Below are 53,825 nucleotides of genomic sequence, written 5' to 3'. Positions count from 1 at the left end.
GAAATCATCTACAACCTCGCCCAGGTCGACCTGGACATCACCAACAATCGCCTGCCGGATGCACAGTCGCGCGTCGAGCGGATGCTCACGCAGTATCCGGGCAACTACCCGCTGAATCAGGTGCGCGTCGATCTGTTGCTCAAGCAGAATCGCGCGGCAGATGCCGAGAAAGCATTGGAAGGCCTGCTCAAATCGCGTCCGGATGATCCGGACGTCTGGTATCAGGTCGCCGAGACTCGCGGTTTGTCGGGCAACATCATCGGTCTGCATCAGGCGCGCGCTGAATATTTCGCGCTGGTCGGCGATTACCGTCAGGCGATCCAGCAACTGGACTTCGCCAAGCGCAAGGCTGGCAGCAACTTCCCGCTGTCCTCGCGGATCGATGCCCGTCAGCGTGAACTGATGGAGCAGGAACGCATGATCAAGGACATGATGGGCTGAGTTTTTATCGGTTTTGCAAAAACTTCAGGCACAAAAAAACCGCCTCTTTCGAGGCGGTTTCTTTTTTACCTTACCGCTGGATTACTCAGCCAGTTTGAAGGTGATGAAGCTGGCACGGCCTTGACGCAGAACCCGCATCGATACCGAGCGATTCTTCGGCAGCGCTTTGGCGATCTCGCCGAATTCCTTAGCCGAACCGATAGCCTGATTGTTCAAGTGCGTAATGACGTCACCCGGCTGCAGACCGATCAGCGCTGCAGGACCGTCCTGCACCTCCTTGATCACCACACCACCTTTAAGGTCGTAGGTTTTCTTCTGCTCGGCGGTCAATTCGCCCACCGAAACACCGAGGCGATTGCTGGTGCTTTCCGCACCGGACTTCGGCAGTGCATCGAGCTCTTTGTCTTCGTCCGGGATCGAGCCGACCGTCAGTTCGACGTTCTTGCGCTTGCCTTCACGAATCACTTCCAGATTGGCTTTGGCGCCAGCCTTGAGTGCGCCGACCAGATGCGGCAGGTCAGCGGACATCACGATCGGCTGGCCATTCATGCTCAGAATCACGTCGCCGACTTGCAGGCCACCTTTGGCGGCAGGACCGTCATCCTGAATCTGTGCAACCAGCGCACCCGCCGGCTTATCCAGACCGAACGACTCAGCCAGATCCTTGTTCACTTCCTGGATGACCACGCCCAGCCAGCCACGGCTGACTTTGCCACCGCTCTTGAGCTGATTGGAGACGTCCATCGCCACGTCGATCGGGATCGCGAACGAAACGCCCATGAAGCCGCCGGAACGGGTGTAGATCTGCGAGTTGATGCCGACCACTTCACCGTTCAGGTTGAACAACGGGCCACCGGAGTTGCCCGGGTTGATCGGCACGTCGGTCTGGATGAACGGCACATAGTTTTCGTTCGGCAGGCTACGACCGACGGCGCTGACGATGCCTTGGGTCACCGTGTGGTCAAAGCCGAATGGCGAGCCGATTGCCACAACCCACTGGCCGGCTTTCAGGTCCTGGGATTTGCCGAGCTTGAGCACCGGCAGATCCTTGCCTTCGATTTTCAGCAGCGCCACGTCGGAACGCGGATCGGTGCCGATCAACTTGGCTTTCATTTCACTGCGATCAGCGAGGCGAACGAGGATTTCGTCGGCATCGGCAATCACGTGGTTGTTGGTGAGGATGTAACCGTCCGGGGAAATGATGAAGCCCGAACCCAGCGATTGCGCTTCACGCTGACGACCACCGCCCGGTGAACGCTGCTGAGGCGGCATGCCGCGCTCGAAGAACTCGCGCAGCATCGGCGGCAGGCCTTCCAGATCAGGCATCTGCTGGTTCACTTTGCGATCCGGCAGCTTCTGCGTGGTACTGATGTTCACGACCGCAGGTGAGGCTTGCTCAACCAACTGGGTGAAATCAGGCAGATCGGCCGCTTGCGCAGCAGGGATCGCCTGACCGAGCAGCAGCACCGTGGCAAAGATGGAGAGATAAGACTTCAAGCTAGGTATCGACATACAGCTCCCGTTACGACGAGCAGGGTTAAGCGATATGGAGCAAGGAACACCGGAAACCACCCACCGGTATTTTTGTTCCGGCAACAACAAACAAGGCCAGAGCCGTGAGGCTCTGACCTATAAAAAATTTTTGGGGTATTTGCAAATGAAAATGCTCAGCAAACATTTCATCTACGTCTCGAAGAAGAAGTGGAAATGACTGAAAACAGCTCACTGCTTGCTGGTTGCAGCGCCATCGTTGTTACGCATGGATAAGGCAATTCGCTCGGCGGTGCCGATCGGAATTTCGCCGACCACGGTCACCATCATTTCGCCTTGCGGCGTGGTCAGGCGTCGGGAAACCGCGACAGTTGGACCCAGCTGTGTGCGCGTATCGGTGACGGTCGCGCCGTTCAACGGCTCGAGAAAAACCGAGAAACGCGCCAAGCCATCGTCGTACATCAGGCTGTTGACCTGGGTCTTGGTTTCCGGATCTTTGCGCGAGGTGCTGCTGGTGAGTTCAAAACCTGGGGGTAGCCAATCCGAACGCCAGACTTGGACAGTTTTCACCGCAGAAGCCTTATCGCTATCAAGCGTAATAGGCTTGCAGTCAGCGTCGGCCAGCAGATCCTTATCAGCAGGAACGTCATCAGTATTTAGACTGGTGAACTGGAAACGTTCGAGCAACTGCCCTTTGTCGTTCAACAACAACGACTTCAATGTCAGGCCGGTCTGTCTGTCCAGGTGCAACTCAAAACCGTAACGATGCTGATCGCGAGGCGTAAGCGCTACGATGACCGCATCCCGCCCGGCCACGCGCGACTTGCCAATGACGGCAAGGTCATACCAATTTTTCAGCTTTTTGGGATCGAGAGGACGAGCGGCAGAGTTCGGAGAATCTCCCAGCCCGGCAATCAGGGTGCCGCTGACGCATTGAGTATGCCCATCAATACGCACGACTTCCTGAGCCGAACCGTCGAGCTGCATTAAGCGCTCGCGGACCTGGCCATTCTGGACACGATGCCAGATGTTGTGGGTAGAAAAACTACCGTTACGCTCGTAAACGAAAGTACCGTGAAAGCTTTGCTGCTGCTCGGCCTGGCCCAGACGGATCAACCAGTCTTGGGCCTCGTCGGCGTGGGCTGGAACAATGAACCAGCCACTAAGCAGAAGCGAAAGTAGAGGTATGGCGCGCATGATCCTCCTTAGCGGTTTTCCAGGCTTGCTGCGCGCGCGTATGGCAGTGCGCTTTCAGTACCTTTGAGTGCAGCCTGTTGCGCATGCTGGCGCAGATAGCCTGGCAGACGCTGATCGTGCCAGCCTGGCTGACCTTGCAGTACGCCGTTGGCCATCGGGCCGGTGGCTTCCGAACTCTCACTGTAGCCTGCCAACACAGCCGGACCTTTGACCTGTGGGGTCGCCAGGGTTGGCTGATTGGTCTGCTGAGCCAGTTCAACACCAGCGATCTCGTCCTGGTTATACAGGCGAACACCGGCCAGAACGGCAACGGTCACCGATGCGGCAACCGCCAGACGGCCAAGGTTACGCCATGGACTGCGCGACACTTTGGCTGGCGCCGTTTCGTCTTCCAGTGCAGCAGATACTGCCGCAGCGATGTCCAGACGTGGCAGCAGCAAATCCTTGTGCATAGCTGCCCGAGCGATCTGGTAACGAGCCCAGGTCTCACGGGTATCAACATCATCCAGTGCGCTGAGCACTCGACGCAATTCCAGTTCGTCCGCTTCGTTATCCATCACTGCGGACAGCGATTCCTGCAGGGCTTCACGACTCATGGCGTTCCTCTCTTGGCTGTCGCCGCTGTCTCAGTTTTCCTGCAACAACGGCTGCAGGGCTTTATCGATGGCCTCCCGAGCGCGGAAAATCCGGGAGCGCACGGTACCCACCGGACACTGCATGACGCTCGCAATGTCCTCGTAACTCAGACCATCGAATTCACGTAAAGTTAACGCCGTACGCAAATCCTCTGGCAGTTGCTGGATGGTTCGATGGACGGTGCCTTCGATCTCATCCCGCAGCAGTGCACGTTCTGGAGATTCGAGATCCTTGAGGCCGTGATCGCCGTCGTAGAACTCCGCATCTTCTGAACTTACATCGCTATCCGGCGGCCGACGGCCGCGAGAAACCAGGTAGTTCTTTGCCGTGTTGATGGCAATACGGTACAGCCACGTATAAAACGCACTGTCGCCGCGAAAGTTTCCAAGTGCTCGATACGCCTTGATAAAGGCTTCCTGAGCCACGTCCTGGGCTTCATGGGTGTCGTGCACAAAACGCACGATCAACCCGAGAATCTTGTGCTGATACTTCAGCACCAACAGATCGAAAGCTCGCTTGTCGCCGCGTTGAACGCGTTCGACCAGCTGCTGATCCTCTTCCTGGGTTAGCATGAACACTCCTCGATAAGCCCGGAGGAGACTTGCATAACTAAACGACCAGACTTGCAAACATAGACTCGGGCTTTTCGCAAAAGTTCTCCCCCTCCAAGCAAGTTTCCTGCGGGCTCTGATTTGGCACGCACGAAAAACGCAGCGCGGGATAAACCGGCTGCGCGAATAATCTTGTTATCGGTTTCGCCGGCAGGAACCCAACCACAGATTCCGCACTGAAGCCGACACTGTCCCTTGTTTCTGGCACGACCTATTGATCTTGGGCCTTTAGCAAAAGTTCCAAATATTTATAGCCTCACCCCACCGACATTGGGCGACACCGTGGCGAAAAGTCTGTTTCAGCGGCGATACAGTGGTCTTTTCCCGGAACAGGCAGAAAAACCTTCCGACGAATCACCCGATTTTTCCCGTCACAGTAGTTTCACAATGCCATATGTGGTCGGCTATTGTGCCGCCCAACCCCTCTATATACTAGTGGGCTGTGTGGCTGTCTTGACTCGCCGATCCAGCTGTCGTGCGCCACCCCCCTACCCGGGTCGCTTTGAGCGGAATCCTGTAATGAGCCAACAATTCCAACATGATGTTCTGGTCATAGGCAGCGGCGCTGCCGGTTTGAGTCTCGCGCTGACCCTGCCGGGTCATTTGCGCATTGCCGTATTGAGCAAAGGCGATCTCGCCAACGGTTCGACTTTCTGGGCTCAGGGCGGCGTCGCTGCCGTGCTGGATGATACCGACACTGTCGAATCCCACGTCGATGACACCCTGAATGCCGGCGGTGGCCTGTGCCATGAAGACGCCGTGCGCTTCACCGTCGAGCACAGCCGCGAAGCCATCCAGTGGCTGATCGACCAAGGCGTGCCGTTCACTCGCGACGAACAGTCCGGCACGGAAGACGGCGGGTTCGAATTCCACTTGACCCGCGAAGGCGGGCACAGTCACCGGCGCATCATTCACGCTGCCGATGCCACCGGCGCGGCCATCTTCAAAACCCTGCTGGCTCAAGCCAAAGAGCGTTCGAACATCGATTTGCTGGAACAGCGGGTCGCCGTTGATCTGATTACCGAACGACGCTTGGGACTCGACGGCGACCGCTGCCTGGGCGCATACGTGCTCAATCGCAAAACCGGCGAAGTCGACACCTACGGCGCACGCTTTGTGATTCTGGCCTCCGGGGGCGCCGCCAAGGTCTACCTCTATACCAGTAACCCCGACGGTGCCTGCGGCGACGGCATCGCCATGGCCTGGCGTTCCGGCTGCCGCGTGGCGAACCTGGAATTCAACCAGTTCCACCCCACCTGCCTGTATCACCCGCAAGCGAAAAGCTTCCTTATTACCGAAGCCCTGCGCGGCGAAGGCGCACATTTGAAGCTGCCCAATGGCGAGCGCTTCATGTATCGCTTCGATAAACGCGCCGAACTGGCACCGCGCGACATCGTCGCCCGCGCCATCGACCATGAGATGAAGCGTCTGGGCGTCGACTGCGTTTACCTCGACATCAGCCACATGCCCGAAGACTTCATCAAGACGCACTTCCCGACAGTCTACGAGCGCTGCCTCGGTTTCGGCATCGATATCACCAAACAACCCATTCCGGTCGTCCCGGCGGCGCACTACACCTGCGGCGGCGTGATGGTCGATCAGCACGGTCGGACCGACGTGCCCGGTTTGTATGCCATTGGCGAGACCAGCTTCACCGGCCTGCACGGCGCCAATCGCATGGCCAGCAATTCGCTGTTGGAATGTTTCGTCTATGCCCGTTCAGCGGCAGCGGACATTCTCGCCCAACTCGACGCTGTCACCGCGCCCAACACCCTGCCCGCCTGGGATGCCAGCCAGGTCACCGACTCCGACGAAGACGTGATCATCGCGCACAACTGGGATGAGCTGCGCCGCTTCATGTGGGACTACGTCGGCATCGTGCGCACCAACAAGCGCTTGCAACGGGCGCAACACCGCGTGCGCTTGCTGCTGGACGAGATCGACGAGTTCTACAGCAACTATAAAGTCAGCCGGGATTTGATCGAGCTGCGCAACCTCGCTCAGGTCGCCGAACTGATGATCGCCTCTGCCATGGAGCGTAAAGAAAGTCGCGGCCTGCATTTCACCCTCGACTATCCAGACCTGCTGCCCGAGGCGCTCGACACTATTCTGGTGCCGCCCACCTACGCCGGCTGAACTTGAGCCGCACTCGCAGGCGTCGATGCACATCGGCGACCTGCGAATCTCGAGGCACGCAGATCGACCTGACTCGCCAGTCCCCGCGCAACCGAAAACGCAACACCACGATCAACGGCAGCGCCAGGCTGTCCGGGCGTAGCTGCACGGCCTGCCAGCCGTTGGCCTGATTCCACAACTGCCAGCCATCAGGATCGCGGCGCAGCCCACAAAATGCCTGCGGATGACTCAACAGAATCTGCCGAGGCAACACCCAAAAGCCATGCAGCAGACAGGCAAGAGCCCCGAGCAGACTGGCCCAGAGTGGAATCGACAGAAGAAACAAAGCACCCAGTGCGAACGCCTGGGCCAACAGATACGCCGCCAGCAACTGCCGTGAGGCATGCCAGCGGCATTCGAACGTATTACTTGGGCTGGACACGGTCCAGGATCATGCGGACCATGCGTTGCAGCTCAGGATCTTCAGACTCGCTGCGCTCCATGAACCAGCCGAACATGTCCTGATCCTCGCACTCCAGCAGGCGCACGTACAAATCGCGATCTACCTGATTCAGGTCTGCGTAGACCTCTTTCACGAAAGGCACCAGCAACACGTCAAGCTCAAGCATGCCGCGACGGCTGTGCCAAAAGAGGCGATTCAGTTCAACTTGTTCGACCATGGGGCCCTCCTCAAATTTGGCGGCAAGTATACAGGCCCGGCGCGGGTCGCACAGTCGGCTTTGGTCGGGCACCTTCGATCCTTTATCAACTACCCATTTCAACAACGCGCCCTTATGATGTGCCCCAGTCTATTTACCCTGCGATGACCCATGGCCGATTCTGCTTTTTTCTGCACCCTGTCTCATGAAGGCGTTCTCGCGGTTCGCGGCGCGGATGCCGGAAAATTCCTGCAAGGCCAGTTGACCTGCAACCTCAATTACCTCAGCGACAGTCGCGCCAGCCTCGGCGCCCGCTGCACGCAAAAAGGCCGGATGCAGTCGAGTTTCCGCATTCTGCTCGAAGGTGACGGCGTGGTTCTGGCGATGGCCAGCGAACTGCTGGAACCGCAACTGGCGGATCTGAAAAAGTACGCGGTGTTCTCCAAATCCAAACTGACCGACGACAGTGCCGCTTGGGCGCGCTTTGGTCTGGCGCACGCCGACGCCGCCCTGACCAGCCTCGGTCTCGACCTGCCGGCAGACACCGACAGCGTTGTGCGCAACGAAAAACTGATCGCCATTCGTGTCTCGCCGGATCGCGCCGAACTTTGGGTCCCCGCCGATCAGACTGATGCAATCAAAGCCAAACTGGCGGCAGAGCTGCCAGAAGCCGAGCTGAACCAATGGCTGCTGGGCCAGATCCGTGCCGGCATCGGTCAGGTCATGCCGAGCACCCGCGAGCTGTTCATCCCGCAGATGCTCAATCTGCAAGCCGTCGGCGGCGTGAGCTTCAAGAAAGGTTGTTACACCGGCCAGGAAATCGTCGCGCGCATGCAATACCTCGGCAAACTCAAGCGTCGCCTGTATCGCTTGAGCCTCGACGCGACCGAGCTGCCCGAGCCGGGCACGCAACTGTTCGCGCCAAGCCACAACAGTTCGATTGGTGAAGTCGTACTCGCCGCTAACGCGGAGCAAAACATTGAACTCCTGGCGGTGCTGCAGGCCGAAGCTGCCGAAGCGGGCGATCTGCACCTGGGCACCCTTGAAGGGCCTGCGTTGCAACTGCTCGATTTGCCCTACGAACTGGATCGCGACCGCGAAATCCAGCGTTGATCGCAGCCTTGTTGCAACACCCTAGAGAGTCCAAATGAGCGAACTGGCGGAAAAAGTCCAACAGGATTTGGTTGAGGCCATCGATAACGATGACCTGGTTCTGCCCACGTTGCCGGAAGTGGCCTTGCAAATTCGCAAGGCCGCTGAAGACCCGGAAATCAGCGTCAGCGACCTGAGTAAAGTCATCGGCCGCGACACGGCGCTGTCGGCGCGCCTGATCAAAGTGGTCAACAGCCCGCTACTGCGCGCCGCCCAGGAAGTCACCGACCTGCATACCGCCATCACCCGACTGGGCATCAACTACAGCAGCAACCTGGCGATTGGTCTGGTGATGGAACAGATTTTCCACGCCCGCTCTGAGGTGGTTGAGCAGAAGATGCGCGAAGTCTGGCGCAGAAGCCTGGAAATTGCGGGAGTCAGCTACGCGCTGTGCCGCCGGTACACGCAACTGAAACCTGATCAGGCGGCGCTGGGTGGACTGGTGCATCAGATCGGCGTGCTGCCGATTCTGACCTACGCCGAAGATCACTACGAACTGCTCTCCGATCCGGTCAGCCTCAACCATGTGATCGACCATATTCACCCCTTGCTGGGTGACAAGCTGCTGCGGGTCTGGGAATTTCCCGAGCGACTGGTGGAGTTGCCGGGGCGTTACCAGGACTTCAAGCGCGATTCGACGACGATTGACTACGTCGATCTGGTGCAAGTGGCCAGCCTGTATTGCCACAAGGGCACCGATCACCCGTTTGCGCGGATTGATCCGCTGAGCGTGCCGGCGTTCAGAAAGCTGGGGATCGATCAGGAGAACAAAGAGCTGTGCGCGGATCTGCAAGAGTCGCGGACGATGTTTTACTGATCCGAGACCGAGGCGCGCCGTTCGCGAGCAAGCTCGCTCCCACAGGAAAATGTATTCCAAAGTGGGAGCCAGCCCTGCTGGCGATGGCGCCAGAACAAACACTGCACATCATCCAGCAATAAAACTCACCCGCACCTTCAACCCCGCGTGCTCGCCATCATGCAAGGTGATCTGCGCCAGATGCGCCCGGCAGATTTCACCGACAATCGCCAAACCCAACCCAGACCCCGCCACCTGCTGATTGCGTCGGTAGAACCGCTCGAACACCCGGTCGCGCTCCTCCAGCGGAATCCCCGGCCCGTCATCTTCAACCTCAAGCACCGCCGGCGCCGTCACGCGCAAAATCACATTGCCGCCCGGTGGCGTGTGCGCCAAAGCGTTATCAACCAAATTGCTCAACAGTTCGTTGAGCAACGTCGGCTCGCCGCGCAGCCACACCGGCTCATCTGCTTCCAGCGCGAGCGCAACGCCGCGTTTGTGCGCCAGTGGCGCCATGGCCATGCCGAGTTCTCGGGCCAACTGGCTCAGATCCAGTAACTGCGCGCCGCCCTCGGCAATCGCCCGGGCGCCGTTCTCGACCCGCGCCAGCGACAGCAACTGATTGGCCAGGTGGGTCAGGCGATCGGTGCTCTGCGCCGAGGACTCCAGCGTCGAGCGCCAGATCTCCGGATCCTGGGAGCGCAGGCCTAGCTCAAGTCGAGCCTTGAGCGCCGCCAACGGCGTCCGCAACTCATGCGCCGCATCGGCAATGAACTGCGCTTGGCGTTCGAACTGGCCGCGCAAGCGCTCGGTGAAATGGTTGAGCCCGCGCACCAGCGGCCCCAGTTCATGCTGCACTTCAACCAAGGGCAGCGGGCGCAAGTCGTCGGGCTGACGTTCTTCCACCGCCGTGCGCAAGCGTTCCAATGGGCGCAGTGCGGCACTGACCGCAAACCACACCAGCAACAATGCGCCAATCGCCAACATGCCCAAACGCAGCAGCGTGTCCGCCGCGAGGCTGCGGGCCATGCTCACGCGCGCCTCGTCGGTTTCGGCGACGCGGATTTCCGCCATGCCGTTCATGTTCGGTTCGCTCACGGCTTTGAGCAGACTGACGACGCGTACGTTTTGCCCTTTGTAGGTGGCGTTGTAGAAACGCGCCAACGCCGGATAACTGTCGGTGCGCGGCGTGCCGGGTGGCGGTCCGGGGAGGTTTTCGTAGCCGGAAATCAACTTCTGATGGATGTCGTTGACTTGGTAGTAGATCCGCCCGGCGCTGTCGTAGGCGAAAGTATCCAGAGCCACGTAAGGCACGTCGGCGCTGAGGCTGCCATCACGTTGCGACAGGCCCGCCGCAATGGTCCGCGCCGAGGCCAGCAAGGTGCGATCGTACGCCGTGTCGGCGGCCTCGCGACCGTTCCAGTAAGCGCTCAAACCACTGGCGAGCATCAGCACCACCAACAACGACGCGAGGTTCCACAACAACCGCCAGCGCAGGCTGCTGGGCTTATGCATCGCGGCTTTCCAGCAAATAGCCGAGGCCACGGAAGGTCACGATCGCCACCGGTTGACCGTCGAGTTTCTTGCGCAAACGGTGCACGTAGATTTCGATGGCATCGGGGCTGGCTTCTTCATCGAGGCCGAAGACCTGCGCGGCCAGTTGCTCCTTGCTCATGACCCGACCGGGCCGGGCGATCAGCGCTTCCAGCACCGCTTGTTCGCGAGACGTCAGGGTGAGCAATTCTTCGCCGAGGGTGAAGCGTCGGGTGTCGAGGTCGTAAGCCAGCACGCCGCAGCGCTGTTGGCGTTCACCGCCGAGCACGCTGCGACGCAACAGAGCTTTGACCCGCGCTTCCAGCTCAGTCAGTTCGAACGGCTTGGCGAGATAATCGTCGGCACCGAGATTGAGGCCATGAACGCGATCCTTCACATCACTGCGCGCGGTCAGCATCAGCACCGGCAGATTCTTGCCCCGCGCGCGCAAACGCGCCAACACCTCGAAACCGTCCATGCGCGGCAGGCCGACGTCGAGGATCGCCACCGCGTATTCCTCGCTGCTCAATGCCAGATCGGCGGCCACGCCATCGTGCAACACATCCACGGTCAGACCGGTGCTCTTGAGCGCCTGAGCGACGCTTTCGGCCAATTGCAGATGGTCTTCGACGAGCAGAACACGCATGGATTTTTACCTCGTTCAGGGATGGCCGACGCCACGCTTTGCCGCGGAGTTTACAGCCGCAACCGCCGCTGTGAAGCCCGAAAACCGTGAAAGTCAGCTGAAAGGTTAGCGAAAGGTTAGCCGGTTAGAGTCGGCCCACGGACAGTCCCGACTGCCGTCGCTGCTGCCACACAGCGACACGAAAAACGCCACGAAGCGTTTTCGACCAATAAGAACAATAAACGGAGTACACCCGCATGCCGCCCATGCAATCCAAGGGTTTCAAACCCGCCCAGACTCCCAGCGCCCATCCCGCCCTCGCCGGTTTTTCACCGCCGGGCTACGCCGACTTCCTTTCCGATGCTCCATCGAACGCGCCCGCACCACGTCAAACTGCGCCCGCAGCTGAGCGAAGCGTTGCCCTTTGGTAATTCTGTACGTCTATAACAACAACTCCCAAGGAGACTCAGATGAACTTATCACTGCGTAAAGTTGCTCTCGCCGCTGGCGCGATGCTGTTTGCCGGCCAACTGATGGCCGAACCGAAACGTCCGGAATGCATCGCCCCGGCCTCCCCCGGCGGTGGGTTCGACCTGACCTGCAAACTGGTGCAAAGCGCACTGGTCAATCAGAAATTGCTGAGCAAACCGATGCGCGTGACGTACATGCCTGGCGGTGTCGGCGCAGTGGCGTACAACGCCGTGGTCGCACAGCGCCCTGCCGATGCCGGCACGCTGGTCGCGTGGTCGAGCGGTTCGCTATTGAACCTGGCGCAAGGCAAATTCGGCCGTTTCGACGAGACCAACGTGCGTTGGCTGGCGGCGGTTGGCACCAGCTACGGCGCCATCGCAGTGAAAAACGATTCGCCCTACAAGACCCTCGACGATCTCGTTCAGGCATTGAAGAAAGATCCGAGCTCCGTGGTGATCGGTTCCGGCGGCACCGTCGGCAGCCAGGACTGGATGCAAACCGCACTGATCGCCAAGGCTGCCGGGATCAATCCGCGTGACCTGCGTTACGTCGCCCTCGAAGGCGGCGGCGAAATCGCCACCGCTCTGCTCGGCGGTCACATCCAGGTCGGCAGTACCGACATCTCCGACTCCATGCCGCACATCCAGAGCGGTGACATGCGCCTGCTCGCGGTGTTCGCTGACAAGCGTCTCGACGAGCCGGAAATGAAAGACATCCCGACCGCGCGCGAGCAAGGCTACGACATCGTCTGGCCGGTGGTTCGCGGCTTCTACCTGGGGCCAAAAGTCAGCGACGAGGACTACGCCTGGTGGAAAGAGTCGTTCGACAAACTGCTGGCCTCCGACGAGTTCGCCAAGCTGCGCGATCAGCGTGAACTGTTTCCGTTCGCCATGACCGGCCCGGAACTCGACACCTACGTGAAGAAGCAGGTCGCGGACTACAAAGTGCTGGCCAAAGAGTTCGGCCTGATCCAGTGATCGTCTCTGTCTAGCGGCTGCGTTCCCGATTGCGGGGACGCGGCACAGGAGCTCCCATGCTTATTCAACGCATTTTCGCTTCGGTGCTGTTGCTGGTCTGTGTCGGCCTGGCACTGATGGCGTGGCCGTACCAAGCGGCTTTTTCCTACGAACCGGTCGGCCCGCGCGCCTTCCCACTGCTGATGCTCGGCCTGATGGGCGTGGCGCTGCTGTACATGGTGTTCCGCCCGGCGCCGATCAAACACAGTGAAGACGAGCCGCCACTGGACCGCGAAACCCTGACCAAAATCGCCATCTGCGTCGCGCTGCTGTTGGTGTTTGCCGGCCTGTTCGAACCGCTGGGTTTCATCCTCAGCAGCATCCTCATCGGCATTCCGATGGCGCGCCTGTACGGCGGTCGCTGGGTGCCGAGCATTGTCGTCACCTCGCTGATGGCTATCGGTCTGTACCTGCTGTTCGACCGCGTGATGGAAGTCCCGCTGCCCCTTGGCCTGCTCGACGTGCTGGAGAACTGATATGGATACCCTCGGTTATTTGGGTCAAGGGTTCGGCGTCGCGCTGAGCCCGTACAACCTGGTCACGGCCCTGACCGGCACGCTGATCGGCACCGTCGTCGGCCTGCTCCCGGGCCTCGGCCCGATCAATGGCGTGGCCTTGCTAATTCCGATCGCATTCGCCCTCGGCCTGCCACCGGAATCCGCGCTGATCCTGCTCGCAGCGGTGTATCTGGGCTGCGAATACGGCGGTCGGATCAGTTCGATCCTGTTGAACATTCCGGGCGAAGCTTCCACCGTGATGACCACCCTCGACGGTTACCCGATGGCTCGCAAAGGCCTCGCCGGTGTAGCGCTGTCGCTCTCGGCGTGGAGTTCATTTATCGGTGCGTTTATCGCCACCTGCGGCATGGTGCTGTTCGCCCCGCTGCTGGCGAAATGGGCCATTGCTTTCGGCCCGGCGGAATACTTCGTGTTGATGGTGTTTGCGATTGTCTGTCTCGGCGGCATGGCCGGTGATCGACCGTTGAAAACCTTCATCGCGGCGTTGATCGGTTTGTTCCTGTCGAGCGTCGGCATCGATGCCAACAGCGGTGTTTACCGCTTCACCGGCGACAACATTCACCTCACCGACGGCATCCAATTCGTCGTACTGGTGCTGGGCCTGTTTTCGATCAGTGAGATTCTGTTACTGCTGGAGAAAACCCATCGCGGCCAGGAAGCGGTGAAAGCCACTGGGCGGATGATGTTCAACTTCAAGGAAGCCTCGTCGGTGTTCGTGGTGAACATTCGTTGCGGCCTGCTTGGTTTCATCATGGGCGTGCTGCCGGGTGCCGGTGCGACGCTGGCCAGCGCCGTGGCTTACATGACCGAAAAACGCATCGCCGGTGCCAGCGGCAAATTCGGTCAGGGTGATGCCCGTGGCCTCGCCGCTCCGGAAACGGCCATCGGTGCTTCGGCCTGTGGCGCACTGGTGCCAATGCTGACGCTGGGCGTTCCAGGTTCGGGTACCACGGCGGTGATGATTGGCGCGCTGTCGCTGTACAACATCACCCCGGGCCCGCTGCTGTTCCAGCAACAACCGGACATCGTCTGGGGCCTGATCGCGTCGTTGTTCATTGCCAACATCATGTTGGTGATCCTCAACATTCCGATGATCCGCATCTTCACCCGCATCCTCGCCGTGCCGAACTGGGCGCTGGTGCCGGTGATCGCGATCATCACCGGGATCGGCGTTTACGCGGTCCACGCCACCACGTTCGACCTGTTCCTGATGGTCGGTATCGGCATCTTCGGTTACATCCTGCGCAAGCTCGACTTCCCGTTGTCGCCGGTGCTGCTGGGCTTCATCCTCGGCGGGCTGATGGAGCAGAACCTGCGTCGTGCGCTGTCGATTTCCAACGGTGCGCTGGACATCCTCTGGTCAAGCCCGATCACCTTCGGTGTCTGGGTGCTGACCGCGCTGATGCTGGCCTTCCCGCTGATCCGCATATGGCGCAAACGTTCGGTCGCGCGTCGCGCCATTGCCGATGTTTGATCGCGCCTCACTGAAATCCTGGTGGGGAACCCCGCTGGTCGGTCTGCTTGGCGGTTACCTCGCCAGCCAGATCGGCTGGCCGCTGCCATGGATGGTCGGCTCGTTGCTGGCGATCATCCTCGTGCGCTGCCTGACCCCGTGGCAACTCACCGAAATCCCGGGCGGCCGCAAGTGCGGCCAGTGGATCGTCGGCATCGGCATCGGCCTGCATTTCACGCCGGTGGTGATGGAGCAGGTGCTCAGTCATTTCGGTTTGATCTTCTTCGGTGCGCTGGTCACCAGTGTGTCGGCGGTGGTCGGCGTGTGGCTGATGCGCCGTACCGGCGAGGATCGCGCCACGGCGTTTTTCTCCAGCATGCCCGGCGGTTCCGGCGAGATGGTCAACCTCGGTGCGCGCAATGGCGCGATGCTCAGCCACGTTGCGGCGGGGCAGAGTTTGCGCGTGCTGGTGGTGGTGCTGTGTGTGCCGGCGGCGTTTAAATATCTGCTCGGGGATGGCAGCCCGATTTCTCACGCCGGCAGCGTCGATTGGCGCTGGCTGGCAGTTCTGTTTCCGGCAGGCGGTTTGCTCGCATGGCTCTGGCAGCGTTTGCGTCAACCCAATCCGTGGCTGTTCGGGCCGTTGTTGGTGAGTGCGGCGGTGAGTATTGGTTGGGATTTGCACATCGGTTTACCCAATGGCGGCAGTCAGATTGGCCAGTGGTTGATTGGCAGCGGTTTGGGCTGTCACTTCAACCGGCAGTTCTTCCGTCGCGCGCCTTCGTTCATGGGGCGGACGTTGATCGGCACGGCGTTGACCATGTTGATTGCAAGCCTCGCGGCGTTGGGCTTGAGTGCGTTGACCCATCTGGATCTGCGCTCGTTGACGCTGGGCATGATGCCCGGCGGGATCGCCGAAATGAGCCTGACGGCGGAGACCCTGCAACTGTCGGTGCCGCTGGTGACGGCGATGCAGGTGATGCGGCTGTTGTTTGTGCTGTTTCTGGCGGAGCCGTTGTTTAAGTACTGGAATCGGAATCCTGAATAAGACTGCAAGCTGATCGTTCCCACGCTCTGCGTGGGAACGAGATTAACCGATCAAATCGGCGGCAATCGCCATTCAATCGGCGTCTCACCATTCTGCTCAAGAAACTTGTTAGTCCGGCCAAAGTGCCCGCAACCCAAAAACCCACGATAAGCCGACAGCGGCGACGGATGCACCGACGTCAGCACCAGATGCTTGGTCGCATCAATCAACTTCTGCTTGCTTTGCGCATGCGCGCCCCAAAGCATGAACACCAGGTGTGGCTGGCGCTCGCTGACCACCTCGATGATCCGATCGGTGAAAAACTGCCAGCCCTTGTCCTTGTGCGCATTGGCGTTGGCGCGCTCGACGGTCATGGTGGTGTTGATCATCAACACGCCCTGATCGGCCCAGCTCTGCAAATAGCCGTGATCAGGAATGTCGATGTTCAGATCGCGTTTCAACTCTTTGTAGATATTGACCAACGACGGAGGAGCGGGCACGCCCGGCTGCACCGAAAAGCACAAACCGTGGGCCTGACCCGGGCCGTGATACGGGTCCTGACCGAGGATCACCACTTTCACTTTATCCAGCGGCGTCGAATTCAACGCGTTGAAAATCATCGGCCCGGGCGGATAGATTTCCTTGCCGGCCGCCCGCTCCTGCTGCAGAAACTGGCGCAACTCTGCCATGTAAGGCTGGTCGAATTCAGCACGCAGTGCCGCCTTCCAGCTCGGTTCGAGTTTGATACGGTCGTCAGCAGTCATGGTCATACCCGGCAAAAACAATGGGACGAACCCTAGGAAAGCCGACCACGCTTGTCAATTGATCTGACGCAGATCCGGCACTTTCCCACACAGCGATCATACTGATCGTTCAAATTCCCGATCGAGGTCACGATGAATCTGCACTTCGAAGAACTCACCGGCACCGACGGCGCCCGCATCGGTATCGCCAGCCTGGACGCTGAAAAGTCGCTGAACGCGCTGTCCCTGCCGATGATCAACGCCCTGAGTGACCAATTAAACGCTTGGGCCAAGGATCCACAAATCGTCTGCATACTGCTGCGCGGCAACGGCGCCAAAGCCTTCTGCGCCGGCGGCGAGGTGCGCAGCCTGGTCGAGGCCTGCCGCGCTCATCCCGGCGAAGTCCCACCGCTGGCCGCGCAGTTTTTCAGCGCGGAATACCGACTGGATTACAGCCTGCACACCTATCCAAAACCGCTGATCTGCTGGGGCCATGGTTACGTGCTCGGCGGCGGCATGGGCCTGCTGCAAGGCGCGAGCACGCGGATCGTCACGCCCAGCAGCCGTTTGGCCATGCCGGAGATCACCATTGGTCTGTATCCCGACGTCGGCGCCAGTTGGTTTCTCGCGCGGCTGCCGGGCAAGCTCGGTTTGTTTTTGGGCCTGACCGGCGCGCACATGAATGGCCGTGATGCCATTGATCTGGATCTGGCGGATCGCTTCCTGCTCGATGAACAACAGCCAGACCTGATCGAAGGCCTGTTGCAGCTCAACTGGCAGGAACAGACCGACGTGCAGCTCAACAGTTTGTTGAAGGCGTTGCAGCAGGAGGCCGTGGCACAAATGCCCGAAGCACAGTGGCTGCCGCGTCGTCAGCAGATCGACGAGCTGCTCGACGTCAGCGACGTCACTTGCGCCTGGAAAGCCATCAGCCTGCAACGCGACAGCAGCGACCCGCTGATCGCCCGCGCGGCGAAAACCATGAGCGAAGGCTCACCGTTGACCGCGCATCTGGTCTGGGAACAGATCATCCGCGCCCGGCACCTGTCGCTGGCCGAAGTCTTCCAGATGGAATACACCCTGAGCCTCAATTGCTGCCGACACCCGGAATTCAGCGAAGGGGTGCGCGCACGGCTGATCGACAAGGATCAGAAGCCGCACTGGCATTGGCCGGATATCAACAATGTGCCGGATGCGGTGGTTGAGGCGCACTTTCATAAAGTCTGGGAGGGGCGGCATCCGTTGGCGGATTTGACGCAGTATCAACCTGCCAGCTAAATCGCAGGCACAAAAAAGCGGCGCTCAATGCGCCGCTTATCATTTGCGGTTTGTTACCAGCGGTTGCCACGTCCACCATGGTCGCGCCGTCCGCTGTGGCGATCGTAATTGCCACGACCGCGATGATCGTTATCCCAACCGCCGCGACGATGGCCGTCCCAGTTGCCTCGATCATTACCGTGCCAGCGGCGGCTTTCGTAATGGCGTGGGGCCGGTTGATAGTAACGCGGCGCCGATTGGTAATAGCGCGGTTGCTGGTAGTAGCGCGGTTGCGGTTGGTAGTAACGCGGCTGCGCGTAATAGGTGCTGCCGCCTCGGTAGTAGGTGCCGCCAGTGTTGTAGTAAGCCGGTGCAGGTGATGTGTAGACCTCGGAGCTGTAATACGAGTCCGCATACGAGTACGGGGCGCAACCGGCAACGGAAAACATCAACGCAGCAAGCAGAAGAATTCGTCTATACATGGCGGCCTCCTGGACCGCGGGTTGGCCTCACCAGCGACGCTGGCAGGCGACAGTCAATTAATCGATGACTGTCGAAAAATCAGACAGCATTTTCGGCATCTGGTGCGTTCCTGCAACAAGTTGAAACAAGTGCTCAGTGAAACCTTGTTCATCCGCAAACGCCGTCATTCAGCCGCTGATTAATGGTGCCCACCATGATATCCGCCGCCGTGATAACCCCGTCCGTAACCGCCGCGATAACCGTAGCCACCGTAGTAATAACGGGCGCCGCCGTAGTAGCGCGGGCCGTAATAACCACCGTAGTAATTGGGCGAGTAGTAGCCGGGATAGTAGTAGGTGGCAGGATAAGCATCGTAAGGGCCGGCGTAGTAATAACAACCGGACATACCGAAAACCAGAACTGCACCGAGCAACATCTTTTGAACACGCATGGCGGCCTCCTGAAAGACCCACGGCCGCAACGGAACAGAGCAGCCGACACACGTTTGACTGGGGCGAATCAATCAAGTGCCCGGTTCCGCTGGGCTTCAGATCAGCGGTGGCCGCCCCATCGCCCCCACAGGTTCATGCCCATCCTTCAAGAGAGACAGGAACGACCATTCGCGCCGCACATGGAGCAGTTATTTCCCCGCGGTGCCATTAGAATGCATGCCATCGGGCCACTGCCAACGGAACTGCCATGCCGCATCGATCTGCGCTGTACTCCCAACGCTCGCTGGTATTGACGCTGATCGCCCTGCTCGGCGCAGGGTTCCTCGCCACGTCCCTGCTGAGTTACTACGCCTCCCGCGCATCGATCCGCGACAACATCGTCAACACCGAACTGCCGCTGACATCCGACACGGTCTACTCGGAAATCCAGAAAGACCTCGTCAGACCGATCCTCATTTCATCGATGATGTCCCGCGACACCTTCATGCGCGATTGGGTGGTCAACGGCGAACAAAACCCCGAGCAGATGACCCGTTACCTCAACGAAGTCATGACCCATTACGGCGCCTACACGGCTTTTTTCGTTTCCAATAGCACCCTCACCTACTACCACGCCAAAGGCGTGCTCAAGCAGATCAAAGTGGAAGAACCGCGCGACGCCTGGTACTTCCGCGTGCGCGATATGAAGGATCCCTACGAGATCAACGTCGACCCGGATCTGGCCAACAAGGACAACCTGACCTTCTTCATCAACTACAAGGTCTACGACTACCACGACCGTTTCATCGGCGCGGCCGGCGTCGGTCTGACCGTGGATGCAGTGATCAAGCTGATCGACAAATATCAACAGCGCTATCAACGCAGCGTGTACTTCGTTGACACCTTTGGCCGACTGGTGCTGACCGGCGCCGAGGGGGGACCGCAAGGCGCCCATATCGGCCAGAGCCTCGGCGAAATCGAAAGCATGAAGAGCTTGGTCACTCAGTTGCCCAAACCGCACAGCGGCAGCTACGAATATTCCGCTCACGGCCAGGGGCATTTTCTCAACGTGCGGTTTATTCCAGAGCTGAACTGGTACTTGTTTGTTGATAAACGTGAAGACGGCGCGCTGAGCGAAATCCGTCAGTCGCTTTATCTGAACCTGTTGATCTGTTTGCTGGTGACGTTGATTGTGCTGGCATTGCTCAACCGCGTGATCAGGCGCTATCAAACCAAAATCCAGGCCCAGGCGACCCTCGACAGCCTCACTGAACTGCCCAACCGTCGCGGCTTCGACCTGCTCGCCGCCCAAGCCCTGCACGAAGCGCAACGCGAGACCAAACCGCTGACCGCGTTGTTGATTGATCTCGACCACTTCAAGGCGTTAAACGACACCTACGGGCACATGGCCGGCGATCAGGTGCTGATTGGTTTTGCCCGCGATCTGCAAAGTTGCCTGCGCCACGCCGACATCGTCTGCCGTTGGGGCGGTGAAGAATTCATCGTGTTGTTGAAAGACACTGACGGTGACACCGCTCAGAACATCGCCGAGAAGATCCGCCAACATGTCGAGCAGCAGGAATACGCCTACAACGGTCACAGCCTCCATCTGACGGTGAGCATCGGCGCGACCACCCTGCAACGCGATGACACCTTGCACAGCCTGCTGTCGCGGGCAGATCATGCGATGTACCGAGCCAAACAAACCGGCCGCAATCGCACCTGCGTGGAAATGCCTCACTCGACTTATGCCTGATTCCGACGTTAAACCCGACCATTGCCCGGCCTGTGGCGCGCGCAACGACTGCAGCCTCGCCGACCCGCGCACCGCCGACCGCGAGTGCTGGTGCTATGGCGTGAGCATCGACCCGGCCGTGCTTGAGGCGCTGCCGCCAGCGCAGCGCAATCAATCCTGCCTGTGCCCGCGTTGCGCGCAGGTCGAGGCGCAACTGCAAGCGGCCAAGCGCCCGATCCCGTAAGATGCGCCGCCCTTTACTCATCGAACTCTGAACATGCGTGTCGACCGTTTCCTCAGCAACTTGCCCCGCTACAACCGTCAGCAGGTTCGCCTGTTGCTGGTGGAAAAGCGCGTGCGGATTGACGGAAAAGTCGTCAGCGATCCGCACAGTGAAGTGCTGGAGTTCAGTCGCGTCGAAGTCGACGACGAAGTGCTGCAAAGCGGCAAACCGGCACGCTACTTCATGCTGTACAAGCCGCCGGGCTGTGTCAGCGCCACTCGCGATCCGCAGCATCCGACCGTGCTCGACCTGATCGATGAACCGGACAAGGACGACCTGCACATCGCCGGACGCTTGGACTTCAACACCACCGGGCTGATGCTGATCACCAACGACGGCGCGTGGTCGCGCCGCCTGACTCAGCCGCAGACCAAACTGCCGAAGGTCTACTACGTCGAGACCGAGCAGGAGATTGGCGCGGAATATGCGATCACCTTTGCCGAGGGGATTTACTTCGCGTTCGAGGACCTGACCACGCAACCGGCGCAGCTGGAGCTACTCGGGCCACGTGCCGCGCGGTTGAGCATCGTCGAGGGTCGTTACCATCAGGTGAAGCGCATGTTTGGTTTCTTCAACAACAAAGTCCTGCGCCTGCACCGCGAATCCATGGGTCTTTTACACCTTGATGACGCGCTAAAACCGGGCGAGTACCGCGCTTTGCGCACCGAAGAGATTCATTTGTTCTAAGCCCGCGACCGCTCAGCAGAAGTTGTCGAACAATTTACCAACGGCACTTGCGCGATCCCGACTCCCCTGCTTGAATCAGGACGTCGGCCAAATTGTGACCGACGAGTCACAACATACTTCTAAGAAACTTTTTGTCGGTCGTCAGCCCTCAGGGCTGCGCCTCAGCCGACAGACTGCCCGCCAATAACAATACCCGTCGACCTGCCGTAACGGATCGACATGGGCCAAGCAAATTCCAGGCGTATGCCTACCTGTCACAAAGCTCGTGCAATCTCTATTTGCGCGCATACCCGCTTGCTTGCCAGGAGTCTTATGACATGAGGCCAGAAATCGCTGTGCTGGATATACAGGGTCAGTATCGGGTTTACACGGAGTTCTATCGCGCAGACGCCGCAGAAAAGACCATCATCCTGGTCAACGGCTCGATGGCCACGACTGCGTCGTTTGCACAGACTGTGAAAAACCTGCATCCGCAATTCAACGTGGTTTGCTATGACCAGCCGTACGCAGGCCGGTCAAAGGCGCACAACCGCCACGAGAAACACCTGACCAAGGACGTCGAAGGGCAGATTCTGCTGGAGTTGATCGACCACTTCGCCGCCGAACACGTGCTGTCGTTTTCCTGGGGCGGCGCCGCGACCCTGGTTGCCCTCGCCCACCAGCCACGGCGTATCGAACGGGCAGTGATCAGCTCGTTCTCTCCGGTGATCAACGCGCACATGCTCGATTACCTCGAACGCGGCGTCGATTACCTCGGCCAACGCGACGGCGATCGCGTCGGCCATCTGGTCAACAACACCATCGGCAAACACCTGCCATCACTGTTTAAACGCTTCAACTATCGCCACGTCAGCAGCCTCGCCGAGCACGAATACGGACAGATGCATTTCCACATCAGCGACGTGCTGCACAGCGATCGGCAGTGCTATTTGAATGCGGCGAAAAAGATCAACGTGCCGGTGCTGTTCTTAAACGGCGAATGGGACGAATACACCGCAGCCGAAGACGCACGGTTGTTCGGCAACCATGTGGCACAGAGCACGTTCACCACGCTGCAAGCCACCGGACATTTTCTCGACATGGAACACAAATCGGCGTGCCGCGATAGCCAGAATGCCTTGCTCGGCTTTCTGAAACCGGCGCAGCAGACCAGCCGAACGCGTTACTCGTTTGTTCAGGATCAACATGCATTCGCCATTTGAAAAAGTGTCATCGCGCGCGAGCCTGTAGGGCTGAGGTATTGGTATTCTCACCCACAGTGCTCGTCCGCGATTGACCGATTTCAGCGATTTAAAGCGCTCATGCGTAAAAGAAAAACTTCAAATCCGTGGCCGAGTCTGGTACAAAGTCAGCCGCTCTGAGCGGGTATAGTTTAATGGTAGAACAGTAGCTTCCCAAGCTTCCGACGAGGGTTCGATTCCCTCTACCCGCTCCACTCAAATTTTGTCTCACGTTGTGTTTTTTGACGGGGGATGCAGGAATAGAAAAAACCGGCCTATAAGGCCGGTTTTTTTGTGCCCGCTACAAATCGACGACGTTGAGATCCCCCCGGCTCGCCTTACCTTTTAATAAGGCCGCAACCGATCTCGCTACTAAACGAATGGGTGGCAGCTGTGCGCAAGTTAGTAGACCGGACCCCAAACCCTAAATCCGGCGCACCCGAGGGCGCCATGCGCACAGCCACCATCGAGTACAAGCGTTCGCCTGTTTGAATGGTACTTATGCAGCCATTTAGGGGGGATTGCGGGCTACTAAACCCGATCACTGAAAATCAGTGACGCGAACCAAGTTACCGACCGCCTCCCAAGCGCACAAGCCGGCGGATTCTGGTGTACCGGTAGGCAAAGGCGCAAGGTTTTGTAGGCTTCAGGACGTAACTCCGCAGGCCTTTAAACACCTCACTCGGAAGACGCTTACTCGGCGATAAACCATAGCGATTTACCCGACATTACAGATCCACAACACTCGACCGGTTTTCACCTCCCGCCCAACCGACTAGCATTTCCCCATCGACCACCACCCTCCCCCTGCGCGGCCATCGACGAATACGCGCCACCACTTTCGAGGGATTCCATCGCGGCCACCGCGCCGCTGACGACCGAACTCAAAAGAGCCCTTCACCATGACGCAAAATATTTACGACGATCCCGAATTTTTCCAGGGTTACAGCCAGATGAACCGCTCCATCGGCGGCCTCGACGCGGCGCCGGAGTGGCCGGCACTCAAGGCACTGCTGCCGTCCATGCACGGCTTGAACGTGGTGGATCTGGGTTGCGGTTATGGCTGGTTCAGCCGTTGGGCCATCGAGAGTGGCGCAGCGAGCGTGCTGGGGCTGGATGTCTCGGAGAAAATGCTGGACCGAGCGCGGGAGACCACGACGGCGGCGAACATTCGCTATGAGCGCGCCGACCTGGAACAACCCGACTTGCCCGCCTGCAGTTTCGGTCTGGCTTACAGTTCACTGGCGCTGCATTACATCAAGAATCTGCCGGGGCTGTTTGCTCATCTGTATGCCGCGCTGAAACCGGGGTCGCACTTTGTCTTTTCCATCGAACACCCAATCTTCATGGCACCGCGTAATCCGGGCTGGTTGGTTGATAGCGAAGGCAACAAACGCTGGCCGCTGGACAGCTATCAATTGGAGGGCGAACGGGTAACCAACTGGCTGGCTGAAGGCGTGATCAAACAGCATCGAACGGTCGGCACATTGCTCAATTCGCTGATCGACGCGGGGTTCACGATTCGACACGTCAACGAGTGGGGGCCGAGCGATGCCGAAGTCGCCGCGCAACCGGCGCTGGCGGAAGAGCGGGAACGGCCGATGATGATGTTGGTCGCCGTGCAGCGATAGGTTGAACAGGGCCGAGGTGATCGGCCCTTTTCTATTTCAGCGAGTTGCGACGATGAACAACCGTGGGAACGGCAACAGCACCGACCCATCCGCCAATGCCGGATAAGCTTTTCCGACCTCCGCCAGATACTGCTCCAGGTACTGCGCCTTTTCCGTCTCTGTCAGCGGACTCAAAAACGGAATCAACCCGCTACCCTTGAACCACTCCACCACCCCCGCCGCCCCGCCAGACAGCTGATGGTGATAAGTCGTGCGCCACACATCGACCCGTGCGCAGTGCGGTCGCAGCATCGAGAAATAATCACTGGCACTGGCCATGTCGGTCCGTTGCCCCGCAGCGCCTGAAAGCTTGCTTGCCCATGGGCCATTCGCAGCGACTTCTCGCATCAATCGATGGGACGGTTCATTGAGGTTGTCCGGCATCTGGATCGCCAGACTGCCACCCACCGACAACTTGCTGGCCAACGCCGGCAACAACGTCGCATGATCCGGCACCCACTGCAGCACGGCGTTAGCGAAGATCACATCGAACGGCCCTGCAGCGGCCCATTTATCAATCTCGGCCACCTCGAACTGCAAATCCGGCAGGCGCTTGCGTGCCGCGTCGATCATGTCTGCCGAACTGTCCAACCCACCGACCTTCGCACCGGGAAAACGCTGCACCAGCAACTCCGTCGAATTGCCGGGGCCACAACCAATATCGACCACTGCTCGCGCTTCTGGCGTGGGAATCGCCGCCAGCAAATCGCGGGCCGGGCGGGTGCGTTCATCTTCGAAAGCGACATATTGTTTGGCGGACCAACTCATTGCGTTCTCCTGTGCGGGACATTCCAGCGGTTCGTCACGATACCGCGATCTGGCGCGCCTGCCTGCCCTACCAACGTCCGGTGACGTGGACGGATTTGTAATTAGAATTTTCCAGCCGCGGCAGATGTCTGAATTTCAACACCCCTCCAATAAGGAACACGGCTATGAAATTCGCAAAAATCTCCCAGAAGCTCGCGATGGTGGCCGGTAGTCCCAAGACCTTCATGGGCGCCTTGATCCTGATCGGGTTGTGGGGGTTGAGCGGGCCGATTTTCAATTACAACGACACTTGGCAACTGATCATCAATACCTCGACCACGATCATCACCTTCCTGATGGTGTTCCTGATCCAGAACACCCAGAACCGCGACACTGACATTCTGCATTTGAAGATTGATGAGTTGCTGCTGGTGACCAAAGAGGCGCAAAACGCGATGCTCGGGCTGGAGGCGCTGGATCTGGAGCAGTTGGAGGCGTTGCGCAGGCACTACCGTTCGTTGGGCGAAGGGGAAGTGTTCAATCTTGAGGGGCTGGGGGAGAAGAGCAAGCCGAAGCAGGATTTGAACGAGTGCTGAAAACAGAAAACGGCGCTCATGCGCCGTTTCCTCAAACTCTGCCGATCAGCGGCTGGCTTGTAACTGGCGAGCCATCTCCAGATGGTTTTGCAGTTTAGGCAGGGTCTCATCGGCGAAGGCTTTGATCTCCGGCACGTCAGTGTTTTGCGCTTCCTGCTGGATCTGCTCGATGGCTTCTTCAGTGGCTTTGACCTGACTGGCGGCGTAGGCCTGGTCGAACGACGCACCGTCGGTCACTTGCGGCATCAATTCCTTGGCCTTGTCGGCCAGTTCTTCACGTGGAGCGACGGGCAGGTCGAGCTTCTTGGCGATTTTCGCCAGGTGCTGATTGGCCGTCGTGCGGTCGTTGATCACGACGATGGTGTAATCCTTGACCTCTTTGGATTCGGCTTTGCTGTGGGCCAGACGACTGGCCTCAATGTCGGCCATGCCTTTGGCGGAGGCATCGTTGATGAAATCGGCGGGCGACTGGGCGAAGGCGCTAGTGGCGCACAGGCCCAACAGGGATGCAAAACTGATATGACGTATACGGGTGGCCATACGGCTCATGGTCGCGCCCTCCTTACTTGCAAAATTCAAGCGGGAGCTCACGCCCCCGCCTCTCAATCAAAACTACCTTCACCGACTATTTCGACTTCTGCGCAGGCTTGCGGCCCATGTCAGGTTTTGGCTCTTTGTCGACGGTCGTGGTGGTGGTTTTCCCACCTTTGCGACCGGCTTCAGAGGCCTTCGTTCGATCGTTGGCGAAGTTTCCCGAGTTCGAGTTTCTTGAATTAGGCATGATTCTCTACCTCTTGGTAATGATCGTAGCGAGCAGGTGCCCGCCTAGATTGAGAATTTTCTTACGGACAAAGGTTTAGAAAAATTGCGATTGATGCGACGAACGGAGCATTCAGAACGGCAAGTTCAAGCCTTGTTCGGCATCAATCCCGGAAGCGCGTGCGCCAGTGCGTTGATGGCGAAACCGATGAACATGACGCCGCACAAACGGGTGATCAACAACTCGTGACGCTGATACAACGTGCGCACCCGCTGCGCGCCGACCACGCCGATGAGAATGGCGTAGGCGAGCAATCCGCCGAGGAAACTCAGGGCAATCAGGGTCGGCAGCATCGACCAGTTGAGCAGTTCGGCGCGGCTCGACAGCAGCGCGGTGAACGTTGCGACCGCCACCGGGTAGGCCTTGGGGTTGGTCAAACCGAACAGAATGCCGTGCCAAAACGGTTTGCGCGCCGCACCCTGCGGCTCGTCGCCATTGCGACGCTTGGCCCGCACTGCACGCCAGCCGAGCCAAAACAGATACAGGCCGCTGAGCACGCCCAGCACATCAAACGCCGTGCTGCCGATTTCCCGAGCGCCGACAATCGCGATCAGCGCCGTGCTGCACCAGACCACATCACCGAGCAGATGCCCGCAGAGAAACCCGGCACCCGCACGTCGCCCGTGGGCCGCGCCGATGCCGAACACCGCCAGCACGCCCGGCCCTGGCGTAATGCCGTAAATGAAACCCGAGGCCAGAACGGCCATTAGCAACGATGGAGTCATGGAGAACCTGCAACTGCCAGAACACGTGGCCGCCAGTCTATATCAGCCGATTGCGCGTGTTCACGGCTCGTCGTAAAAACGCATGCCGGCGTACGGTTTTTGCCGACACGCTGCCAGCCGCGAAGCCAGATCACCGACGTGGACTTCGAGTTTGTGGCCGTCGGGATCGAGGAAATAGAACGACGCGCCTTCGCTGCGGTTATCCCGCCATTGCGCGACATTGGCGGATTTCAGCCTCTGCACGAAAAGCGGAAAATCCGCCGCGCTCAAGCTGAACGCGTAATGGGTGTAATCGGGGTTCGGCTCGGACTTCCGCAGCGGATCCAGCGACAGGCATAACCACAGCCCGGGCAACGACAAATAAGCACCGGCATCCCACCTCGCCTCGACGTGCAGTTGCAGCACATCGCGATAGAACGTCAGGCTGCGATTCAGATCGCTGACCGCCAGGGTCAGGTGATTGAGGCCGGTGAGCATGGGATCAGTAACCTCGGAGATCTTCGGGGACGGTGTATTGTTCGCCGTCGTAGGTAAGGGTGATCTTCGTTTGCTTCAGGCGGGTGGTTTTGGATAGACACTCTTTACCCGACTGCGTGTTTTTCATTTTGCTGCCGCTGGTGGTGACGATCAAATCGGCCAGACCATGATAACTGGAAGGGCCGATTTCGACGGTTCGGCGAATCGTCTTGGTATAGCCTTCGCAATCATTGCTGAACTCACCGTTGGTCTTGGCCACCACCAAGCCTTCCAGCACAGGACGCAACTGACTGCCTTCGCGCACATACAGCGCCAGATCTGTTTTCTCGTAGGGATTGGCGCGAGAACTGTGCGCGAACTTTGAACGTAGGCCGAAAGCCCGAACGTCCGGCGCCAGACGATAGCGCGCCGTGTCGATGTGCAAATCATCAAAGCGCACGGCATCGGAGTTGTAAGCGCCCGGTTTACGGTAAGTGGCGATGGGGTTGTAAGTGCTGGCGTTGACGATCGACAGATCCAGATCGAAGACCCCGGCATCATCGCCGCCGGCGTCGGCAAGATACGTCGATTTAACCGCAATCGCCTGGTTCTGCACGGCCGGCCAGACTTTGCAGCGCGACAGGGATTTGCCGTCGAAGTCTTTGGTTTGGCATTCTGCCTGGGCTTGAGGAGCGAGGGTCAGAATACTGAGGGCAATAAGGAGTCTGGTGGGCGTGAGCATTGTTCTTCCTTGATAAGAGTCGTGTTAAGCAGGGCGGTTAAAGCCCTTTGAAACCTTGCGGCAAAACGTAAGACTTTCCGTCATAACGCAATGTTGTGAGAACGGGTGGGTAATGGGTGATTTTATCTTCACAAGCCTCTGCGTCGCCCACGCTGCTTGTGCCGGTTTGCTGAGTCTTGACGATCAGGTCCGCAAAACCATGGGAGCTTGTTTTGGCGACTTCCACCGTTCTGGTAATTTCGCTGCGTTCACCTTCGCAAACATCATTCCACTCGCCGCTGTATTGGGAGACCAGCAACTGCCTCAGGACTGGACGCAACGTTGCTCCCTCTCTCACGTAAAGCGAGAGCTGAACCTCTTCCAAAGGATTGAGACGAGATGCATTGGTGACACGGGCACGCACACCGAAAGCCCGGAAATCGGCAGCCACTTTGTAGCGTGCAGTATCGAGTGCCAGTTCCACCAAGGCTACGCCGTCAGTTTCGAAAGCAGCGGCTTGATGATAAGTGGCAACAGGAACTGATCGTCCATCCTGCAATACATACAAATCAACATCGTAAAAGCCGTGCGAGTTTCCTTCTACATAATCGGAAGCGCGCTCGAATCTGGCAGTGGCGTTGAGGGTTTGCCCGGGATACGCCGGCCAATCCTTGCAAACCGAAAAATCCAGATCCCCCGACACTTTCGGCGGAGTGCATTCGGCCACTGCCTGCCCCGCCAGCAACCATCCGCACAATGCCGCACACCCAATCCAGCCAGACTTCATTGTCACTTCCCGCTCCTTGATCACTTTTCAGCCGCGCACTATCCCCTCCTCAATCCTCCGATTCAACCAATTCAACGCCTGATCCCCACCCCGCCGCTTATGCCATGCCAAGACAAACGTAAACGGCGGTATCTCGAACGGTGGCGGCACGACGATCAATTCCTGCTGATCGATCTCCTGCACGCTGCGCGATGACACCGTAAGAATCAGATCCGTGCCACTGATGAACTGCGGCGCGACGTTCCAGTGCGGCAGGCTGATTGCGACGCGGCGGCGTTCACGCAATGAGGTCAGTGCCCGCTCGATTTCCGGCGTGCCGCTGCCGCGCATTTCGAGCAATACGTGTGGACGTGACAGGTAGGTCGGCAAGTCCAGGACGCCGTTGGCCGGCAGCGTCTGGCGGTCCAGCAGGCAGACGTAGCGTTCTTCGAACAGTACCGAGCTGCGCAGTTCGTTGGGCATCTCCGGGAAGACGCCGGCGGCGACGTCGATATCGCCATTGAGTACGCCTTCGAGCATGCCTTCGCGGCTGGCATGGCTGATTTGCAAATCGATCCCCGGGGCTTCCCGGCGCAGGGTGCGGATCAACCCCGGAAGAATGATCGCCGCGCCGTAATCCGACATCGCCACGCGAAACGTCCGACGCGCAATGGCCGGGTCGAAAGTGTTCGGCGCCAGCAGCGATTGCACTTGTGCCAGCGCTTCGGTCAACGGCGCGACCAGTTCGAGCGCCCGCGCTGTCGGCACCAGCGTCGAGCCAGCGCGCACCAGCAGCGGATCACCGAGCAGATCGCGCAATCGCGCCAGCGCATGGCTGACCGCCGGTTGACTGAGGTGCAGGCGCTCGGCGGCGCGGGTGACGTGCTGCTCGCTGAGCAAGGCGTCGAGGATCACCAACAGGTTGAGGTCGATACGGCGCAGATCATTCATCTGATGCATGTTCTGGATGACAAAATGGAATTTAAATCTGCGCGACGAATACTCTAGAGTCCAGCAAAACCTGTTGGAGTTTGATCATGAGTACCTTGCAGTGGGCCGGATTACTGGCCTTGGCGGCGTTCGCTGGCGCGGTGGTGCCGTTTCAGAGTGCGATCAACAGCAATCTGGCACGCGGGTTGGGACATCCGTTATGGGCGACCTTGGCGTCGTTGCTGGTGAGTGTGTTGGTGTTGCTGCCGGTGATTCTGGCGTTGCGGTTACCGCTGCCATCGCTGGCGTTCATCAGCAAGGCGCCGCTGTGGATGTGGGCCGGTGGTGCGTTTGGGGTTTGTTTTGTCGCGCTGGCGGTGGTGTTGCTGCCCAAGCTCGGGGCCTCTGGATTCGTGGCGCTGGCGTTGGCTGGGCAGGTGATTGCATCGATGGTGCTGGATCACTTTGGGCTGTTCGGGTTGGTGGAGAAACAGCTGACGGTGTCGCGAGCGTTGGGAGCGGTGTTGTTGATTGGCGGGGTGGTGTTGATTCAGTTTGGCGGGGTGTTTGAGAGGAATGCCGTGATAGCTGGGTAAGCCTTCAGATTATTCGGTGCCTGGAAGTCCGTTTTCGCGAGCAGGCTCGCTCCCACATTTTAATCGCGTTTCAGATGAGAAAATGCGATTCCCTGTGGGAGCGAGCTTGCTCGCGAAGGCGTCATGCCAAACACCGAAAATCTCAAAACGCGTTACGGAAAATCTCCTCGATTTGCCGTTGATCCGCCGCACGCGGGTTGGTCAGGCCGCAGGCGTCTTTCAGGGCATTGCCGGCGAGGATCGGGATGTCGCTGAGCTTGGCGCCGAGCTCGCGCAAGCCGCCGGGAATATCGACATCCCTGGCCAGACAACGGATCGCATTGATCGCCGCTTGCGCTCCCTCCTCCGGGCTGAAGCCACGAATGTCGGCGCCCATTGCATGAGCCACATCGGTCAGGCGCTCGGCGCACACCAGCGCATTGAACGTCTGCACATGGGGCAGCAAAACCGCATTGCACACGCCGTGGGGCAAATCATAAAAACCGCCCAACTGATGCGCCATCGCATGCACATAACCGAGGGAGGCATTGTTGAAGGCCATGCCGGCGAGGAACTGCGCGTACGCCATGTTTTCCCGCGCGGCGAGATCGCTACCGTCGCGCACGGCCAGGCGCAGGTTGTTGCTGATCAAAGTTATCGCCTTCAACGCGCAGGCATCGGTGATTGGGTTGGCAGCGGTCGAGACGTAGGCTTCGATGGCGTGGGTCAATGCGTCCATGCCAGTGGCGGCAGTCAGGCCTTTGGGCATGGCGACCATCAATTCCGGGTCATTGACCGACAGCAGCGGCGTAACGTTGCGGTCAACAATGGCCATTTTCACGTGGCGCGATTCGTCGGTGATGATGCAGAACCGGGTCATTTCGCTGGCGGTGCCGGCGGTGGTGTTGATCGCGATCAGCGGCAGTTGCGGTTTGCTCGATTGATCGACGCCTTCGTAGTCGCCGATCTGCCCGCCATTGGTCGCACACAGGGCGATACCTTTGGCGCAGTCGTGGGGAGAACCGCCACCGAGGGACACGACGAAATCGCAGCGACTTTCCTTGAGCAAGCCCAGACCCGACTCGACGTTAGCGGTGCTCGGATTGGGTTTGGCGCCGTCGAAGATCACCGAGTCGATGTCCTGCATCGCCAGTTTCTCGGCGACCATCGAGGCCACGCCGGCCTTGGCCAACCCGGCGTCGGTGACGATCAGCGCCTTGCGAAAACCGTAGTTGCGGATCGCGACCATGGCTTCGTCGAGGCAGCCGTTGCCCATGATGTTGACCGCCGGAATGAAAAAGGTGCTGCTCATCGTGCGTCTCCTGACTGGGCCGAATCGACTGTGGCGAACCGGCGGGTGCACACAGGATCGACCGATCGGTCACGGACGATGTTGATCTGGCTCAATGCTCGCTCGTGATAAAGTCGCCGCCCATCAGCCCTTTGTTTTGAGACCTCCTACGCAATGACCGATTTTCTGGATGTCGACGCCAGCCTTGAAGACTGGAACACCCTGCGCGCCGCGACCGAGTTCAACGGTCTGCTGGTGGGCAATGGCGCCAGCCGCGCCGTGTGGGACGACTTCGGCTACGACTCGCTGTTCGAAAACGCCCGCACCGTGGAAGAAAAACCGCTGAGCCCGTCGGAACTGGCGGTGTTCGATGCCATGCAGACGCGCAGCTTCGAGCAGGTGCTCGGCGCGCTGAAAACCACCAGTCGGGTCAACAAGGCCCTGGCCGTCAGCTCGGCAGCGCCGCGCAATCGCTATTACGCGATCAAGGAAGCGCTGATCAACACCGTGCACGCGGTGCATATCCCGTGGCGTCTGGTGAAAGCCTCGACCCTGGCGACGCTGAACGGAGAACTGGCGCGGTATAGCACGGTGTTCACCACCAACTACGACTTGCTCAACTACTGGGCGCTGCAACACAACAGCGAAGCCATCGATGATTTGTTTAACGGCCCGAGTGCCAGTTTCGACCTGAGTGAAAGCAGCACCGACAAACCGCGTTTGCTGTATCTGCACGGCGGTCTGCATCTAGTGCGCAATCAGGACGGCACCGCGCGCAAACTGACCTCGACCGAGGGCACGCTGCTCGGCAGTTTTGCGATCAACAACACGATCAAGACGCTGGACGACGTGCCGCTGTTCGTCACCGAAGGGCCGAGTGCGGACAAGCTCAAAACCATTCGCAGTTCGGATTATCTGTCGTTCTGTTATCAGCAATTGCTGGGGCATTCGCAGAGTCTGTGCATCTTCGGCCATGCGTTGGGCGAGCAGGATGCGCACATTGTGCGGGGGCTTCGGTTGGCAAAACCGAGGACCGTGGCGATCTCGATTTACCCGCGCAGTGCGGCGTTTGTTCAGCACCAAAAGCGGCATTACGCGAAGGTGTTTGAAGGGACCGGGGTTGAGTTGCGGTTTTTTGATGCGAAGACGCATGCGCTTGGTAGCCCGAAATTGTCGGTGCCGGTCGAGGTTTGATGCAGGCCTGACCGACGCTTCCGCGATGCATTTACCTGTGGGAGCGAGCCTGCTCGCGAAGACGGTGTATCAGTCGATGATGATGTTGACTGATAGATTGCTTTCGCGAGCAGGCTCGCTCCCACAGGAATGGCGCTGGATTTGAAAGTGAGGTCAGAGCACCCGCAATGTCTTGTCCTTGATAACTTTCGTCGGCCCATTGGTCTTGACGCTGGCGATGCCTTTGTCACACGCCGAATCCGATGAATACGACTCGCTGCTGCCGATGATCTGGTGATTGGCAGCCTTGAGGTTGAAGTACGGATGACCGTCCTTGGTGGTCTTTTTCTCGTAGCGTTCATCCAGCGGACTGTTGGTCTGCACCGAAGCAATGCCGCCGTCCGCCGCCGCGCGGGTGGTGTACAGCTCACTGCTCAAAATGGTTTCGGCATTCGCTGCTTTCAACACGAACCTGAACTGGCCGTTGCTGCTTTTACTCACTTCGTACCATCCGGACATGCTCGTTGCTCCTTGGCGGTTGAGAGGTTTTTCGCCAATGAGTAAAGACCAGCCGTAGCCTTCTGTCGCCTGTGCCGGCCTCTGCGCGAGCAAGCTCGCTCCCACAGGGGACAGCATTGCAGTTGCAGAACGCGGTCGAGAGTGGGAGCGACCCTGCTCGCGATTGAGGCAACCCGGTGTCAGCTATTTCACCACCGCGCGCACCACCGAAAGCTCAGGCGCACTCACCCGCCGCTGACTCAGATAACGCATGCAACTCACCCGCAGGAACGAGGCGAAATTCACCACTTCGCCGCGATAATCCATCACCTCTTCATACAGTTTGGCGATCAGTTGGTTGGTGGTCATGCCATCGACTTCGGCGATCTCGCTGAGGATGTCCCAGAACTGATTCTCCAGGCGCAACGTCGTCACCACGCCGCAAATGCGCAACGAACGCGAGCGCGATTCGTAGAGAATCGGGTCAGCCTGGACGTAGAGCTCGCACATCGACGAATCCTCGTTACAAAGTGATTTTGGTGCCGAGCAGACCGAGAAATCCGGCCAGCCAGTTCGGGTGCGCCGGCCACGCCGGGGCAGTGGCCAGATTGCCTTGAACGTGGCCATCCGTCACGGGGATGTCGATGTACGTACCACCCGCCAGTCGAACTTCCGGGGCGCAGGCCGGATAGGCGCTGCATCCGCGACCTTCCAGCACACCCGCCGCCGCTAGCAGTTGTGCGCCGTGGCAGACCGCCGCAATCGGCTTGCCGGCCTTGTCGAAGGCACGCACCAGGTCGAGGACTTTTTCGTTGAGACGCAGGTATTCCGGGGCACGACCGCCGGGAATCACCAGCGCGTCGTAGTCGGCTTCGCTGGCCTTGGCGAAGTCGAAGTTGAGGGCGAACAGATGACCGGGTTTTTCGCTGTAGGTCTGGTCGCCTTCGAAATCATGGATCGCGGTGCGCACGGTCTGGCCGGCAGCCTTGTCCGGGCACACGGCGTGGACGCTGTGACCAACCATTTGCAGGGCCTGGAACGGCACCATCACTTCGTAATCTTCGACGTAATCGCCGACCAGCATCAGGATCTTTTTCGCGGCCATGGGGAGGACTCCTCTGGAGAATGCTTGGGAGTATTGAAGGTAGACCTTATCCGCAAGGTCGGGTAACAACCGGCTACTACCTGACAACCGTGTCATCGTTCTTCGCGAGCAAGCTCGCTCCCGCATTTGCAATGCATTCCCCTGTGGGAGCGAGCCTGCTCGCGAAGGGGCCCTGAAACTGTACGCCTAAGTCTGCGCCTAGCTGTAACAGCCCGAACTCCGAAGATTATGGCTAGATGAGGACACCTTCCAGCCACCTCAACATCGGGTCCCCCCTCATGTCCTCGCGCGAAAACACCGGCATGGCCCTCGGCCTGCTCGGCGTGGTGATTTTCAGCCTCACCCTGCCCTTCACCCGCATCGTGGTGCAGGAACTGCATCCGCTGCTCAACGGTTTGGGCCGTGCGTTGTTCGCGGCGATTCCGGCGGCGATGTTGTTGTTATGGCGCCGCGAGAAATGGCCGACGTGGCGGCAGGTCAAAGGCCTGAGCATGGTGATCGCCGGGGTGATTCTGGGTTTCCCGGTGCTGTCGGCGTGGGCCATGCAAACTCTGCCGGCGTCCCACGGAGCGCTGGTCAACGGCCTGCAACCGCTGTGCGTGGCGCTGTATGCCGCGTGGTTGTCCCATGAGCGTCCGTCAAAAGCCTTCTGGGCCTGCGCCGCTTTAGGCAGTGCGTTGGTGCTCGGTTATGCGCTGTACACCGGAGCCGGCAGTATTCAGGCCGGTGATCTGTTGATGCTCGGCGCGATTGCCGTAGGTGGTCTGGGTTACGCCGAAGGTGGCCGGTTGGCCAAGGAGATGGGCGGCTGGCAGGTGATCTGCTGGGCGCTGGTGCTGTCAACGCCGCTGTTGATCGGGCCGGTGCTGTATCTGGCACTGCAACATCAAGGCGCGGTGTCGGCCAAGACCTGGTGGGCGTTTGGTTATGTGGCGCTGTTTTCGCAGTTTCTCGGATTTTTCGCGTGGTACGCGGGGCTGGCCATGGGCGGGATTTCCCGGGTCAGTCAGGTCCAGTTGTTGCAGATCTTCTTCACTATCGCGTTCTCGGCGCTGTTCTTCGGTGAACACGTCGAGCCTATTACCTGGGTGTTTGCCTGCGGAGTCATCGCCACTGTCATGCTCGGGCGCAAAACCGCGGTGAAATCAAATGTGGGAGCGACGGTGCGACCGTCGCTCCCACAGAGTCAGAGGTAACCGTCAGCGCGCAGCAGGGTTTCCAGGCAGTGTTCGCTGATGTGGTAGAACGCCTTCAACTCTTCAATCTTCACCAACAACTGCGCCGGGTCCACCGGCTCGGCGCGCTTCACCGCGAGAATCATTTTGTTCTTGTTGGTGTGTTCCAGCGAGATGAACTCGAACACTTTCGTTTCATACCCGCAGGCTTCCAGGAACAGCGCGCGCAAGCTGTCAGTGACCATTTCTGCCTGCTGGCCGAGGTGCAAACCGTATTGCAGCATCGGCTTGAGCAGCGCCGGGCTCTGGATCTGCAGGCGGATCTGTTTGTGGCAGCACGGCGAGCACATGATGATCGACGCGCCGGAACGAATCCCGGTGTGGATCGCGTAATCGGTAGCGATGTCGCAGGCATGCAGGGCGATCATCACGTCCAGCTCGCTCGGCGCCACGCTGCGCACATCACCGCACTTGAACACCAATCCCGGATGATCGAGTTTCGCGGCAGCTGCGTTGCACAGGTTGACCATCTCTTCGCGCAACTCGACGCCGGTGACTTCGCCCTCGGCCTTCAAGGTGTTGCGCAGGTAGTCGTGAATCGCAAAGGTCAGGTAACCCTTGCCCGAACCGAAATCCGCCACGCGCACCGGTTTGTCCAGCGCCAGCGGCGAAGAGGTCAGGGCATGGCTGAACACTTCGATGAACTTGTTGATCTGCTTCCACTTGCGCGACATCGCCGGGATCAGCTCGTGCTGGGCGTTGGTCACGCCCAGGTCCTTGAGGAACGGGCGGCTCAGGTCAAGGAAACGGTTTTTCTCGCGGTTATGCTCGGCGGACGGCGCTTCGCGCAATTGCTGAGGTTTGCTCTTGAACAGCGAAGACTTGCCCTTTTTGCTGTATTCCAGCTGGGCTTCGTCGCTTACAGCGAGCAAATGCGCATTTTTGAACGACGCCGGCAACAGCGCGGCAATCGTCGCCACCCCCTCGCTCAACGGCAGATTCTTGGTGATGTCGCGGGTTTTGTAGCGATAGACGAAGGACAGATTCGGCTGCGCTTTGACGGTGACCGCTTTGATGATGACCCGCTGCAGCTCCGCCTCTTCACCGACGTACTTGGCCAGCACCAGTTTGATGAAGCCGTTCTGGTCGAGGCTGGTTTGCAGCAGCTCGATGAACTGGGCGTGGTGATCGGACGCGGGCTGGGTGGCAGGAGCAGTAACGGACATGAAAAAGCGGCCTCGGACGGGCGAAATCGGGAATGGCGGGTATTTTAGGGGGGATGCGGGTTGGGGACACGCTCTTATTTACCCAACGGTTGTTAGAAGCACCCTCACCCTAGCCCTCTCCCGGAGGGAGAGGGGACTGACCGAGGTGTTTTCACGAATTACGCCGACTTGAAATACCGAGTCGAACTCAGGTTTGAAGGGCCCCCGATCTGCTCCCTTTCCCCCTCTTCCATTGGGAGAGAGCTGGGGTGAGGGGCTGGATCTCAGCGTCGACGAATAATCCAGGTGTTACCCCAGCACAATCAACCGATTCGGCAACTCATTCCTGACCTGCGTCACCGGCACATGCACCTTGAGCAATTCCCCACACGCCTCGATGCACGTCACAAATCCCTCCAGCGTGCGCCCCTGCCGCACCTGCTCAGTAAACGAGGCGACAATCGCATCCCAACTCTTGTTGTCCAGCCGCTTGGAAATCCCTTCATCCACCAGAATTTCCACATACCGCTCTGCCTCGCAGACAAAAATCAGCATCCCCGTACTGCCCACAGTGTGGTGCAGGTTCTGCTCGAGAAACTGCCGCCGCGCCAGGTTCGAAGCGCGCCAGTGGCGCACGCGGCGCGGGATCAGATGGGTAGTGATTTTCGGCAGACGAAACAGCAGGCACAGCACGATGAATGCGCCCCACTGCACCAGCAACAGACTGCGCAGGGTCAGCCAGCCAGTCAGGTAATGCACGACGCCCGGCACCACCAGCGCCAGCAGGCTGGCCCAGAGCAACGGGATGTAAGCGTAATCGTCGGCACGAGCCGCCAGCACCGTCACCAGTTCGGCGTCGGTGTCGCGCTCGACCCGGGCGATCGCCTCGGCGACTTTGCGTTGTTCGTGTTCAGTCAGTAATGCCATGTTGAAAAGTGCCTGCTCATTATTCTTTTAAGGTCACCAGCCGCCGGATGAACCACCGCCGCCGAAACTGCCCCCGCCGCCGCTGAAGCCCCCGCCTCCACCGCCGCCGCCACCAAAACCGCCGCCACCGCCGAAGCCTCCACCGCCCCCCGAGCCGCCACGGCCGGCGGGCAGGATACCGAGCATCTGGCAGACAAACACCGTCAGGATGAACAACATCACTAAAAACACGAAGACGCTGGGGTGCCGCGAGATGAAATCATCGGACGGATCACCGCTCGATTCATACACCGTGGACGGTTCATCCAGCGGATTACCGCCGAGCACCACCAGCATCGCCGCGACGCCATCGCTGATGCCTTTGCTGAAATTGCCGGTCTTGAACGCGGGTGTGATGACTTGATGGATGATCACGGAACTCTGCGCATCGGTCAGCCGATCTTCCAGGCCATAACCGACTTCAATACGCAGTTTGCGCTCGTCACGGGCGACGATCAGCAGCGCGCCGTTGTTCTTGTCCTTCTGGCCGATGGCCCAGTGGCGCCCGAGCTGAACGCCATAATCCTCGATGGTCGTGCCCTGTAGATCCGGCACGGTGACCACGACCAGTTGCTCACCGGTCGCCTGCTCGTGGGCCTGCAACTGCTGGCTCAGTTGCGCGCGCACCGACGGCTCGAGCATCTGCGCTTCGTCCACCACTCGCCCGCTCAGCGCCGGGAACGTCAACTCGGCCCGAGCGCTGACGGCAAACAGCCACAGCATCAGCACCAGGCTCATTTTCAACACGCGCATGGACAACCTCGAATCAGAATTTCACTTCCGGGGCCTTTTCCGCGCCGGGCGTGGTGGCTTCGAAGGTTTCGCGAATCGGCAGATCGCTGTACATCACGCTGTGCCAGAGGCGACCGGGGAAGGTGCGGATTTCGGTGTTGTATTTCTGCACCGCCAGAATGAAATCGCGGCGCGCCACGGCGATGCGGTTTTCCGTGCCTTCAAGTTGTGATTGCAAGGCGAGGAAGTTCTGGTTGGCCTTCAAATCCGGATAACGCTCGGAGACTACCATCAAGCGGCTCAACGCACCGGTCAACTGATCCTGCGCCTGCTGGAACTGCTTGAGCTTCTCAGGGTTATCGAGGGTGCTGGCATCGACCTGGATCGACGTCGCTTTCGCCCGTGCTTCGATCACCGCGGTCAGGGTTTCTTCCTCATGCTTGGCATAACCCTTCACGGTTTCCACCAGGTTAGGGATCAGGTCAGCGCGGCGCTGGTACTGGTTCTGCACTTGGCCCCACGCGGCTTTGGCCTGCTCGTCGAGGGTCGGGATATTGTTGATACCGCACGCCGTCAGCAATGTGGCGAACACCAACAACGTGGCGACCTGCAAGCGCGAGCGGTAGGTTGGACTGACATTCATCGGAGTGATGCTCCCTGGCACATTTAATTAAAAAACCGGCGGTGAAACATTCGGGCCCGGCTCTTCGGGCATAATCGGCCGCGCCACTGGATTGCTGCGGGCTAATGGGCTAAAAAGTGCCCTGCGCGATCACGCTGTCGATGCTCGGCGGTCGTGTTTGGTTCGATCTTTTTTGAGCCTGCACCCGAACAACAATAGTCGCTCCCTAAATTTTGGCTGGCCGGCATTGCATTGCCGTTTGTGCCCTTGAGAAAAATATTCATGAAGAAGCTGTGTTTGCTGGGCCTGTTCGTCAGCCTGGCCAGTCATCAAGTATTGGCCGCCACGACCCCGGTACCCCTGGAAAACAAGGACGCGTTCATCACCAACCTGATGAACCAGATGACCCTCGACGAGAAGATCGGCCAGTTGCGCCTGATCAGCATCGGCCCGGAAATGCCCCGCGAACTGATCCGCAAAGAGATCGCCGCCGGCAACATCGGCGGCACGTTCAACTCGATCACTCGCCCGGAAAACCGTCCGATGCAGGACGCTGCCATGCGCAGCCGCCTGAAGATCCCGATGTTTTTCGCCTACGACGTGATCCACGGTCACCGGACTATTTTCCCGATTCCGCTGGCCCTCGCCTCGAGCTGGGACATGGACGCCATCGGCCAGTCCGGCCGTGTTGCCGCCAAAGAAGCCGCCGCCGACAGCCTTGACATCACTTTCGCGCCGATGGTCGATATCTCCCGCGACCCGCGCTGGGGCCGCAGCTCCGAAGGTTTCGGTGAAGACACCTACCTGACCTCGCGCATTGCCGGCGTGATGGTCCGGGCCTATCAGGGCGCCACTCCGAGCGCGGCCGACAGCATCATGGCCAGCGTCAAGCACTTCGCCCTGTACGGCGCCGTTGAAGGTGGCCGCGACTACAACACCGTCGACATGAGTCCGGTGAAGATGTATCAGGATTACCTGCCGCCGTACCGCGCCGCGATTGATGCCGGCGCCGGCGGTGTGATGGTCGCGTTGAACTCGATCAACGGCATTCCGGCCACGGCCAACACGTGGTTGATGAACGATCTGCTGCGCAAGGACTGGGGCTTCAAGGGCCTGGCGGTCAGCGACCACGGCGCGATCTTCGAACTGATCAAGCACGGCGTCGCCCGCGACGGTCGTGAAGCGGCGAAACTGGCGATCAAGGCCGGCATCGACATGAGCATGAACGACACCCTCTACGGCAAAGAACTGCCGGGGCTGCTCAAGGCCGGTGAGATCGAACAGAAAGACATCGACAACGCCGTGCGCGAAGTGCTCGCCGCCAAGTACGACATGGGCCTGTTCAAAGACCCGTACCTGCGTATCGGCAAGGCTGAAGATGATCCGGCCGACACCTACGCCGAAAGCCGTCTGCACCGCGCCGAAGCCCGCGAAGTCGCGCGTCGCAGTATGGTGTTGCTGAAGAATCAGAACGAAACCCTGCCGCTGAAGAAAGACGCGAAAGTCATGCTGGTCGGTCCATTGGCCAAAGCTCCCATCGACATGATGGGCAGTTGGGCCGCCGCCGGTAAGCCAGCGCAATCGGTGACCCTGTTCGACGGCATGAGCTCGCTGATCGGCAACAAGTCGAACCTGATCTACGCCCGTGGCGCCAACATCACCAGCGACAAGAAAGTCCTCGACTACCTGAACTTCCTCAACTTCGATGCCCCGGAAGTGGTCGATGACCCGCGCCCGGCCAACGTGCTGATTGACGAAGCAGTGAAAGCTGCCAAGGACGCTGACGTGATCGTTGCAGCCGTTGGCGAGTCCCGTGGCATGTCCCACGAATCGTCCAGCCGTACTGATCTGAACATCCCGGAAAACCAGCGCGAGCTGATCCGTGCGCTGAAAGCCACCGGCAAACCGCTGGTACTGGTGCTCATGAACGGCCGTCCGCTGACCATTCTCGAAGAGAACCAGTCGGCTGACGCGATTCTGGAAACCTGGTTCAGCGGCACCGAGGGCGGCAACGCGATCGCCGACGTGCTGTTCGGCGATTACAACCCTTCGGGCAAACTGCCGGTAACCTTCCCGCGCTCCGTGGGTCAGATCCCAACCTACTACAACCACCTGAGCATTGGTCGGCCATTCACGCCGGGCAAACCGGGCAACTACACCTCGCAGTATTTCGATGACACCACCGGGCCGCTGTTCCCGTTCGGTTATGGCCTGAGCTACACCAACTTCGCCCTGAGCGATATGGCGCTGTCGTCGACCACGCTGAACGCCACCGGCAAGCTCGACGCCAGTGTCATGCTGAAAAACACTGGCAAGCGTGACGGCGAAACCGTGGTGCAGCTTTACATTCAGGACGTCACCGGTTCGATGATCCGCCCGGTGAAAGAACTGAAGAACTTCCAGAAGATCCTGCTCAAGGCCGGCGAACAGAAAGTCGTGCACTTCACCATCACCGAAGATGACCTGAAGTTCTACAACGCCCAGCTCAAGTACGCGGCGGAGCCTGGCAAGTTCAACGTGCAGATCGGCCTGGATTCACAGGACGTGACGCAGCAGAGCTTTGAATTGCTGTAACCCCCCCGCGCCCCTGATCGTTCCCACGCTCCGCGTGGGAATGCCTCAAGGGACGCTCCGCGTCCAGTGACGCGGAGCGTCACGGGCTGCGTTCCCACGCAGAGCGTGGGAACGATCATCAGGTGAGCGACTAGCCGCGGCGGTCGAGGATATTGACCACCACCCGATCCACCCAGCCCCAAATCCGCTGCTTGACCCGCCGCCACAAGGGCCGGCGCTGCCACTCTTCCAGACTCACCTGCTGACTCAGCCCGAAGTCCTTCACGAAGCTCGCCTCCACCGCTGCCGTCAACGACGCGTCCAGCGCCTCCAGATTCGCCTCGAGATTGAAGCGCAAATTCCAGTGATCGAAGTTGCATGAACCGATGCTCACCCAATCGTCCACCAGCACCATTTTCAGGTGCAGGAAACACGGTTGGTATTCGAAGATCTGCACCCCGGCCTTGAGCAGTCGCGGGTAGTACCGATGCCCGGCATAGCGCACCGACGGGTGATCGGTGCGCGGGCCGGTCAGCAGCAAGCGCACGTCGACGCCGCGCGCGGCAGCCTTGCGCAACGAGCGACGGATTTTCCAGGTTGGCAGGAAGTACGGCGTGGCCATCCAGATGCGTTTTTGTCCGCTGTTCAGCGCGCGGAACAGCGATTGCAAAATGTCCCGGTGCTGGCGGGCATCGGCATACGCCACGCGGCCCATGCCCTCGCCTTTGTCCGGCACGCGCGGCAAACGCGGCAGACCGAAATGCGCGGCCGGGCGCCAGGCGCGGCGGTAGCGGTTGGCAATCCATTGGCGATCGAAGAGCAATTGCCAGTCGATCACCAACGGGCCGCTGATCTCGACCATCACTTCGTGCCACTCGCTGGTGTCGTGGCCCGGCGTCCAGAATTCGTCGGTGACACCGGTGCCGCCAACCACGGCCACGCATTGATCCACCAACAACAATTTACGGTGATCGCGGTAAAAGTTGCCGACCCAACGGCGCCAGCTCAACCGATTGTAGAACCGCAGCTCGACACCGGCCTGCGTCAGGCGCTGACGCAACGTGAGCGTAAACGCCAGACTGCCGTAATCATCGAACAGGCACCGCACACGCACGCCGCGCTCGGCCGCCAGCACCAGCGCCTGGACAATGGTTTCAGCACAGGCGCCGGCCTCGACCAGATACAGCTCAAGCTCGATCTGCTCCTGCGCACCCGCAATCTGCTCAAGCATGCGCGGGAAGAATTGCGGGCCGTCGATCAATAACTCGAATCGATTGCCGTCACGCCACGGGAACACCGCGCCGCGCATGTCAGCGCGCCGTGAAAATCAGCACCGCACCCACCGGCACCGACAGACTGATGGCCGACAGGTCGGCGAGTTTGCGCAGACTTTCCAGCCCCGGCACCAGATCGAAATCCTCGGCGTTGATCACCAGCGGTTCCAGTGTCACCACTTGAAAGCGCCGGTCATCGAGGCGCGTCGCCAGCAGTTCGGCGGGGTACTCGTGTTGCTTGCCGTGCAGGTTGACGGTCAGCGGCAGGCGCAATTCCAGCTGCGCGCCGGGGGCCAAGTCGTTGATCGGGCGCAGGTCGATCTGGGTGGTGATGGTCGCTTCGGGGAATTGCTCGATCTGAAACAGCTCCTTGCGCATGCGCTCGTCGCGCAGCGGGATGCCGCTGTTGATCGAGTCCAGCTCGACTTCGACTTCGGCGCGACCGTTAGGATCGACCTTGCCGTGCAGCACCAGAAAGCGCTGCACTTCGGAAATGTGGGCGTTTTTCGTGCTGACGAACGACAGCCGCGACGACTCGCCGTCCAGATACCAATTGGCCTGCGCCGGCAGCGCGACGGCGGCGAGCAGCAGACTGGACAGGGTTGCACAGAGAGAGCGGTTGAACATTGAACACTCGTGGGGCCGATAAACCTGCACGAACCTTAACCGCCCACGCGGTTATTGCAAACTGCGGATCACACCCGGTGGGAGCGAGCCTGCTCGCGAAGACGTCGACGGCCTCAATAGAGAGGGTGCGTCGACTATTGCATTCGCGAGCAGGCTCGCTCCCACAATGAGTCCGCTGTGCGTCATGGGTTGAGGCGGCAGCCTTGGCGTTCGCTCAACCACTGGGCGCGGTTGCTGCGGCCCATGCCGCTGACCGTAATGGTTTTGCTGGCGGGGTCATCGGTGAACTGGCTGGTCGGCAGCCACTGTTTCACGTAGCCACGGCAGTACTTGGCGTCGTTGTTCATCACGTACCGGCACGAACAATATTCCTTGGCGGTGTAGGCACTGATGATGTCCGGGAAAGCCCACAGGTTTTCGCGTTCGTAGACAATCCAGCCCAGCAGAAGAACTAGCAGCAACAGCAAAAAGCGCTTCATGGCCGCACCGCCTTCAGCACACGTTTGAGCAACTCGTTATGACGGTAGCTGCCATCGCGATCATCGCCATAACGGACGATCACCAGTTTCTCGCTGGGAATCACATACAGCGCCTGCCCCCAGTGGCCGAGGGCGGCGAAAGTGTCGGGCGGTGCATCGGGCCACGGCAATGCTACGCCATCGGCCGGGCGATTGAGCCACCACTGTCCGCCGGGCACGGCTTCGTCCTGATGGGCCTTGTAACCGGCGAACGGTTTCAGGTTGAACGCGAGCCAATCCTTGGGCAGCAACTGCTGGTCATCCCAACGCCCGTCGCGGGCCATCAACAGCCCGACTCGCGCCAGATCGCGCGCGGTGAGATAGGCGTAAGACGAGGCGACAAAGGTGCCCGTCGCATCGGTTTCCCATACGGCGTGGTGAATGCCCAGCGGCTCGAACAAAGCCGTCCACGGATAATCCGGATAGCGCTGCGGGCCGACGATATTTTTCAGTGCGGCGGCGAGCAGATTGCTGTCGCCACTGGAATAACGGAACGCCTCACCCGGTTTCGCATAGGTGCCGTGCTCGGCAGTGAACGCGGCCATGTCGCTATGACCTCGGGTATACAGCATCGCCACCACCGAGGATTTCAGCGGGGCGTATTCGTAGTCTTCCTGCCAGTCGATACCGGAGGCCCAGTGCAACAGATCGGCGATTTTTATCTGCGGGTGTTTAGCGAGTGCCGGGTAGAACTTCGCGGCGGGGTCTTCGAGCTTGAACAGGCCTTCGCCGTACGCCACACCGAGCACGGTCGCCATCAGGCTTTTGCTGATCGACCAGGTCAGGTGCGAGGTTTGTGCGGTGGTCGCGCCGGCGTAGCGTTCGTAAATGATCTGGCCGTCGCGGATGATCAGCAAGGCGTCGGTGCGGATGCCTTGGCGGGTGGAGTCGTCGCGGGGTGGGAAGGCGTAGTTTTCCAGTGCCTCGGTATGGATGATCTTTGGCCCGGTTGGCCATTCTTCGCCCGGCCATTGTTCGGCCTGGACGGTGAAGCTGATCAGCAGGAGAAACAGCGACAGGCCTTTGCACATGGTGAGGGCTCTTGGGGAAAACCTGCTGAGACTAGCCGGGGTTGATGACAGATGTGTGGTGATGCTGAGGCCGCCTTCGCGAGCAGGCTCGCTCCGACAGGGGGACCGCGTTTGTTCAATTGAAATGCGATCAAACGGTGGGAGCGAGCCTGCTCGCGAAGGGGCCGCTCAGGCCAACGCCAAAGCCTTGGCCAACCGCTTGGCCCGAGCCCCTGCGGCCAACTGCATCACACCCTGATCGCGCCGCCACATCTGCGCCCACTCCGAATCAGCCAGCGCCAGATCAACCTCAACCTTTAGCGCATCAAACTGCGCAAACAACCCACCCAGCAACACATGCCCCGCCGGATTGTTCGGCGCCTGCCGGCTCGCCTCGGCACACCCGGCCAACAGCGCCAGCAAACGCAATTGCAGCGGCTGCGGCCAGTCGCTGTCCTGCCCGACGCCATACAACCACGCGGTCATCGCGCTCAGCACATAGACATCTTCCAGCGTGCGAAACGGCTTCACATAAGCATCCCAACCATCCCCCGCCAGCAACTCACACAACGCGCCATCCAGCAGCAACCGGCCATGGCTGATGTCCGGCATCAACGGCAGCGCCGGCAGTTTTTCCACGGTCACGCCGGGTTCGCCGGGATACACCACCGCCAGACTCAGGCGCGGGGTTTCGCCGGGTTCTTCGCTGCGCGCAGCAATCAACAGCCAGTCCGCCGCATCGCCGGCGGTGACGAAATCCTTGCGTCCACTCAAGCGCAAATCGCTGAGCCGCGTCTGCATGTCCGCCGGGCGCAAGCTGCGCTGTTCGGTCGCACACAATGCGCCAAGGCTCAGCGGCGCACTCGGCCACAGCATGCGCAATGCCGCTTGGTATCCGACCAGAAACGCCAACCCCGGCGTCGCCATCCGCCGCCCGCCCGCGACCGCCAATTCGAACGGGGTGACGTTGCCCAGTTGCTGCAACAACGTCGCAAAAACCTCGGCGAGGTCAGCAACGGCGGGCAATCGGTCACGGCTGTGCAGCAGATCTGGCCAGGGCATAAGAGGCTCCTCGTGGGCTGTCATATAAGCATCACCGAACGTTCATGGCGATGACACCGGGGCTACATAGCCTGACTTTGCACAACACGGCTGCATAAAGAAAGTCGATCGGCTGCAACCCACGACGGGTTCAAGGCCCGTACGGAGATTCACATGACTCAGATCGCCCGCATCAGCGACACCGGCAATGAACGCCGTCTGCAAGCCGAACGCCTGATCGGCGCCGAGGCCTTGCAGCAAGCCCAAGCCTTGCGCTTCAACGTCTTCAGCGGCGAGTTCAACGCCAAGCTGAAAGGCGCGGAACTGGGTCTGGACATGGATGACTATGATGTTCACTGCAGCCACATCGGCGTGCGTGATCTGAACACCGGCCGTTTGGTGGCGACCACGCGTTTGCTCGACCACACCGCCGCCAGCAGTCTCGGCAAGTTCTACAGCGAAGAAGAATTCAGCCTGCACGGCCTCGCGCACCTACAAGGCCCGATCCTCGAAATCGGCCGCACCTGCGTTGACCCGGCGTACCGCAACGGCGGCACTATCGCCGTGTTGTGGGGCGAACTGGCCGAAGTGTTGAATCAGGGTGGCTACAGCTATTTGATGGGTTGCGCGAGCATCCCGATGCAGGACGGCGGCATCCAGGCCCACGCGATCATGCAGCGTCTGCGCGAACGCTATCTGTGCACCGAACACTTGCGCGCCGAGCCGAAAAATCCGCTGCCGACGCTGGATATTCCATCGAACGTAATCGCGGAAATGCCGCCGCTGCTCAAGGCCTATATGCGTCTGGGCGCGAAGATCTGCGGCGAGCCGTGCTGGGACGAAGATTTCCAGGTCGCCGACGTGTTCATCCTGCTCAAGCGCGACGAACTCTGCCCACGCTACGCCAAACACTTCAAGGCGGCGGTGTGATGAGCCGGTTGCGCGTGTACGCGCGGATCGCGCGGGTGCTGCTGGTGGTGTCACTGGGCTTGACCATGGCCAGCGTCTTCGGGGTTTTCGAACGCATTGGCCTGGCGCATTCGATGGAGCGACGTCAGCGTTGGTCGCGCTTCTTCATGGCGCGCTTGAGCAACGCCCTGCCCTTTCGCGTGACCGTGCACGGTGAGCTGCCGAAACAGCCGATGCTGTGGGTGAGCAATCACGTTTCATGGACGGATATTCCGCTGCTCGGCATGCTCACGCCGCTGTCGTTTCTGTCCAAGGCCGAAGTGCGCACCTGGCCGGTGGCCGGTTGGCTGGCGGCGAAGGCTGGCAGTCTGTTTATCCGACGCGGTTCGGGCGACAGCCAGTTGATCCGCAAACAGATGACCCGTCACCTGCAAACCGATCACGCGTTGCTGATGTTCCCGGAAGGCACCACCACCGATGGCCGCTCGCTGCGCACCTTTCATGGTCGCTTGCTGGCGGCGGCGATTGATTCCGAAGTGATGCTGCAACCGGTGGCGATCCGTTATCTGCGTGATGGCGAGATCGATGGGCTGGCGCCGTTCATTGGCGACGATGATTTGCTCTCGCATCTGATGCGTTTGTTCAGCAATGATTGCGGCGATGTTGAAGTACACCTGCTCAAGCCGATTGCCTGTCAGGGCCGTGAGCGCGCGGCATTGGCGTTTGAGGCGCAGCAGGCGGTGCAGAAGGCGTTGTTTGGTGAAGTGGCGAAACCCGCCGAACCGCGTCGAGCCGGCGAATTGATTGCCGCCTGAAATACAAAAGCCCCTGTGGGAGCAGGGCTAGCTCCCACATTAGATTTTCGGTGTCTGTGGGTTTTGCGCGAAATCCTGAAGATGTGGGTAGAAGAGCCGGAAGTCTTCGCTCAACGGCTCGTACAACCGGCGCAATTCCTCCATCGCCCCCGCCAGTTCTTCGGGCCGGCTCAAGCGCCGCGAGATCCCGCGCAACACCTGTTCCAGCACTTCAAATTCCTGATACGAACCCAGCCAGTCATTGGCGACCATGTGCGGCGCAATCTTCGCTAAGCGCTCGGGCAACTGCCGCTCGTGAGTCAGCACCCGATAAACGTCAGCGGTGAAAACCTCCAGCGGCCGATCGGCGTACAGCGTCCAGTCCCGAGCCAGGCAATGATCGAAAAACACATCGAGCACGATCCCGGCATAACGCCGCCGTGTCTCGGTAAACCGCCCCAAGGCGACATCCACCAGCGGGTGGCGATCGGTGAACACGTCAATCCGTCGATGCAGATGAATGGCCGCTTCCACCTCCGGCGCGAACTGCCCTTGCAGCCGGCCTTTGACGAAATCGCCATACAGGCTGCCGAGCAACTGACCGGGGCGCTGGCCACCGAGGTGCAAATGTGCGAGATAGTTCATGGGCGCAGCTTAGCACCGCGTCTTGCAATCGACACCTCACCATATCGTTATAACCCGATATACCGATTTATGTGGCCTTCATACCAAAATCATATTGGTATATCGCGAAGTGCCGATTTAAAGTTCGCCTCATCGCGATATAGCGTTTTACACAACCGAGCCCCACTGCCATGAACCTCGACCTCGACGAAATAATAAAAGCCCTGGCGCACCCAGTACGACGAGACATCCTCAACTGGCTGAAAGACCCGAAAGGCGAATTCCCGGAACAGTTGCACAACCACGAGTACGGCATCTGTGCCGGGCAGATCGATCAGCGCTGCGGCCTGTCGCAGTCGACCGTTTCTGCACACCTCGCGACGTTGCAAAGGGCCGGGCTGATCAGCAGCCAGAAGGCCGGTCAATGGCACTTCTTCAAACGCAACGAGGACGTGATCCAGGCGTTCCTCAGCACACTCAGTAAAGAGCTCTGACCCTTCACGTCAGCCAGCCCACAAGGAAACCCGCATGCCCCTCTCGCTACTCATCCTCGCCTTGAGCGCCTTCGCCATCGGCACCACCGAATTCGTCATCATGGGCCTGCTGCCCAATGTGGCGGCTGACCTCGGTGTGTCGATCCCCGGCGCCGGCTGGCTGGTGACCGGTTACGCCCTCGGCGTGGCCATCGGTGCGCCGTTCATGGCCATGGCCACCGCCAAACTGCCGCGTAAAGCGGCACTGGTGGCGTTGATGGGCATCTTTATCGTTGGCAACCTGCTGTGTGCGATTGCCAGTGATTACAACGTGCTGATGTTTGCCCGCGTGATCACTGCGCTGTGCCACGGTGCGTTCTTCGGTATCGGTTCGGTGGTGGCGGCCAATCTGGTACCGGCCAACAAGCGTGCGTCGGCGGTGGCCTTGATGTTCACCGGTCTGACCCTGGCCAACGTACTGGGTGTGCCGCTGGGCACTGCACTGGGTCAGCAATACGGCTGGCGCTCGACCTTCTGGGCCGTGACCGTCATCGGCGTGATCGCGCTGATTGGCCTGATCCGCTTCCTGCCGGCCAAGCGTGACGAAGAGAAACTCGACATGCGCGCCGAACTCGCGGCTCTCAAAGGCGCCGGGATATGGCTGTCGCTGAGCATGACCGCGCTGTTTGCTGCTTCCGTCTTCACCCTGTTCACCTACGTCGCGCCGCTGCTTGGCGAAGTCACCGGGGTGTCGCCGCGTGGCGTGACCTGGACGCTGATGCTGATCGGCCTCGGCCTGACCGTCGGCAACATCATCGGCGGCAAACTCGCCGACAAAGGCATGGCCGCGACGCTGATCGGCGTGTTCATCGCCATGGCCGTGATCTCCACCGTGCTGAACTGGACCAGCGTCGCGCTGATCCCGACTGAAATCACCCTGTTCCTCTGGGCCACCGCGTGTTTCGCCGCCGTGCCGGCACTGCAAGTCAACGTGGTGACCTTCGGCAAAGCCGCACCGAACCTGGTGTCGACCCTGAACATCGGCGCGTTCAACGTCGGCAACGCCCTTGGCGCCTGGGTCGGCGGCAGCGTCATCGCCCACGGCTACGGCCTGACCAGCGTACCGCTGGCCGCCGCTGCGCTGGCCGTGCTGGCGCTGGTGGTGACCCTGATTACTTTTCGTCAGAACGGCAACGCCGATCTGGCCCCGGCAACCAACTGATTAACTTTCACTTACGAGGGTTGTAGACATGGCAACTATTTTCGATCCAATCAAACTCGGCGACGTCGAACTGGCCAACCGCATCATCATGGCCCCACTGACCCGCTGCCGCGCCGACGAAGGCCGCGTGCCGAACGCGCTGATGGCTGAATATTACGTGCAGCGCGCTTCTGCCGGCCTGATCCTCAGCGAAGCCACGTCGGTGACGCCAATGGGCGTTGGCTACCCGGACACCCCGGGCATCTGGTCCAACGATCAAGTGCGTGGCTGGGCTAACGTCACCAAAGCCATTCACGGTGCGGGCGGCAAGATCTTCCTGCAACTGTGGCACGTGGGTCGCGTTTCGCACCCGTCGTACCTCAACGGTGAAGCGCCAGTCGCACCGAGCGCGATCCAGCCAAAAGGTCACGTCAGCCTGGTCCGTCCAATGGCCGACTACCCGACTCCGCGCGCACTGGAAACCGCTGAAATCGCCGACATCGTCGACGCCTATCGCACTGGCGCCGAAAACGCCAAAGCCGCCGGTTTCGATGGCGTGGAAATCCACGGCGCCAACGGCTACCTGCTTGACCAGTTCCTGCAAAGCAGCACCAACCAGCGCACCGACAGCTACGGTGGCTCACTGGAAAACCGTGCGCGTCTGCTGCTGGAAGTGACTGACGCAGCGATCGAAGTTTGGGGCGCTGGCCGCGTGGGTGTGCACCTGGCACCGCGCGCTGACTCCCACGACATGGGCGACGACAACCTGGCGGAAACCTTCACCTACGTCGCACGTGAACTGGGCAAGCGCGGTATCGCGTTTATCTGCTCCCGTGAGAAAGATGGCGCCGACAGCCTCGGCCCGCAACTGAAAGAAGCGTTCGGTGGCCCGTACATCGCCAACGAAAAATTCACCAAGGACAGCGCCAACGAATGGCTGGCCAGCGGCAAGGCTGACGCCGTGGCGTTCGGTGTGCCGTTCATTGCCAACCCAGATCTGCCGGCGCGTCTGAAGGCTGATGCACCGTTGAACGAAGCGCGTCCAGAGCTGTTCTACGCGAAAGGCCCGGTCGGTTATATCGACTACCCGACGCTGTAACGCATACCGCAGAAACACAAAAGCCCCCGACTCTCACGAGTCGGGGGCTTTTTTATTCCAAGCAACTAAACTTTCAACCGCAACACAGGGAAACCTTTTTAAACTTCCCGATAACCGTAATACGCTCTAACTTTAGAACACCGCCAACAACACCAACCTGCATATCAGGCATTCTTTATTATCTGGCGGAAACCAACTACTCAAGGAAGAAAACATGAACAACCCGAAACTTATTACAACACTCGCATTGGCCGCAACTTTCACTTTCGCTGCACTTTCGGCAAAAGCCGAGCCGACAGTCATCACCTTCACCATTGACAATAAAACCGAGCACGCCATCACTAGCTCGGTGCCCGGAGCCGAGCGCGTCGAACCCAATAGCAGCAAGACCTTCAGCTATGCCCAGGACTTGCGGATTGCCGATATGCGTGACGGTAGCAAAAGCGGCTTCGGCCGAGGCGTCGCTTTTATACTGGGCGATAAGATTTGTGGCTTCAATGCGAACATCGATCTAAGCAAAGTTAACAACCACATCAATGTAGAACGTCAAACCAAGAGCGAATCGCTGGGTAAACAACCAGTCGGCTGCATGATCGAACTCGCTGAGGAATCACAGAAAACGCCATACAACTTCAACACCAAATTGGTAATGGTAGATTTCGCCACATAAAACAGAAATGTATTCTGGACACTATTGAGTGTCCGCTTACGCCCTGTCTTTTAACAAGACGGGGCTTTCGTCATCTAGCATCTTATCAAAACAGACTTTCGCGGCGAGCGCCCTATTCGCCGCTGCTGCCCGAGGCAATGCCTTCGAGCATCGAAAGCACCAGTGGCATTGAGGCATGCGCACACGGCTTCACAACAACGACACAAATTCCCTACAAAATGCGTAGCTCGCTACGTTTAAACTCTCCGCCGCGCATCTACATAAAGGCAGGCCAATTGACATAAGCTGTGCCAATTACGCATTTTGTTTCATTTGCGCAGGCTGGGGCTCAGGCGCAGCATATCCAGCCCTGTATCGACCCAGCGCTCGGCCTCGGCATGCAGCTCAAAACTGTCTGGTGCCAGAAGCCATCCATACAGAAGGCCATCGATGTAGGCGTGAATGCTGATGGCCGCACGGGCAGTGTCGAGATCTTCCGGCAACTGGCCACGATTCACCGCATTACGCAGGGTCAGCCCGATGCGCTCATTGCAGTCGAGACTGGCCACCCGGCGCTGCTGGCGCAAATCGCACATTTCATCGGTGAACTCGCACTTATGAAACAGAATTTCGTTGATGCGGCGGGTCTTCGGGTCCAGCGCAACTTGATGAAACAAATGAATCAGCAACTGGCGCATGCAGCCCAGCGGATCGAGTTCATCCTCGCTCTCACTGGCCTTGGCCAGTTCATCCAGCGGCTCATGCAGGGAATCGAGCATGGCCTGAACCAGATCGGCCTTGTTGCTGAAATGCCAGTAAATGGCGCCGCGCGTCACGCCGGCCATCGTCGCGATATCCGCCAGAGTCGTCCGGGCGACGCCCCTTTCATAAAAAGCTTTCTCCGCCGCTTCCAGAATCTGGCTACGGGTTTCTTGAGCTTCCTCTTTGGTACGACGGACCATGGCAGTAAAACCTCAAACAGGATGTTTCAGGGATGGCTGAATATCCGCTGAATAAAGTGGGGGCGATCTCTCATGAATCGGCTCCCCGGCCTACAATTTCTAACCTTGCGACGTATTTTGTAACGGGGTGGATACGACGCCAAGGTGTTTACAAACAACCATGAACGTAAGTATATTACTTAGCAAGCTACTTATCCACCCGGTACCCTTTTTTTACCCTTACACACTTCTTGTGCGCTCTTTGCGCGCCTGACCCGAGGATCTTCATGCAATTCAAGCCAGCTGTTACCGCTCTGGTCACTGCCGTCGCCCTGGCATCGCTGCTCAGCGGATGTAAAAAGGAAGAAGCGGCACCGGCCGCTCCGCCCCCTCAGGTCGGCGTCGTCACCCTGCAACCACAAGCGTTTACCCTCACCTCCGAGCTGCCAGGTCGCACCAGTGCGTTCCGCATCGCTGAAGTGCGCCCTCAGGTCAACGGCATCATTCTCAAGCGTCTGTTCAAGGAAGGCGCCGATGTCAAAGCCGGCCAGCAGCTGTATCAGATCGATCCGTCGGTCTATGAAGCGACCCTGAAAAGCGCCGAAGCCAACCTGCGTTCGACCAAGTCGATCTCCGACCGCTACAAGCAGCTGGTCGACGAGCAAGCCGTGAGCCGTCAGGAATACGACACCGCCGTGTCCAACCGCATGGAATCGGAAGCGTCGCTGCAGACCGCACAGATCAATGTGCGTTACACCAAGGTTTATGCACCGATCTCCG

At 59.5% G+C, this 53,825-nt stretch carries 60 protein-coding genes, 1 tRNA gene and 1 pseudogene (2 of these 62 running past the window's edge); 27 read left to right on the top strand and 35 right to left on the bottom strand.

Annotation, left to right across the window (positions count from 1 at the left end):
- Positions 1-441, top strand: partial view of a M48 family metalloprotease gene (locus tag ACQ4OE_RS08610; protein WP_122591689.1) — the end only. It extends 993 nt beyond the left edge of the window; 441 of the gene's 1,434 nt are visible here — the last part of the coding sequence; the start codon falls outside the window, past its left edge; it ends in the stop codon at positions 439-441.
- A gap of 81 nt (positions 442-522) precedes the next feature.
- Here ACQ4OE_RS08610 and ACQ4OE_RS08605 read toward each other — a convergent pair whose 3' ends face one another.
- From ACQ4OE_RS08605 to rpoE, 4 genes are all read right to left on the bottom strand, one after another.
- The gene (locus ACQ4OE_RS08605) at positions 523-1,953 is read right to left on the bottom strand and encodes a DegQ family serine endoprotease (RefSeq protein WP_122591688.1); all 1,431 of its coding nucleotides are present in this window, start codon (positions 1,951-1,953) and stop codon (positions 523-525) included.
- 210 nt (positions 1,954-2,163) lie between these two features.
- Positions 2,164-3,129 (bottom strand): MucB/RseB C-terminal domain-containing protein, encoded by a 966-nt coding sequence (locus tag ACQ4OE_RS08600; protein WP_430946366.1) that lies wholly within the window; start codon positions 3,127-3,129, stop codon positions 2,164-2,166.
- Between the two features lie 8 nt (positions 3,130-3,137).
- Positions 3,138-3,725, bottom strand: a complete 588-nt coding sequence (locus tag ACQ4OE_RS08595) for a sigma-E factor negative regulatory protein (RefSeq protein WP_122591684.1) — start codon at positions 3,723-3,725, stop codon at positions 3,138-3,140.
- A 30-nt stretch (positions 3,726-3,755) separates the two neighbouring features.
- Positions 3,756-4,337, bottom strand: coding sequence for an RNA polymerase sigma factor RpoE (gene rpoE / locus ACQ4OE_RS08590; RefSeq protein ID WP_003172477.1), 582 nt, complete (start codon positions 4,335-4,337; stop codon positions 3,756-3,758).
- A gap of 558 nt (positions 4,338-4,895) precedes the next feature.
- Here rpoE and nadB point away from each other — a divergent pair.
- On the top strand, positions 4,896-6,512 hold the full coding sequence (gene nadB / locus ACQ4OE_RS08585) for an L-aspartate oxidase (RefSeq protein ID WP_430946365.1): 1,617 nt from the start codon (positions 4,896-4,898) through the stop codon (positions 6,510-6,512).
- Here the strand turns inward: nadB and ACQ4OE_RS08580 are convergent.
- Together ACQ4OE_RS08580 and ACQ4OE_RS08575 are read right to left on the bottom strand one after the other, a co-directional pair.
- Positions 6,481-6,933: a protein YgfX gene (locus ACQ4OE_RS08580; RefSeq protein ID WP_430946364.1), complete on the bottom strand. Its 453-nt coding sequence runs from the start codon at positions 6,931-6,933 to the stop codon at positions 6,481-6,483. The genes nadB and ACQ4OE_RS08580 overlap by 32 nt on opposite strands.
- Positions 6,917-7,171: a succinate dehydrogenase assembly factor 2 gene (locus tag ACQ4OE_RS08575; RefSeq protein WP_034153143.1), complete on the bottom strand. Its 255-nt coding sequence runs from the start codon at positions 7,169-7,171 to the stop codon at positions 6,917-6,919. Before ACQ4OE_RS08575 ends, ACQ4OE_RS08580 begins: the two co-directional genes overlap by 17 nt.
- Positions 7,172-7,321: 150 nt before the next feature.
- Here ACQ4OE_RS08575 and ACQ4OE_RS08570 point away from each other — a divergent pair, with 150 nt between their 5' ends.
- Positions 7,322-8,263 carry a YgfZ/GcvT domain-containing protein gene (locus tag ACQ4OE_RS08570; protein WP_430946363.1) on the top strand — a complete coding sequence of 314 codons (942 nt, stop codon included), beginning with the start codon at positions 7,322-7,324 and terminating at the stop codon, positions 8,261-8,263.
- 34 nt (positions 8,264-8,297) lie between these two features.
- Positions 8,298-9,119, top strand: a complete 822-nt coding sequence (locus ACQ4OE_RS08565) for an HDOD domain-containing protein (protein WP_430946362.1) — start codon at positions 8,298-8,300, stop codon at positions 9,117-9,119.
- Positions 9,120-9,227: 108 nt separating this feature from the next.
- Here the strand turns inward: ACQ4OE_RS08565 and ACQ4OE_RS08560 are convergent, their stop codons facing one another.
- Both ACQ4OE_RS08560 and ACQ4OE_RS08555 read right to left on the bottom strand, forming a co-directional pair.
- The gene (locus ACQ4OE_RS08560; RefSeq protein ID WP_122591676.1) at positions 9,228-10,613 is read right to left on the bottom strand and encodes a sensor histidine kinase; all 1,386 of its coding nucleotides are present in this window, start codon (positions 10,611-10,613) and stop codon (positions 9,228-9,230) included.
- A complete protein-coding gene (locus tag ACQ4OE_RS08555) occupies positions 10,606-11,277 on the bottom strand; it encodes a response regulator (protein ID WP_007898613.1) in 672 nt (223 codons plus the stop codon). The genes ACQ4OE_RS08560 and ACQ4OE_RS08555 overlap by 8 nt, the downstream gene beginning before the upstream one ends.
- Positions 11,278-11,726: 449 nt before the next feature.
- Between ACQ4OE_RS08555 and ACQ4OE_RS08550 the strand changes: the two genes are divergently transcribed.
- From ACQ4OE_RS08550 to ACQ4OE_RS08535, 4 genes are read left to right on the top strand one after another with little or no spacing between them, the layout of a single operon-like run.
- Entirely contained in the window at positions 11,727-12,704 is a 978-nt protein-coding gene (locus tag ACQ4OE_RS08550) for a Bug family tripartite tricarboxylate transporter substrate binding protein (protein ID WP_430946361.1), read from the top strand.
- A 56-nt stretch (positions 12,705-12,760) separates the two neighbouring features.
- Positions 12,761-13,219 carry a tripartite tricarboxylate transporter TctB family protein gene (locus ACQ4OE_RS08545; RefSeq protein WP_430946360.1) on the top strand — a complete coding sequence of 153 codons (459 nt, stop codon included), beginning with the start codon at positions 12,761-12,763 and terminating at the stop codon, positions 13,217-13,219.
- A 1-nt stretch (position 13,220) separates the two neighbouring features.
- The gene (locus tag ACQ4OE_RS08540; RefSeq protein WP_122591671.1) at positions 13,221-14,735 is read left to right on the top strand and encodes a tripartite tricarboxylate transporter permease; all 1,515 of its coding nucleotides are present in this window, start codon (positions 13,221-13,223) and stop codon (positions 14,733-14,735) included.
- Positions 14,728-15,762: an AbrB family transcriptional regulator gene (locus tag ACQ4OE_RS08535; RefSeq protein WP_430946359.1), complete on the top strand. Its 1,035-nt coding sequence runs from the start codon at positions 14,728-14,730 to the stop codon at positions 15,760-15,762. The genes ACQ4OE_RS08540 and ACQ4OE_RS08535 overlap by 8 nt, the downstream gene beginning before the upstream one ends.
- A 50-nt stretch (positions 15,763-15,812) precedes the next feature.
- On the opposite strand, the gene ung is transcribed toward ACQ4OE_RS08535, so the two are convergent.
- Positions 15,813-16,505 (bottom strand): uracil-DNA glycosylase, encoded by a 693-nt coding sequence (gene ung, locus ACQ4OE_RS08530; protein WP_430946358.1) that lies wholly within the window; start codon positions 16,503-16,505, stop codon positions 15,813-15,815.
- Positions 16,506-16,637: 132 nt separating this feature from the next.
- Here ung and ACQ4OE_RS08525 point away from each other — a divergent pair, with 132 nt between their 5' ends.
- On the top strand, positions 16,638-17,762 hold the full coding sequence (locus ACQ4OE_RS08525; protein ID WP_430946357.1) for an enoyl-CoA hydratase/isomerase family protein: 1,125 nt from the start codon (positions 16,638-16,640) through the stop codon (positions 17,760-17,762).
- A 53-nt stretch (positions 17,763-17,815) separates the two neighbouring features.
- Here ACQ4OE_RS08525 and ACQ4OE_RS08520 read toward each other — a convergent pair whose 3' ends face one another.
- Both ACQ4OE_RS08520 and ACQ4OE_RS08515 read right to left on the bottom strand, forming a co-directional pair.
- Entirely contained in the window at positions 17,816-18,223 is a 408-nt protein-coding gene (locus ACQ4OE_RS08520) for a hypothetical protein (RefSeq protein ID WP_430946356.1), read from the bottom strand.
- Positions 18,224-18,402: 179 nt separating this feature from the next.
- Positions 18,403-18,654 (bottom strand): hypothetical protein, encoded by a 252-nt coding sequence (locus tag ACQ4OE_RS08515; protein WP_430946355.1) that lies wholly within the window; start codon positions 18,652-18,654, stop codon positions 18,403-18,405.
- Positions 18,655-18,902: 248 nt separating this feature from the next.
- On the opposite strand from ACQ4OE_RS08515, the gene ACQ4OE_RS08510 reads away from it, so the two are divergent.
- From ACQ4OE_RS08510 to ACQ4OE_RS08485, 6 genes are all read left to right on the top strand, one after another.
- The gene (locus ACQ4OE_RS08510) at positions 18,903-20,390 is read left to right on the top strand and encodes a sensor domain-containing diguanylate cyclase (protein ID WP_430946354.1); all 1,488 of its coding nucleotides are present in this window, start codon (positions 18,903-18,905) and stop codon (positions 20,388-20,390) included.
- Positions 20,383-20,613, top strand: coding sequence for a cysteine-rich CWC family protein (locus ACQ4OE_RS08505; protein ID WP_122591660.1), 231 nt, complete (start codon positions 20,383-20,385; stop codon positions 20,611-20,613). The genes ACQ4OE_RS08510 and ACQ4OE_RS08505 overlap by 8 nt, the downstream gene beginning before the upstream one ends.
- Positions 20,614-20,646: 33 nt before the next feature.
- The gene (locus tag ACQ4OE_RS08500) at positions 20,647-21,339 is read left to right on the top strand and encodes a pseudouridine synthase (protein ID WP_430946353.1); all 693 of its coding nucleotides are present in this window, start codon (positions 20,647-20,649) and stop codon (positions 21,337-21,339) included.
- Between the two features lie 317 nt (positions 21,340-21,656).
- Entirely contained in the window at positions 21,657-22,541 is an 885-nt protein-coding gene (locus ACQ4OE_RS08495) for an alpha/beta fold hydrolase (protein WP_430946352.1), read from the top strand.
- A gap of 159 nt (positions 22,542-22,700) precedes the next feature.
- Positions 22,701-22,774, top strand: a tRNA-Gly gene (locus ACQ4OE_RS08490).
- A gap of 687 nt (positions 22,775-23,461) precedes the next feature.
- Positions 23,462-24,190: a class I SAM-dependent methyltransferase gene (locus tag ACQ4OE_RS08485; protein ID WP_430946351.1), complete on the top strand. Its 729-nt coding sequence runs from the start codon at positions 23,462-23,464 to the stop codon at positions 24,188-24,190.
- Positions 24,191-24,226: 36 nt separating this feature from the next.
- On the opposite strand, the gene tam is transcribed toward ACQ4OE_RS08485, so the two are convergent.
- Positions 24,227-24,997: a trans-aconitate 2-methyltransferase gene (gene tam / locus ACQ4OE_RS08480; RefSeq protein WP_430946350.1), complete on the bottom strand. Its 771-nt coding sequence runs from the start codon at positions 24,995-24,997 to the stop codon at positions 24,227-24,229.
- Between the two features lie 164 nt (positions 24,998-25,161).
- Between tam and ACQ4OE_RS08475 the strand changes: the two genes are divergently transcribed.
- Positions 25,162-25,572: a low affinity iron permease family protein gene (locus ACQ4OE_RS08475; protein WP_122591650.1), complete on the top strand. Its 411-nt coding sequence runs from the start codon at positions 25,162-25,164 to the stop codon at positions 25,570-25,572.
- Positions 25,573-25,617: 45 nt separating this feature from the next.
- On the opposite strand, the gene ACQ4OE_RS08470 is transcribed toward ACQ4OE_RS08475, so the two are convergent.
- The 7 genes from ACQ4OE_RS08470 to ACQ4OE_RS08440 form a co-directional block, all read right to left on the bottom strand.
- Positions 25,618-26,121 carry a DUF4142 domain-containing protein gene (locus ACQ4OE_RS08470; protein ID WP_430946349.1) on the bottom strand — a complete coding sequence of 168 codons (504 nt, stop codon included), beginning with the start codon at positions 26,119-26,121 and terminating at the stop codon, positions 25,618-25,620.
- 76 nt (positions 26,122-26,197) lie between these two features.
- Positions 26,198-26,353, bottom strand: coding sequence for a KGG domain-containing protein (locus ACQ4OE_RS08465; RefSeq protein ID WP_007911485.1), 156 nt, complete (start codon positions 26,351-26,353; stop codon positions 26,198-26,200).
- 125 nt (positions 26,354-26,478) lie between these two features.
- Positions 26,479-27,117 carry a LysE family translocator gene (locus ACQ4OE_RS08460; protein WP_430946348.1) on the bottom strand — a complete coding sequence of 213 codons (639 nt, stop codon included), beginning with the start codon at positions 27,115-27,117 and terminating at the stop codon, positions 26,479-26,481.
- 60 nt (positions 27,118-27,177) lie between these two features.
- Positions 27,178-27,594: a fosfomycin resistance glutathione transferase gene (gene fos, locus ACQ4OE_RS08455; protein WP_430946347.1), complete on the bottom strand. Its 417-nt coding sequence runs from the start codon at positions 27,592-27,594 to the stop codon at positions 27,178-27,180.
- 4 nt (positions 27,595-27,598) lie between these two features.
- The gene (locus ACQ4OE_RS08450) at positions 27,599-28,315 is read right to left on the bottom strand and encodes a hypothetical protein (RefSeq protein WP_430946346.1); all 717 of its coding nucleotides are present in this window, start codon (positions 28,313-28,315) and stop codon (positions 27,599-27,601) included.
- Positions 28,316-28,352: 37 nt separating this feature from the next.
- The gene (locus ACQ4OE_RS08445; protein ID WP_430946390.1) at positions 28,353-29,081 is read right to left on the bottom strand and encodes a hypothetical protein; all 729 of its coding nucleotides are present in this window, start codon (positions 29,079-29,081) and stop codon (positions 28,353-28,355) included.
- A gap of 27 nt (positions 29,082-29,108) precedes the next feature.
- Positions 29,109-30,020 (bottom strand): LysR substrate-binding domain-containing protein, encoded by a 912-nt coding sequence (locus ACQ4OE_RS08440; protein ID WP_430946345.1) that lies wholly within the window; start codon positions 30,018-30,020, stop codon positions 29,109-29,111.
- Positions 30,021-30,097: 77 nt separating this feature from the next.
- Here ACQ4OE_RS08440 and ACQ4OE_RS08435 point away from each other — a divergent pair, with 77 nt between their 5' ends.
- On the top strand, positions 30,098-30,586 hold the full coding sequence (locus ACQ4OE_RS08435; protein WP_430946344.1) for a DMT family transporter: 489 nt from the start codon (positions 30,098-30,100) through the stop codon (positions 30,584-30,586).
- Positions 30,587-30,728: 142 nt separating this feature from the next.
- Here ACQ4OE_RS08435 and yiaY read toward each other — a convergent pair whose 3' ends face one another.
- Positions 30,729-31,877 carry an L-threonine dehydrogenase gene (gene yiaY / locus ACQ4OE_RS08430; protein ID WP_430946343.1) on the bottom strand — a complete coding sequence of 383 codons (1,149 nt, stop codon included), beginning with the start codon at positions 31,875-31,877 and terminating at the stop codon, positions 30,729-30,731.
- A 153-nt stretch (positions 31,878-32,030) separates the two neighbouring features.
- On the opposite strand from yiaY, the gene ACQ4OE_RS08425 reads away from it, so the two are divergent.
- Complete coding sequence (locus ACQ4OE_RS08425) at positions 32,031-33,050, top strand: DUF4917 family protein (protein ID WP_430946342.1); 1,020 nt, start codon at positions 32,031-32,033, stop codon at positions 33,048-33,050.
- A 32-nt stretch (positions 33,051-33,082) separates the two neighbouring features.
- Here ACQ4OE_RS08425 and ACQ4OE_RS08420 read toward each other — a convergent pair.
- The 4 genes and pseudogenes from ACQ4OE_RS08420 to ACQ4OE_RS08405 form a co-directional block, all read right to left on the bottom strand.
- Positions 33,083-33,181 (bottom strand): annotated as a pseudogene (locus ACQ4OE_RS08420) (metal ABC transporter ATP-binding protein); the annotation flags it as partial.
- A 22-nt stretch (positions 33,182-33,203) separates the two neighbouring features.
- Entirely contained in the window at positions 33,204-33,548 is a 345-nt protein-coding gene (locus ACQ4OE_RS08415) for a YegP family protein (RefSeq protein ID WP_430946341.1), read from the bottom strand.
- A 183-nt stretch (positions 33,549-33,731) separates the two neighbouring features.
- A complete protein-coding gene (locus ACQ4OE_RS08410) occupies positions 33,732-34,037 on the bottom strand; it encodes a ribbon-helix-helix domain-containing protein (RefSeq protein ID WP_430946340.1) in 306 nt (101 codons plus the stop codon).
- 13 nt (positions 34,038-34,050) lie between these two features.
- Positions 34,051-34,632: a DJ-1/PfpI family protein gene (locus ACQ4OE_RS08405; RefSeq protein ID WP_430946339.1), complete on the bottom strand. Its 582-nt coding sequence runs from the start codon at positions 34,630-34,632 to the stop codon at positions 34,051-34,053.
- Positions 34,633-34,910: 278 nt separating this feature from the next.
- Between ACQ4OE_RS08405 and ACQ4OE_RS08400 the strand changes: the two genes are divergently transcribed.
- Positions 34,911-35,828 (top strand): DMT family transporter, encoded by a 918-nt coding sequence (locus ACQ4OE_RS08400; RefSeq protein WP_430946338.1) that lies wholly within the window; start codon positions 34,911-34,913, stop codon positions 35,826-35,828.
- Here the strand turns inward: ACQ4OE_RS08400 and ACQ4OE_RS08395 are convergent.
- The 4 genes from ACQ4OE_RS08395 to ACQ4OE_RS08380 form a co-directional block, all read right to left on the bottom strand.
- Complete coding sequence (locus ACQ4OE_RS08395; protein ID WP_430946337.1) at positions 35,819-37,033, bottom strand: class I SAM-dependent methyltransferase; 1,215 nt, start codon at positions 37,031-37,033, stop codon at positions 35,819-35,821. The two genes, ACQ4OE_RS08400 and ACQ4OE_RS08395, sit on opposite strands and share 10 nt — an antisense overlap.
- Before the next feature lie 288 nt (positions 37,034-37,321).
- The gene (locus tag ACQ4OE_RS08390) at positions 37,322-37,939 is read right to left on the bottom strand and encodes a TPM domain-containing protein (protein WP_430946336.1); all 618 of its coding nucleotides are present in this window, start codon (positions 37,937-37,939) and stop codon (positions 37,322-37,324) included.
- 33 nt (positions 37,940-37,972) lie between these two features.
- A complete protein-coding gene (locus tag ACQ4OE_RS08385) occupies positions 37,973-38,731 on the bottom strand; it encodes a TPM domain-containing protein (RefSeq protein WP_430946335.1) in 759 nt (252 codons plus the stop codon).
- A gap of 13 nt (positions 38,732-38,744) precedes the next feature.
- Positions 38,745-39,353 (bottom strand): LemA family protein, encoded by a 609-nt coding sequence (locus ACQ4OE_RS08380; RefSeq protein WP_122591621.1) that lies wholly within the window; start codon positions 39,351-39,353, stop codon positions 38,745-38,747.
- Positions 39,354-39,614: 261 nt separating this feature from the next.
- On the opposite strand from ACQ4OE_RS08380, the gene bglX reads away from it, so the two are divergent.
- Positions 39,615-41,906 (top strand): beta-glucosidase BglX, encoded by a 2,292-nt coding sequence (gene bglX, locus ACQ4OE_RS08375; RefSeq protein WP_430946334.1) that lies wholly within the window; start codon positions 39,615-39,617, stop codon positions 41,904-41,906.
- 130 nt (positions 41,907-42,036) lie between these two features.
- On the opposite strand, the gene ACQ4OE_RS08370 is transcribed toward bglX, so the two are convergent.
- The 5 genes from ACQ4OE_RS08370 to ACQ4OE_RS08350 form a co-directional block, all read right to left on the bottom strand.
- Positions 42,037-43,194, bottom strand: a complete 1,158-nt coding sequence (locus ACQ4OE_RS08370; protein ID WP_430946333.1) for a phospholipase D-like domain-containing protein — start codon at positions 43,192-43,194, stop codon at positions 42,037-42,039.
- Between the two features lies 1 nt (position 43,195).
- On the bottom strand, positions 43,196-43,786 hold the full coding sequence (locus ACQ4OE_RS08365) for a YceI family protein (RefSeq protein ID WP_430946332.1): 591 nt from the start codon (positions 43,784-43,786) through the stop codon (positions 43,196-43,198).
- Between the two features lie 182 nt (positions 43,787-43,968).
- Positions 43,969-44,265: an amidase gene (locus ACQ4OE_RS08360; protein ID WP_430946331.1), complete on the bottom strand. Its 297-nt coding sequence runs from the start codon at positions 44,263-44,265 to the stop codon at positions 43,969-43,971.
- Positions 44,262-45,335, bottom strand: a complete 1,074-nt coding sequence (locus ACQ4OE_RS08355) for a serine hydrolase domain-containing protein (protein WP_430946330.1) — start codon at positions 45,333-45,335, stop codon at positions 44,262-44,264. The genes ACQ4OE_RS08360 and ACQ4OE_RS08355 overlap by 4 nt, the downstream gene beginning before the upstream one ends.
- A 168-nt stretch (positions 45,336-45,503) precedes the next feature.
- Positions 45,504-46,376: an acyl-CoA dehydrogenase gene (locus ACQ4OE_RS08350; protein ID WP_430946329.1), complete on the bottom strand. Its 873-nt coding sequence runs from the start codon at positions 46,374-46,376 to the stop codon at positions 45,504-45,506.
- A gap of 153 nt (positions 46,377-46,529) precedes the next feature.
- On the opposite strand from ACQ4OE_RS08350, the gene olsB reads away from it, so the two are divergent.
- Positions 46,530-47,285, top strand: coding sequence for an L-ornithine N(alpha)-acyltransferase (olsB, locus tag ACQ4OE_RS08345; RefSeq protein WP_007916280.1), 756 nt, complete (start codon positions 46,530-46,532; stop codon positions 47,283-47,285).
- Complete coding sequence (locus tag ACQ4OE_RS08340) at positions 47,285-48,079, top strand: lysophospholipid acyltransferase family protein (protein ID WP_175555137.1); 795 nt, start codon at positions 47,285-47,287, stop codon at positions 48,077-48,079. Before olsB ends, ACQ4OE_RS08340 begins: the two co-directional genes overlap by 1 nt.
- 39 nt (positions 48,080-48,118) lie before the next feature.
- Here the strand turns inward: ACQ4OE_RS08340 and ACQ4OE_RS08335 are convergent, their stop codons facing one another.
- Positions 48,119-48,703, bottom strand: coding sequence for an ACP phosphodiesterase (locus ACQ4OE_RS08335; protein ID WP_430946328.1), 585 nt, complete (start codon positions 48,701-48,703; stop codon positions 48,119-48,121).
- Between the two features lie 170 nt (positions 48,704-48,873).
- Here ACQ4OE_RS08335 and ACQ4OE_RS08330 point away from each other — a divergent pair, with 170 nt between their 5' ends.
- From ACQ4OE_RS08330 to ACQ4OE_RS08315, 4 genes are all read left to right on the top strand, one after another.
- Positions 48,874-49,176, top strand: a complete 303-nt coding sequence (locus ACQ4OE_RS08330; protein ID WP_016771327.1) for an ArsR/SmtB family transcription factor — start codon at positions 48,874-48,876, stop codon at positions 49,174-49,176.
- A 34-nt stretch (positions 49,177-49,210) separates the two neighbouring features.
- Entirely contained in the window at positions 49,211-50,377 is a 1,167-nt protein-coding gene (locus ACQ4OE_RS08325) for an MFS transporter (RefSeq protein ID WP_430946327.1), read from the top strand.
- A 28-nt stretch (positions 50,378-50,405) separates the two neighbouring features.
- Entirely contained in the window at positions 50,406-51,455 is a 1,050-nt protein-coding gene (locus ACQ4OE_RS08320; RefSeq protein ID WP_430946326.1) for an alkene reductase, read from the top strand.
- Positions 51,456-51,669: 214 nt separating this feature from the next.
- The gene (locus tag ACQ4OE_RS08315; protein WP_430946325.1) at positions 51,670-52,125 is read left to right on the top strand and encodes a hypothetical protein; all 456 of its coding nucleotides are present in this window, start codon (positions 51,670-51,672) and stop codon (positions 52,123-52,125) included.
- A gap of 308 nt (positions 52,126-52,433) precedes the next feature.
- On the opposite strand, the gene emhR is transcribed toward ACQ4OE_RS08315, so the two are convergent.
- Positions 52,434-53,066 carry an efflux system transcriptional repressor EmhR gene (gene emhR / locus ACQ4OE_RS08310; RefSeq protein ID WP_122591597.1) on the bottom strand — a complete coding sequence of 211 codons (633 nt, stop codon included), beginning with the start codon at positions 53,064-53,066 and terminating at the stop codon, positions 52,434-52,436.
- 266 nt (positions 53,067-53,332) lie between these two features.
- Here emhR and ACQ4OE_RS08305 point away from each other — a divergent pair, with 266 nt between their 5' ends.
- On the top strand, positions 53,333-53,825 hold the 5' portion of the coding sequence (locus tag ACQ4OE_RS08305) for an efflux RND transporter periplasmic adaptor subunit (RefSeq protein ID WP_122591595.1). The gene runs 665 nt beyond the window's last position; the window shows 493 of its 1,158 coding nt (coding positions 1-493); the start codon lies at positions 53,333-53,335; its stop codon lies off the right edge, out of view.

It is taken from the genome of Pseudomonas sp. WC2 (assembly GCF_050586545.1).
Taxonomy (GTDB): domain Bacteria; phylum Pseudomonadota; class Gammaproteobacteria; order Pseudomonadales; family Pseudomonadaceae; genus Aquipseudomonas.
This window is presented reverse-complemented; position numbering and strand designations above follow the sequence as displayed.

Coding starts and splice junctions, on each gene's coding strand:
- ACQ4OE_RS08355 (WP_430946330.1), bottom strand. CDS start 45,335: ATGTGCAAAGGCCTGTCGCTGTTTCTCCTGCTGATCAGCTTCACCGTC.
- ACQ4OE_RS08365 (WP_430946332.1), bottom strand. CDS start 43,786: ATGTTCAACCGCTCTCTCTGTGCAACCCTGTCCAGTCTGCTGCTCGCC.
- ACQ4OE_RS08330 (WP_016771327.1), top strand. CDS start 48,874: ATGAACCTCGACCTCGACGAAATAATAAAAGCCCTGGCGCACCCAGTA.
- ACQ4OE_RS08520 (WP_430946356.1), bottom strand. CDS start 18,223: ATGTATAGACGAATTCTTCTGCTTGCTGCGTTGATGTTTTCCGTTGCC.
- ACQ4OE_RS08570 (WP_430946363.1), top strand. CDS start 7,322: ATGGCCGATTCTGCTTTTTTCTGCACCCTGTCTCATGAAGGCGTTCTC.
- emhR (WP_122591597.1), bottom strand. CDS start 53,066: ATGGTCCGTCGTACCAAAGAGGAAGCTCAAGAAACCCGTAGCCAGATT.
- ACQ4OE_RS08445 (WP_430946390.1), bottom strand. CDS start 29,081: ATGAAGTCTGGCTGGATTGGGTGTGCGGCATTGTGCGGATGGTTGCTG.
- nadB (WP_430946365.1), top strand. CDS start 4,896: ATGAGCCAACAATTCCAACATGATGTTCTGGTCATAGGCAGCGGCGCT.
- ACQ4OE_RS08475 (WP_122591650.1), top strand. CDS start 25,162: ATGAAATTCGCAAAAATCTCCCAGAAGCTCGCGATGGTGGCCGGTAGT.
- ACQ4OE_RS08505 (WP_122591660.1), top strand. CDS start 20,383: ATGCCTGATTCCGACGTTAAACCCGACCATTGCCCGGCCTGTGGCGCG.
- ACQ4OE_RS08425 (WP_430946342.1), top strand. CDS start 32,031: ATGACCGATTTTCTGGATGTCGACGCCAGCCTTGAAGACTGGAACACC.
- ACQ4OE_RS08460 (WP_430946348.1), bottom strand. CDS start 27,117: ATGACTCCATCGTTGCTAATGGCCGTTCTGGCCTCGGGTTTCATTTAC.
- ACQ4OE_RS08440 (WP_430946345.1), bottom strand. CDS start 30,020: ATGCATCAGATGAATGATCTGCGCCGTATCGACCTCAACCTGTTGGTG.
- ACQ4OE_RS08495 (WP_430946352.1), top strand. CDS start 21,657: ATGAGGCCAGAAATCGCTGTGCTGGATATACAGGGTCAGTATCGGGTT.
- ACQ4OE_RS08595 (WP_122591684.1), bottom strand. CDS start 3,725: ATGAGTCGTGAAGCCCTGCAGGAATCGCTGTCCGCAGTGATGGATAAC.
- ACQ4OE_RS08390 (WP_430946336.1), bottom strand. CDS start 37,939: ATGGCATTACTGACTGAACACGAACAACGCAAAGTCGCCGAGGCGATC.
- ACQ4OE_RS08500 (WP_430946353.1), top strand. CDS start 20,647: ATGCGTGTCGACCGTTTCCTCAGCAACTTGCCCCGCTACAACCGTCAG.
- olsB (WP_007916280.1), top strand. CDS start 46,530: ATGACTCAGATCGCCCGCATCAGCGACACCGGCAATGAACGCCGTCTG.
- ACQ4OE_RS08325 (WP_430946327.1), top strand. CDS start 49,211: ATGCCCCTCTCGCTACTCATCCTCGCCTTGAGCGCCTTCGCCATCGGC.
- ACQ4OE_RS08515 (WP_430946355.1), bottom strand. CDS start 18,654: ATGCGTGTTCAAAAGATGTTGCTCGGTGCAGTTCTGGTTTTCGGTATG.
- ACQ4OE_RS08370 (WP_430946333.1), bottom strand. CDS start 43,194: ATGCGCGGCGCGGTGTTCCCGTGGCGTGACGGCAATCGATTCGAGTTA.
- ACQ4OE_RS08410 (WP_430946340.1), bottom strand. CDS start 34,037: ATGTGCGAGCTCTACGTCCAGGCTGACCCGATTCTCTACGAATCGCGC.
- ACQ4OE_RS08360 (WP_430946331.1), bottom strand. CDS start 44,265: ATGAAGCGCTTTTTGCTGTTGCTGCTAGTTCTTCTGCTGGGCTGGATT.
- tam (WP_430946350.1), bottom strand. CDS start 24,997: ATGAGTTGGTCCGCCAAACAATATGTCGCTTTCGAAGATGAACGCACC.
- ACQ4OE_RS08415 (WP_430946341.1), bottom strand. CDS start 33,548: ATGTCCGGATGGTACGAAGTGAGTAAAAGCAGCAACGGCCAGTTCAGG.
- ACQ4OE_RS08510 (WP_430946354.1), top strand. CDS start 18,903: ATGCCGCATCGATCTGCGCTGTACTCCCAACGCTCGCTGGTATTGACG.
- ACQ4OE_RS08340 (WP_175555137.1), top strand. CDS start 47,285: ATGAGCCGGTTGCGCGTGTACGCGCGGATCGCGCGGGTGCTGCTGGTG.
- ACQ4OE_RS08320 (WP_430946326.1), top strand. CDS start 50,406: ATGGCAACTATTTTCGATCCAATCAAACTCGGCGACGTCGAACTGGCC.
- ACQ4OE_RS08385 (WP_430946335.1), bottom strand. CDS start 38,731: ATGCGCGTGTTGAAAATGAGCCTGGTGCTGATGCTGTGGCTGTTTGCC.
- bglX (WP_430946334.1), top strand. CDS start 39,615: ATGAAGAAGCTGTGTTTGCTGGGCCTGTTCGTCAGCCTGGCCAGTCAT.
- ACQ4OE_RS08535 (WP_430946359.1), top strand. CDS start 14,728: ATGTTTGATCGCGCCTCACTGAAATCCTGGTGGGGAACCCCGCTGGTC.
- ACQ4OE_RS08540 (WP_122591671.1), top strand. CDS start 13,221: ATGGATACCCTCGGTTATTTGGGTCAAGGGTTCGGCGTCGCGCTGAGC.
- ACQ4OE_RS08565 (WP_430946362.1), top strand. CDS start 8,298: ATGAGCGAACTGGCGGAAAAAGTCCAACAGGATTTGGTTGAGGCCATC.
- ACQ4OE_RS08435 (WP_430946344.1), top strand. CDS start 30,098: ATGAGTACCTTGCAGTGGGCCGGATTACTGGCCTTGGCGGCGTTCGCT.
- ACQ4OE_RS08395 (WP_430946337.1), bottom strand. CDS start 37,033: ATGTCCGTTACTGCTCCTGCCACCCAGCCCGCGTCCGATCACCACGCC.
- ACQ4OE_RS08550 (WP_430946361.1), top strand. CDS start 11,727: ATGAACTTATCACTGCGTAAAGTTGCTCTCGCCGCTGGCGCGATGCTG.
- ACQ4OE_RS08555 (WP_007898613.1), bottom strand. CDS start 11,277: ATGCGTGTTCTGCTCGTCGAAGACCATCTGCAATTGGCCGAAAGCGTC.
- ACQ4OE_RS08560 (WP_122591676.1), bottom strand. CDS start 10,613: ATGCATAAGCCCAGCAGCCTGCGCTGGCGGTTGTTGTGGAACCTCGCG.
- ACQ4OE_RS08545 (WP_430946360.1), top strand. CDS start 12,761: ATGCTTATTCAACGCATTTTCGCTTCGGTGCTGTTGCTGGTCTGTGTC.
- ung (WP_430946358.1), bottom strand. CDS start 16,505: ATGACTGCTGACGACCGTATCAAACTCGAACCGAGCTGGAAGGCGGCA.
- ACQ4OE_RS08315 (WP_430946325.1), top strand. CDS start 51,670: ATGAACAACCCGAAACTTATTACAACACTCGCATTGGCCGCAACTTTC.
- ACQ4OE_RS08450 (WP_430946346.1), bottom strand. CDS start 28,315: ATGCTCACGCCCACCAGACTCCTTATTGCCCTCAGTATTCTGACCCTC.
- ACQ4OE_RS08600 (WP_430946366.1), bottom strand. CDS start 3,129: ATGCGCGCCATACCTCTACTTTCGCTTCTGCTTAGTGGCTGGTTCATT.
- ACQ4OE_RS08350 (WP_430946329.1), bottom strand. CDS start 46,376: ATGCCCTGGCCAGATCTGCTGCACAGCCGTGACCGATTGCCCGCCGTT.
- fos (WP_430946347.1), bottom strand. CDS start 27,594: ATGCTCACCGGCCTCAATCACCTGACCCTGGCGGTCAGCGATCTGAAT.
- ACQ4OE_RS08380 (WP_122591621.1), bottom strand. CDS start 39,353: ATGAATGTCAGTCCAACCTACCGCTCGCGCTTGCAGGTCGCCACGTTG.
- ACQ4OE_RS08335 (WP_430946328.1), bottom strand. CDS start 48,703: ATGAACTATCTCGCACATTTGCACCTCGGTGGCCAGCGCCCCGGTCAG.
- ACQ4OE_RS08605 (WP_122591688.1), bottom strand. CDS start 1,953: ATGTCGATACCTAGCTTGAAGTCTTATCTCTCCATCTTTGCCACGGTG.
- ACQ4OE_RS08575 (WP_034153143.1), bottom strand. CDS start 7,171: ATGGTCGAACAAGTTGAACTGAATCGCCTCTTTTGGCACAGCCGTCGC.
- ACQ4OE_RS08470 (WP_430946349.1), bottom strand. CDS start 26,121: ATGAGCCGTATGGCCACCCGTATACGTCATATCAGTTTTGCATCCCTG.
- yiaY (WP_430946343.1), bottom strand. CDS start 31,877: ATGAGCAGCACCTTTTTCATTCCGGCGGTCAACATCATGGGCAACGGC.
- ACQ4OE_RS08405 (WP_430946339.1), bottom strand. CDS start 34,632: ATGGCCGCGAAAAAGATCCTGATGCTGGTCGGCGATTACGTCGAAGAT.
- rpoE (WP_003172477.1), bottom strand. CDS start 4,337: ATGCTAACCCAGGAAGAGGATCAGCAGCTGGTCGAACGCGTTCAACGC.
- ACQ4OE_RS08465 (WP_007911485.1), bottom strand. CDS start 26,353: ATGCCTAATTCAAGAAACTCGAACTCGGGAAACTTCGCCAACGATCGA.
- ACQ4OE_RS08525 (WP_430946357.1), top strand. CDS start 16,638: ATGAATCTGCACTTCGAAGAACTCACCGGCACCGACGGCGCCCGCATC.
- ACQ4OE_RS08400 (WP_430946338.1), top strand. CDS start 34,911: ATGTCCTCGCGCGAAAACACCGGCATGGCCCTCGGCCTGCTCGGCGTG.
- ACQ4OE_RS08485 (WP_430946351.1), top strand. CDS start 23,462: ATGACGCAAAATATTTACGACGATCCCGAATTTTTCCAGGGTTACAGC.